This window comes from Corynebacterium sp. J010B-136, from assembly GCF_002967075.1.
Classification (GTDB): Bacteria; Actinomycetota; Actinomycetes; order Mycobacteriales; family Mycobacteriaceae; genus Corynebacterium.
The window spans coordinates 169,776-223,713 of record NZ_PUGE01000005.1; the positions used below are offsets into that span (position 1 = coordinate 169,776).

Sequence of the window (53,938 nt, forward strand, 5' to 3'; positions counted from 1 at the left end):
CGCAGAATTTATCGCAAAGATACGTGCTTAGTAGCCGGGTATGATTCATCTGTTTCTACTGCTCCCACGGGCTGTAGCCACAGCGTATTAACAATCAAGGCAGCGGCGATTAGCACAGCTATCCAGCCGATAATGTTCCATGTTTTTGCATTGCGGTGGGGAATGGCCAGCCCCTGCAATTGCTTGCTCTTGTAAAAAGCGTAGACCGCCGTGATGCCAGCTAGCGGGAACATGTACGGGAAGCCGAAGATAGTAGCCAAAACGCAAAGGATAAGTAATGCGGCTGCGGTGCGTATTCCTGCTAAATGGTCTTCCATGTCCAACAGCCTACAGTAGACCAATCGGTACAGGCCGCCTATTTTATTCATGGATAACCCCGCATTCTGTGCGGGGTATGGACACTGCAAGATTTATTCATTAGTCTCACTAGTTGTTGTATTTTAAAGACAGACCAGTCTATCCCTAGTTGAATACTCGGTCTATTATTTTCGGCCCGAGTGAAAGATGCAGTACTAGTGTCACATGAACATAAGTCTCTAAGCCTAAGCCGCAGGCGGCTTCTGCAGTTGGCTGGGTTGGCGACGGCCTCGACGGCGGTGGCTGGTTTGGCGGGCTGTGGGGCATCGACAAGCACCAGCGAACCAGCTGATAACACCCCGTTGACCATTGGCTATGTGCCGATTGCGTGCTCTGCTCCCATCGCTATTGCTGATGCGCTGGGGCTATTTGAAAAGCACGGCGTCAACGTAGCCTTGAAGAAATTCTCCGGCTGGGCTGACCTGTGGACTGCCTATGCCACTGAACAGCTTGACGTCGCGCACATGCTCTCACCCATGACGGTGGCCATTGATGCCGGGGTGACCAATGCCGCGCGCCCCACCGAGCTGTCCTTTACCCAAAACACCAACGGTCAGGCCATTACTTTGGCTTCCAAGCATTATGGCTCGGTGAAATCGCCGGAAGATTTCAAGGGCATGGTACTCGGCATTCCTTTTGAGTACTCCGTGCACGCACTCTTGCTGCGCGACTACTTAGCGGCACACGGCGTGAATCCCGTATCTGACCTAGAGCTGCGCCTTTTGCGACCTGCCGATATGGTCGCGCAACTAGCGGTGGAAGGCATCGACGGCTTTATTGGCCCGGAGCCTTTCAACGAGCGCGCCATTAAGAGCGGCTCGGGCAGGATTTGGGTGCAAACCAAGCAGCTGTGGGATAAGCACCCGTGCTGCTCGGTGGCGATGGCGAAAGAATGGAAAGCAGAACATTCCACCGCTGCACAGGGGGTTGTCCGTGCGCTGGAAGAAGCCGCTGCCATCTTGAGTACGCCTGCGCAGTTCGAGACTTCGGCGAAGACCTTGGCGCAAGAGAAGTATCTCAACCAGCCGGCAGAGCTTCTTGATGGCCCATTTTCCGGCGTCTACCAGGACTGGCACGGCAAGACCCACACGGACTTAGACCGTATGTCTTTTGGCGATCCAACTGACCCGGCAGCGATTGTGTGGATGGCCACGCAGATTGCCCGCTGGGGCTTGGGCGGTGACACCTTGACGATGGATGATGCCACCATCATCGCCGCGGCCGAAAGCGTGCTTGTGCCGGGACTGGAAGTGACTGGCGAACACTTAAGTATTAACGGCGTGGATTTTGATCCACTGGCCCCTACCCGTGGATATGACCACATGGACTCGGTGATTTTTCGGTGAATACTAAACCCAAACCACTTCACTCCGTCATCATTGGCGTAGTGATGTTTATCCTCACCATCGGTATTTGGCAGTTTGCCGCCAATGCTGGGTGGATTAGCGATATCGCGCCCACGCCCGCGAATACCTTTGCGCGCGGCGTGGAGATTCTCTCCGATCCTTTCTATCAAGATGGCCCTGCCAGCGTCGGTATCTTCTGGCACCTGATGGCTAGTTTGCGTCGCGTGCTCTTCGGCTTCTTGCTCGCAGCGATTATTGCTTTGCCGGTGGGCTTTATCCTGGGGCGCAGCACCACGCTGCGCTGGGCTGTCGATCCGGTAGTGCAGGTCCTGCGCCCAGTCTCACCACTGGCGTGGTTGCCGCTGGGTTTGGCGCTGCTCAAAGACGCTGAAAATACCGCCGTCTTCGTTATTTTGCTCTCGGCACTATGGCCAATTCTGATTAACACCATCGATGCGGTGCGCAGCGTCAACCCGACCTATATCAATTTGGCCGATACCATCGGTACTTCCTGGTGGTCGCGCATTGTTTATATCTGGCTGCCGGCATCTTTACCGGGCATCATCACTGGCCTGCGCTTGTCGTTGTCCACCGCCTGGCTGGTTATCGTCGCCGCGGAAATGCTCATCGGTGGGCGCGGCGTGGGCTTTTTCGTGTGGAATGCCTGGAATCGCCTGGATATTGATGCCATCGTCGTGGCAATTTTCATCATTGGTATCGCAGGTCTTATTCTTGACCACCTTGTTGGCGCATTGCAGAAAGTAGTTCGCTATGACTAAATCCTTACAGGCCACCTCCACGGATGCCTCGGTGGAGCTGGATTCAATTACCAAGTCCTATGGTCCAACCACGATTATTGGCGATACCCGCATTCACATCAACGACGGTGAGTTCGTATCTTTGCTGGGGCCATCGGGCTGCGGCAAGTCCACTATTTTGAAGATGATTGCCGGTCTCGCGGAGCCTTCCACCGGCACAGTCAGTACTGGGCAGAAGAAAGTTCAAGGTCCAGGCCCCGATCGCGGTATGGTCTTTCAAGACCACGCGCTGTTGCCGTGGATGACAGCGCGTGGCAACATCGATTTTGGTCTGCGCTCCGCGCGCCCCGAATTGAGCAAATCCGAGCGGGCCGACATTACCCGCACCCACTTGGAGCAAGTAGGGCTTACCGATGCCGCGGACCGCCGCCCCGCCCGTCTTTCTGGCGGTATGCAGCAGCGTGTTGGTCTTGCGCGGGCTTTCGCCATCGACCCGCCAATTATGCTTCTCGATGAACCTTTCGGTGCCCTTGATGCGCTGACCCGCCGTGAACTGCAACTGCAACTGCTGGGTATTTGGGAAGCCTCCCAGCGCACCGTCGTCATGGTCACCCACGATGTTGATGAAGCAATTTTGCTCTCTGACCGCGTGCTTGTGATGTCCAAGAGTCCCGAATCCACCATCATCGCCGACATCAACGTCGACCTTCCGCGTCCCCGCCACGATGCCAGCGAAGACCCCGCAGTCGAAACCAAGACCGCAGAGCTGCGCAAGGAGATGCTGAACCTGCTCGAGCACTAAGCAAATTTTTGCTTTAGGAGAAGAGCATTGCCACCCGTTACGACGGGATCGGAAGAAGACTCTGGGACCCCAGCCGGACGACTGGACCCAGGGTCTTCGCTTATCTAATCGTTGACCTTGCATGGAGCTTGTTCTAGCCTGAGGGGCGCGAATTTTCTACAGTCCGCACCGGGTCGGGGGAGATATGAAGTTTTGGAAAGGCGCCGCGGCGTTGTTGGCTGTGGGCGCGGTGGCCTTTGGCGGTTCTATCGCAGGCACTAACTACGTGCTGGATTCGCGGGAAGAAGCCCAGATAGGGGCGCAGCAGGAATTGCTGGACGCGCAAGAGCGCATCCAAATCGTGCCGGACGTCGATGACAGCGTGGAAGCAGCGGCGAATGCGCCGGAGGTGCGGGACAATATTGGCACCTATACGGTGCGCTGCCAGGTGCATGAAGGTGATGAAGAGGGCGAGCTACTGGGCTTTGTCTTTGGTAATCATCATGAGGATGTAGAAACCGCGGTGCACACTGCGGAGACATTTCTGTCCCGCGTAGCGCCAGAAGGCAACGGAGATTTAAGCCATTGCAGAACCTGGGAGAAGTACTCGTCGATCGGTGCTTATGATGCCTCAGGGCGCGCGGTCTAGCTTCCACAAAACTTAAAGCCCCGACTTCCCGCACCATGAGGTGTTGGGGAGTCGGGGCTTCGATTTCAAGTGAAGATTAAAGACGAAGCACCTTAATCTTCACCTTCCTTGCGGATCTTCATCTCAGAGTTTTGCCACCAGCCGGTGCGGGTGATTTCCTCGTAATTGATATCAGCTGGGTCTGGGGTGATACCAGCGGAGTTGGTGCGCAACTCGTACTTCTGGATTGCGCCCCAGTCACGTGCCCAGTCGCCGTCAAGGTAGGACGGGATCTCATAGGAGTAGTTGACTGCCTCAGCAGTAGCCATCGCGCCGCCGCCGGAGAAGGACTGGAAGTCGGTCAGGGAAGTCTGTGCAGGCGCATCCGGAAGGATACGGTACTCAGGGATTTCCGTGACACCAGCGAAGTGGTCAAAGGTGCGCTGGCATGGGAACTGGAATGCCGTTGACCAGTCCAAAAGACCTGGGATGGAAGAGTCGAACTGTGAATTCAACGAGGTCAGCTCAGGTACACGCGGTGGGGTAAAGGCAAGCCAGGAATCTTCGTCGGTGGAGTCATCGACAGCCACCAAGCGAACCACGTTGGCTTCTTCAGGAATTTCATCGAGTGCGATGCGCAGGTTGCGCCACTTCGGTGCCGCGCCGACATCGCGAAGCTCGAGCTCACCAGTGTTGGTGACCTCATTGCCCTCACCAAGGGTGCCGTACTCCAGGGTCAGCTCCATGCCTTCTTGCTCAATGTCGTTGACATCGTGGTGGTAGATATCGCCCGCGGCAGAGACTGCCAGAACGGGAGTGTTTTCACCGGCTTGTTCTGGCAGGTTGTACCACTGCGTGGTCACCTCAGAGGTACCGCGCTGGCCGGAGTTATAGGAACCCAAAACCGGGACCTTGGTGTAGTCCAAGTTGAATGGCAGGTGCATGGTCGAGCCATTGACACCATCAGTGCCGCGGATACCGCCGGAGGAAGTATCGGTGACATTTTCAGCATTGGCCTGGGCATTGGAGCCTGACTCCGAATCACCGGACTGTCCGCCAAGTGATGGATCGCTACTGGAGCTTGCCTGGTCCGAATCCGAAGAACCGGACTGGTTCGAACCAATCGCACCAACGGAAGCGGAGTTGAGGTTTTCAGGCTCAATATCTTCTGGGATGAAGTTTGGATCAAAGCCACGGTTTTCTTCATCCGGGTTGATCAAAGAATCACCGAGCTCACCTGTAACCGGGGTTAGGAAAGAATCATTGGTGTTGGTCTCAATCAACGCCGAATCAGCCATCTGGCAGACATTGCCACCCAAAGCCTTCAGGTTGCCTTGACCGACCGAGTAATTCGGCGACTGCGAGATATAGCCCTTGGCAAAGGAGAGGCAGGAAAAGGCCACGATGGCGATGCATGCAATAGCCAGCGGTGCAGACAAAATATTTGCCCAACGCTTCGTGGAGACCTGCGGCTGTTCAATGCCATGGTTCTTGCGGTAGTTATGCCGAAGCGCCTGGACGATGCCAATGGCGATGATGATAAGACCAATGACCATGACCACGGTGGAGGCCTCAACGGCCATGAACTGAACAGAACGGTCCCACCATGGAATGCCGAAGGACGATACGTACCACCAGGCATTCCAGCCAGCTAAGGAGATAGCCATGAGCATGACTACCGATGCCACCGCGAAAGTACGCGCGCGGGTTGAGCGCATCGCAATTTGCGACAGAACGACGGCACCGAGTGCGGCAATCACGCCGGCGATGCCCGCGTAAATACCGAAGTGGTGCGTCCACTTCGTTGGGGTGAACATGAGGAAGAACATGCTCAACGCCATGATGATGAGCAGGCGCTGGGTTGGGCCCTTCGGGGTGCCCAGAACCTTCTTATCGCGGATGAAGGCGTAGATGATCAACGCTAGCGAGAACAGCATGGTGAACATGGCGAAACGGCGCGTCAGCGAGCCATCAACCGAGCCTTCGAACAAAGTGGTGTAGCGAACGTATTCGTCGTACCAGTTCAGCGATGGGCCCACGGCAGAGCGCACGCGGGTGGATTCCAGGACCGTGGCCAAAGTTTGATCGCTAAAGACCAAGGCGATAACGCTGGTGCCTACTGCCAAGAAGGAAGCAATTAGTGGCAGCCACCCGCCGACGGATTCCTTGCGGCGGCTAAAGATAGAAAACAGTGCAGGCAAGCTGACTAGGAATACCCCTACGGCTAACAGACCAGTGGGGCCTGCGGTCAGCGTCAACGTTGCGGCAATGGTGCCGATAGCTGCTGGCAGCATGCGCGAAGTAGCAATCGAGCGTTCAAAAGATGCCCAAGTAAAGACCACGCCGAAAGCCACGATGGGCTCTGGGCGAATACCGTTGTTGTATGGCAGCCAGAAGGCCAAGAACATAAACGCTGCGGTCCAGTGCGCGACGCGGCGGTCATTAATGACCGGACCAAAGCGTGGCAGGATCTCGCGCGAGAGAATAAACCACGTCAACAGCGCCGCGATTAGCGTCGGGATACGCATGAAGACGGAGGTGGCCGAAATATTGGAGAGAAACGCCACGAGATCGTAGTACGGGGTGCCGAAAGGCGCCTCGGGAACGCCGTACCAGCGGTAGTAGTTGGCCATATACGTCGAGTGCTCTTTGACCCGACCCATGGTCAAAATAAAGCCATCATCAGAGGTATTAGCACCAAAGATGTGCCAGAAGCCCAAGATGGCAGCCACAACGCCATCAAGTGGGCGTACCTGCTTCCAGGTTGCTGGCATGAAGCTAATCTTCTTGCCGTCCAAGCGGTCCATGCGCGCGATGCACACCAAAGCAGCCAGCATCATGATGCCGCCACCAATCATCGCCACCAGCTTGATGGTGGACGGCGAAGAGGTAAACCGGGAGTTGATTTCCACGTGGACATTCATCCCGGCATCGGAAAGCTGCGCGAGGTTTTGCGGGGTATCTTCAATCTCAGTAAAGACACCAACTACCTGCGGACGCAGGTCATCTTCAGATTCCTCGGTGAAATCACCAACGCTGACGGTGGTGCCATCTTCGACGGCGTTGATAGTCAACACGTCGTCATCGTTAAGCTGCGAAACCTGCTCGGCGGAAAGCGAGAGCACAACCTCATCTAAGGAGATAACCGAAAGGCCATCTTCTCCCGCACGCACAAACATGCCGCGGTTCGATGCTTCCTCTGACTCCGGTGGAACCGTGCCATAGAGCATGTCCTGGCCCTCGCGGAGCATATCGATAGCAGCGACCGGAATGGCAGCATCAATTTCTTCCGGGGAGACGGAAATCAGCGGCGCAGTCACCGAATTCAAAGAATCATTCGCTGGCCAGTCAAAAGAAGACTGAGTCTGCGTAACTGGCAAAAATGGGGTGGCTAAAAACAACACGAAGCCTAAAAGGCCGGTGATGATTGCAGCAAGGCGCAGCCCCTTGGGTGCGCGGCGCGCGCTTAGCTCAGGTAGCTCGGCGGTGTAGACATCATTCACGACAAAATACCTTAGTTCACTCGAGCGGCGACGACGAAAGGCCCAATCTGCCTAACGTCCCAGAGATCGGAATCGTTGAAGACCTCTGGGTCAAACAAAATCGCGTCATAACGGACATTGGGCTGGTTAGGGAAGATATCCACCGCCAGGTGCGCCTTGTAACCATCATCGGGCGATTCAATATCGCCGCGGAAGATCATGGCATTGGGCACATCCCACGGGTTGTTTTCTAGCGTGTCGACGAATTCCTGCGGGCTCTGGTCCCAAGAATTTTCTGCCCACGTAGACATCTCTTCGTTGCGCTGTTTAAACTGCCCCAGCGGATTGGCGTAGTGCGCGGTAAAAGCATTGAAGCCGTAGTACGGGTAATAGGCCATAAAGAGCTTCTCATCCGTCATTACGACATCAGCGTTGTGGTCTTGGAAGAACTCATCGATCTCGCTGTAGTATCGTGCGGAGTCAGCAGGGAATTTATCAGCGCGCTCACCGTTGCCGTCGGTATCGGAGTAGGCATTATCAATCGCGGTCTGGTGCTCCGCAGGGATTTCTTGCATGTAAAAAATTCCTGCCAACGCGGTAATGACTGCGACCACCGCGGCGAGGTATTCGCGGGTGCGATATTGCTCGTAGAGATGAGCAAGACCCAAAACACCAGCGGTAGCCATAATCAGCACGACGAGGATTTCTAGGCGGAAACCCAAAAGCGTCGTGCCCAATAGTGGCAGCACCATGGATGCGACAATCCACAGGTACACGCCAATGAGCGCCCACCCCAGCGTGCGAATGTGGACGTTTTTAACGCGAATGACCAAGTAAACAATGCCGATCAGACACAGCAGGCCAACTATGGACGGTGCCAAAAACGGCACGGGTATTTCGGTGCCCTCGGCCGGTAGATAGTGCTGGGCAGCAGTTTCGGTGGGGAAGTCCGCGCGCAGAACGGCGAGGAGATAAGGCCCCCATGCGATTGCGGCAATGGCCAAAGAACCAAATCCAATAACCGCTAGCCGCACAATCGGTTTGAAGGATCGTTCCACAATCGCGGTCACCAGAGCCACGAAAGACACGACCGTGACAGCAATCGCGCCGGTAAATAGTGTGTAGAACGTCGCTGAGATTCCCAGGAATACCAACAGTCCCGCGGTGGCTCCCCAGGAACCGTGGAAAGCGCGCGAGCACATGATCGCTGCGGCTGGAACACCCAGCGCAATAACAGCGGAGTATGGTTCATCGACAGCTAGCGTCAGCGTCAACGCGGTGGTGGTCAACGCAATGACCGTGCCCAAAGGCAAAGAACCCGTTAAGCGCTGCCAGACAGGAACCAACAAGCAGCAAGCCATGGCGATAGAAACCAAAGACCACGGCTGGAATGCTTCCCAACCTTGCAACCCCAAAAGATTGGCCATGCGCCCGCCGAGCCAGAACCAACCCATGGGATAAAAGGTGGGCATGTCAGCATAGTTCATATCCGCATAGCCGCCCTCGACGGTCATGCGGGTCAAAAACTGGGTGCGAAAGACCTGGTCAACCTGAATACCGTGCAGCCACAACTTGGAAGCCGACAGCGGCATCCCCAAACTACAGATGACAATCAGCGCGGGGGATAGATAAGCCACCACGACCGTTAGCCATGCCAGTGGCCCTTTGCTCTGTACACCGCGTTTGGTCCACAGATACAACAAGCCTGCGACGATTACTACCGTGACCACAATGCCCGCAGTGGATAGACCGCGGGTGACCATCGAGGTATTAAAAGCCGGCAAAGATACCTGTTTGAACACAAACCAGGCTATTAACGTAACTAAGCCGCCACCGATGGCCGCTGCAGCCATACCGACTAAGACGCCAAGGAAACTTGTCGTATCGCGAGTTGCGGGCGTGAGCGAATGGGTATCGCGCACTGGGGTGGAATCGGCAGGCGGGTTGGCCTCCGCTGAATGGGTCACAGTCATGGGGTTAGTCTCCCATACATAGGCGTTATTCCTTGCTAAAGGCCGCTTCCATAAATCTAAACGTGGAAGCGGCCTTAAAAATCAGAGGTCGAAGAGCATGAAATTATGAAGTCCGGCTCAAGGTCTTAAAACGGCAAACGACGGAAGATCGACTGCGGAATGAACTTGAATGCCAAAGAAACGTACTGGAACAGTGGGTGGACAAAGATGGAATCCTTGCCTTCCAACACTGCCTTGACGGTTGCTTCAGCGACCTCATCAACGTTAACGGTCAGCGGTGCTTCACCAGCATCAGCAGACATCTTGGTACGAACCTGGCCGGGACGAACAACCAAAACATTGACGCCAGTGCCACGCAGTGCCTCATTGAGGTTGACGTAGAAACCATCGGTGCCGGCCTTGGATGCGCCGTAGACAAAGTTCGAACGACGCACGCGCATACCAGCAACAGAGCTCATCGCCACGATGGTGCCATGTCCCTGCGCCTTGAACTTCTTGCCCAGCAAGACACCAACAGATACAGGTGCGGTGTAGTTGATCTGCGCAGAAGCCACGGCCTTTGCCTGGTCCTGCCACAGTTCTTCCTGGTCACCCAAAGTGCCAAAAGCTACAACAGCAACGTCAACATCGCCGCGCTCAAATGCCTTGTCGATGACCTGTGGGTGGGACTCAAAGTCAGTCGCATCGAAGTCAATAACTTCAACGTCTGCACCCTGCGCCTTCAAAGACTCCACCGCATCAGTAATGCGTGGGGAATCAGCGCGCGCCGCAAGGGATACTTTGGCTGGTCCGTTCTCTAAGAACTCGGAGATAATTCCCAGTCCGATTTCGCTGGTGCCGCCGAGCAGCAGCAGGTGTTGTGCTTGTCCAGTTGCGTTAAGCATGAAGATTCCTTTCTTAGCGCAGCTCGAGGCGGCGTGACATATCGGAGGCGAAGACGCCCGTTGGGTCAATGTTGTTGCGGGTCTTGAGCCAGCCTTCTAGCTCTGGGTACATGGTGTGGAAATTCTCCGCAGAGGTGCGGGATTCCTTAGCCAAGTACAAACGGCCGCCGAATTCCATGACGCGCTTATCCAAATCATCCAAGAATTCACCCAGACCTGGACGAATAGGGAAGTCCACGCAGACGTTCCAGCCTGGCATTGGGTAGCTCAATGGCGCCTTGTTACCTGGGCCGAACAGCTTGAACACGTTCAGCGCGGAGTAGTGGCCAGACTTCTGCATATCGCGGATGATGTCCTTGAAAGGTTCAACAGCGTCCATTGGAACCACGAACTGGTACTGCAAGAAGCCCTTGGAACCGTAGCCACGGTTCCACTCACCGATGAGGTCGAGTGGCTGGTAGAACTGTGTCAGGTTCTTGACCTGGTTCTTCGCCGGTGCGCCCATGGCGTAGTAGGCCTCACCGATGGCCATGAGTGAAAGCTTATTCATGGTCCAGGATGGGAAGATATCTGGCACGGTCATCAGCTGCGGTGCGTTGAACTTCAACGGATCGGCAGCGAGTTTCGGTGCGAATTCTTCTAACTGCTCCAGCGTGGCCAAAGAACCACGGGAGATAGTAGAGCGGCCCAGCTTCGGCTCAGGTGAGATTACGTCGAACCAAGCGGAAGAATAGGTGTAGTTGTGCTCAGAACCATCAGAGTGTGCAGCAACGGTTTCATCCAGGTTGCTGGTGCGCTCAGTATCCGCGATGAAGTACGCGGTTTCGGTCTTGGTCATGCGGATCTTCGCGCGCAAGATAATACCGGTTAGACCCATACCGCCGACGGTGGCCCAGAATAGCTCTGCATCTGGGTCATCCTCGCTGCCTTCGGGCGTCAGGTGCAGCACCCGGCCATCAGCAACCAGCAGTTCCATCGAGGTGACGTGGTCGCCGAAGGAACCTTCGGAGTGGTGGTTCTTGCCGTGAATATCTGGACCAATAGCGCCGCCGATGGTGACCTGGCGGGTACCAGGAAGTACCGGAACCCACAGGCCAAACGGCAGGGCAGCCTTCATCAGCTGGTCTAGGGTGACACCGGCATCAACATCAACGATTGCTGATTCCGGGTCGATGGAGTGAATACGGTTAAGCGACTGCATGTCAATGACAAGGCCGCCGGCATTTTGCGCTGGGTCGCCGTAGGAACGACCCATGCCGCGGGCGATGACGCCGCGGCGCAGGTGATCTGGCTTATCTGCATTGTCATCGGCGACCATGGCAACGGCCTGACGGATTTCATCAACGTCGGCGGTTGCCAGCACATGTGCGGTTGTAGGAGCCGTGCGGCCCCAGCCATGTAAAGATTTTACGGTGGTGTGCAATTCCATAATTTCAAAGCTTACCTAGCTTTAGGGATACAACACCTAACCAACGGGGCTCATTCACCGATTACACAGGTGATTTTCAGTACAAGGATCCGCGATTCGGATATTTCCTACACATCCTCAGTAGTTTCTTGGTCTGGCCGACCCATGCCAGCACTAGGTTGCGGAGCAGTTTCGCTTAACGATGCCAAACTCGACCTAATACTTTCCGCCACCGTCGTCGCACCCTCGTCACCTGCTTCTTCTGCACGTGTGGCCAGTTCATTGAGCGTTTCTTCGGCATAGCCGCTGGCAATCAGTTGCTCATATAGCTCGGAATAAGCTTGCTCATACATGGCGTAGAACTCTTCATTGTCCAAGAAGCGTTCCTTGAGGATGCCACTGTCGCTGCCACCGCCTGGGCCTGCGCCTTCACGTTCATCGCCACCCGGCATTTGGCCACCGCCTGGCATCTCACCGTCCTGCGGCATCTGGGGCATCTCCATTCCCTCAGGCATTTCCATGTCATCGGGAAGCGCCGGCATTTCTGATTGGGTGTTTGTGTCGGGCTGCATGCCGCCCATGCCACCACCCATACCGCCGCCTCCGCCCATCATTCCGGATAGCGCCATGTTGAGGTCCCACGACAAGACCGTGAATTGCTTCTCGGTCGTGTCGTACCAGAGGTAGTAGTTATTACCGGGGCCATCCATTGCGTCATTATTGGATAAGATTTCTTGGGTGGCTAAGTACTTGGCAAAAGACTCGGTATCAACATAATCATCGAGTTCCTCGGCGAATTCCTCATCAGTGGACTCATTGAGGAACTTCATCAGCGTCATTACCGGCTGCAGGTCATAAGCGCCTTCAGCATTGATCTGTTTAAAGGAATCCTCATAATCTGTTGGATCATCGCCCAGATAATCCAGGGATCCACCGGCGCGGGCTTTGTACAATACGCCGCTGCCCAGTTCATCGGCCCACTGTTCATCTGGCGTGTCCACCACGATGCGGGCAGCGCTTTCGCTTCCGTTTACCGTGACTGAAGTAAAGGTGTAATCCTGGGTCACCTGACCACTCTCGGCGGTGAGTTCCAAAGCGAGCGCTTCATTAATTGCCACATCGGAACCACTAGCAGCCGGACGCAGGGCAATCTCCGTCATGCCCTGGTAGGCACGGCCTTCTTCATATTCATCAAAGCTAATGAGCCACGGTAATTCCTCCGGGTTATCTTCAGAAAGCTGCGTCATGCCACCGGGGCCACCACCTTCGCCGCCACCCATGCTGTTTCCACTAAGTGACTGCAAGGTGGAGTTGCCCTTGAGGCGAAGACCGACATCTTCAATCAAGGTGCCATCGATAGTGATATCGGCACGGATATATTCTTTCTCGCCGTCTTCGCGGAAAGTGCTGAGCATTTCTTCGTATTCTGCTTGGTCGAAGGTGATGTCAATGGTGTGCGTGGTGGCATCGAAAAGCTCTGCGTCACCGTCGATGTCATTGACGATGACCGTCTCCGAAACTAGTTCTGAGGTGATGTACGGACGAACCATCGAGGTGCCAAATGCGAGCGCGATGGCTAAGCACACGGCGATTGCTGCAATCAGCAACTTCCAGTGATGCCGCAAGCGAACCGGCAAACGGTGGCGCAGCGAAGTAGAAGTGTTATTGGTGGGTTGTTCAAGTGAATGCGACATGGTTACATATCCGTCTGGTCATAGCCAGTGAGCACGGTGGCCTTTTGCCCGGCGTTGATTACGCGCAGCTCACTGATGAGATCTGAGGCTTTAACGCCCTTCTTCAACCTTGCGGTGTAGCTGTATTCCAGCAAGGAGCCGCCGCGAACGCTTTCGGTACTAATGAGTTCGTATTCGGTGGTGTTGCGGATCAGGATGTCGTCAATGATTGGTGCGTAGTCATCGCCATCGGCAGGCACCTGCAGCTTGATGACCTGGCGTTGGACATCGAGTGCGAACCAGTTGAAGCGGTGCATAACCACAATGACCGCGCAGATAACAATGGTGGCGATGACAGCCAAGGAGTAGAAGCGGGTACCGCAGGCCATGCCGATGCCCATGACGAGGAAGATGAAGCCGACGTCGCGGGTTTCTTTGATGGCGTTACGGAACCTGACCACTGAGAGCGCGCCGACCAATGCGAAGGCGCGGGCAATATTAGAGCCCACAATCAGCATGATGAGCGTGATGAGCATGCCGAGGATAATCAGGGTTTGCACATAGCTTTGGCTGTAGCTGATGTTTTTATGGGTATTGCGATACACCCACGCCACGACCAAGCTGCAGACCAAGGAGAGGGAGAGCGATAACAGGACGTCGGCGATGCTGAAAGTGCCGGAGAGGTCAGTGAGACCGAAATCGAGGTTCATGGAAGGTCTTTTTTCTAGTTGTGTGCGTTGGAATGAGCGGAATGAGATTGGGCCGGATTGCCGGGCAGTGTGGTTGGCTCGACGTGTTCTTCCTCTGGTGCGTGGAAAAGCGACCGTGGCGCCAGACCATGGGCTTCGATGCTTTGGCAGTATTTGGAGATGCGTTGGACTTGCAAGTCATGGCGGGCGGCCATATCGGTGACCCAATAAGGGGCGCGTTCATTGACTTTGACTTCCATCACCGCCAAGTCAGGGCGAATGATAAAGCGGTTTTCTGCTTCGGCTCGCAGGTCAAAGTCGCGATCGCGGCCGCTGACCTTGTGATCTAAGGTCACGCGCAGTCCTAAGTCAGCGTCGGTTCCCACATACGGTTCGCGGCGGTAGCCGGTCATCGCGGTGGGACGTAGTTGAAGGCGGATGCTTAAATCTAAGACTTCATCGATGAAGCTTTGATCCGCGCCGGGGTATTCAATGCGCTGATGGCGGTCGCACAAATCCAGTGCTAGGTGATAAGGCAGCATGACCCGGCGCTTTTGAGTAACACGATTCACGCGTTGTTTGATTTCGACGGCCACCATGGCATCGGCTGAAATAGGTCCATCGGCACCGCCGGTTTCCCCGTAGCGGCGAATCCGTAGCTTGCGACGAAACTTCAAGCCTTCGATCTTCTCGCGGTAAAACCTCAGGTTGGCGGTGTCATAGTAAACGCTCCACACCCCGTAGCCAGTTGGTCCCGCGTACGGGTCCCGAACCATGTGTTGGTTCAGTTCCTCGCGGATAGCCGGAACTTTGTCCTCGGGGACCAAGTACTTCAACTCATAGCGATTAAACGCATGGAGTTTGCCCGGGGCACGTAGTTTGTGACCAGTTGCGTCATGGTTATTCATGGGTTTACAACAGTCCTTTCTGTGTTGTGCTGCCTGTTAGATACGGCAGTTTCTTTGGGCACAGATTTATTGTTGTAAAACCGCAAGCGGATTAAATCGCCCCGCAGGAGTATTTTGCGTACTGCATCCGCGGTATATTTCTCTCATCCTGCTGCGGGACGCGTTATTCGCACTACGGTGACAAAGTAGAAGGAACTTTATAACCGACGCCAAAATGTAGAAGAACAAGGAGAATGGTCGAATGAGCCAGCCCGCCGTATCTCTCAAGGATCGTTCTATGTGGCTGCCCGCTTGGGCAGTGGATGTGGCGATCATGGCGCTGATTCTGATTACGGCGCTGGTTCCGATGCCCGGTGGTTTTCCTGGAATATTCCCCGGGCTATTTCCCGGTGGCGGCCCGGGAGGTTTTCCTTCTGGTGGGCCTGGCCAAGGCCCGCAGCTACAAGACCAGCACCTAGCGTTAATTGGTTTGGGGATAGCGCTAGTGACCGTTGCGGCAGTTCCTCTGCGGCGCCGCTGGCCGCTGCCGGTATATCTTTTTAGCCTGGTGGTCTATGTCTGTGCCGTAAGTTTCGGCTTTCCGGCGCTAGCACCGGGCATTGGTGCAGGAGTCGCAGTATTTGCGGTGGCTAATAACTTACCGCGCTTACAGGCGTTGAGCTTTGGCGCCGCGGGGGCTGTGGCCGTTGCGATAATAAGTCTGTTTATCAATGAACATATGGTCTTAGAGCCGCAGGTTTTCCAGATAGCGGCAGGTATCGCGATTGCTACCGCTCTAGGAGACAGCGCGCGCTCGCGCCGGGAATATACGCAGGCTGCGATGGAACGCGCCGAGCGCGCTGAACAAACCCGCGAAGCAGAAGCACGCCGACGCGTGGCTGAAGAACGCCTGCGGATTGCACAAGACCTTCATGACACGGTCGCGCACCGGATCTCCGTTATCAGTTTGAATGCAGGCGTGGCATCGAGCTTGCTGGAGACCAAGCCGGAGAAGGCCAAAGAATCTCTTGCGACGATTCGCTCGGCATCGCGTGACGTTTTAAGTGATATCGGCGTGCTCTTGCGTTACCTGCGCGCGGATGGTTCCAGCGAGCAGTTGGGCCAAGACGGCGCATCCGCATATCTAGTGCAGCCGGGCTTCGATGACATCGATGCATTGGTTGCGTCCTTGAAGGAAGCTGGGCTGATGGTCGAAAAAATCATCGACGGCGAGGTCGCGCAGGTGGATGAAACCACGGGACGAGTTGCCTACCGGATTGCACAAGAAGGACTAACCAATGCGCACAAACACGGCTCAGGTGGAACTGCGCAGCTCAAGATAGTGGTAGATAGCGTTAATGCGCAGACACTAAACATCGAGGTGATAAACCCAGCCAACGGTGCAGACCGCAATCAACCAGATGCCCCGCAGGGACACTTAGGGCTTAGAGGATTAAAAGAACGCGTTGGTGCAGTGGGCGGAGAGATTTCTACTTCGCACGCAGCGGGTAAATTTATCCTTCAAGCCGAACTTCCTTTGCGCAGTCAGAGAAGAAACCGAGAGGAAAAGTAGTGACCACTGTTGTCGTAGTAGATGATCAGGTACTGGTGCGCCAAGCGGTGGTAGATATCCTTGCGAGTGCCGACGGAATCGAAGTCTTAGGTGCTGCCGCCGATGGGGTAGAAGCCATTGAAATGGCAGCGGACCTAGAACCGGATGTCGTGTTAATGGATATTCGCATGCCGCGGCTTGATGGGATTGCTGCCACCGAAAAGATCTGCGCTGAACCCACGAATATCAAAAGCCGGGTACTAATCCTCACCACCTTTGAGGAAGACGAATACGTGGTTTCTGCTTTGCGCGCCGGGGCCAGCGGATTTATTGGCAAGGGTGCCGAGCCTGAGGAAATCATTCGTGCTGTACAAGCAGTCGCTGCCGGCGATGAACTTCTATCCCCAGTGGCCACGCGCAGTCTCATTTCCCAGTATGTGCGCTCACCTGGGCCGCGTCCGGCGGTTTCTGAAGAAGCATCGAAAAGCCTAGAGCTACTGACCGAGCGCGAACGTGAAGTCTTAGAACTTGTGGGACGCGGGCTATCTAATCAGGAAATTGCTGAGAAATTCTTTATTTCCCCGCATACCGCGAAGACACACGTCAACCGAATCATGAGCAAGATTTACGCGCATGACCGCGCGCAGTTAGTCATCTTGGCCTATGAAAGCGGGCTGTTAGTACCCGGGGAATAGCACTGTGAAAGGTTTGACTGCCGTTTAAAACGGAACGCTGAAGGCGAATAGTTAAAGCGACCAATTGGCCCCGCGCGTGGGCTGAGCCCTGGTGGTGAGGACGCTAATTGCTTCGTCAACGAGGTAGTCATTGAGCGCGGTGGTTGCGGCTTGGGCGGCGGGGAGTCACCGTCCATGATTGCATCCAGAATTGCGCTGTGGTGTTTCTTTCCAGCATCCATTGTGAATTCGCTATTGGTGATGGTGGCGCGCCAGAAGCGGCGGGACAACACATAGAGCGGACTCAGCGATTGGGCGAGGTAGTGGTTGTCCGCGCCGGTGATGAAAAGTTCGTGCCTGGTGGCAACGGCTTTAAGGTAAGAGTCAAGGTTCTTGCAGGATAAGATGCGTTCGCGCTGGCGAGTTAGTTCTTTGATGATGCTGTCGTCGGCGCGGGCGATAGTCAGAGCGACAGCGAGGGATTCTAGTGCTCGGCAATACTTCGAGTACTACCTCATCGCCGTAGCCATACTGACGTTGCTGACCGGCATATTTATGAAGGAGACCAAAGACGTCGACTTGAGTAAATAGGATAAGGCAGCAAACAGATCCAGATTCATGCTGATGTTTGCCGCCTGAACTGTCTTTAAGTAGTTCGCAACATCGCCGTCGAGCAGAAAAGCAATAAAGAACTTTTCGATACAGACTCCGGTTGGATTTACCGTATGCAGGTTGAGAACGCGTAGCTATTTAGTACAAATCCATGATGTCGCGGATTTCGGTAGGCAGTTCTTCCTGCGTGGTGATTTCTGGGCCTTCGTACTCGCGCAGGATTTTGTAGACCAGGCCGCGGGAGGTCGAATCCAACATCGGGATTTCCTCGGCCATCAGCCTGGTCATGAAATCATTAAGTGGAAGATTGGTGTGCTCTGCGGCGATAAAACGCCCATTGCGCTTGTCCTCTTCCGTGCGCTCATCTTGCGCAGCTTGCTGGGCAGGGGTCAGATTTTCCATCTTGCCGTCATACATACCACCCAGCTTAGTCCCTGCGGTTAAACCACTTGGCCTTCAGCTTCAGCCGCGGTGACCTTCGGGATAAAGAGCGAGGTAGCTACCGAGATTGCGAGAATGATGGCAGCGACCAAGAAAGCCGTGGTGTAGCCAGCGACAGAATCCGAACCGGCAGGGGAGCCAGCCACCATGAATACCGGCAGGATGGCAAAGGAGACACCGGCACCGAGGTTGAAGGCGGCGGAGTTCATGCCTGGCAAGAAACCTTCGTTGTCCTTGGGGGAGTTCACAACACCGAGGTTATTGAGCACGATATTGCCGATACCTGCGTAAGTAATACCCAGCAAGATGACGGCAACAATCAGTGTGATCTTGGAGTGCACGCCGACGAAAGCCAAGACCACCAGCAAAATTGCCGAGGCAGCATTGCCGATACGCAGCAGGTTTCCGTAACCAATTACTGGTGCGAAGCGGCCAGCGAAAGGACCGACGACCAAACCGATCAGTGCATAAGGTGCCAGCAGGAATAGGGATGCGGCATCGGCGCTCATGCTAAAGCCCGCGGTGGGGTTTTGCGCCAGCGATACAGCAACGCCGTTAACAGCAGCGAAGACACCGGTCATGGTCAACACGGTGGTCAAAAGCAGACCCCAGGTTTGGCGGCGCTTGAGATACTTTGGTGCAACCAATGGCTGGTCGTGCTTATTTTCCCACTTCCAGAACACCGCAAAGAAGATAAGACCGATGACGACTCCGACGATGACCATGAACCAGTTGGCAGCGCCGGCCTTACCGGCTTCGTTAACAGCCAAGGTAATGGAGCAAACGCTGATTACCAGCAGGACTGCGCCTAGCCAGTCGACCTTGATGCCACTCGATGGCTTAGATTCCGGAGCCCAGGCAGCGACCATCGCTACGGCGATGAAGCCCACGATGGCAATGAGCCAGAAGACAGAGCGGAAGCCCCAGTGCTCAGCCATCCAACCGGAAACCAGCACGTCCACGCCAGCGACACCACCGTTAATAGCGGCGACAAGACCAAGCAAAGTACCCAGACGAACTTCGTTTTTCACCTGGCTGCGCAAGATGATCAAGGTCATCGGAATGGTAGGACCAGCGATACCCTGCAACGCACGCGCGAACATGAGCACGCCAATATTTGGTGCAAGCGCTGCGATGACACCGCCAATAGCCATGACAGAGAGCATGATGAGCAGGATCTTGCGGCGGCCGACGATATCGGAAAGACGCGGTAAGAAAAGACCGCACATCGCGCCACCGGTAAAGAAGGCGGTCTGGGTAAGACCCACGGCTGCTTCATCAGTATTGAGCTCGTGCGCCATGGTGGTCAGCACTGGTGAGAGCATCGACGCGTTGAGCTGGAATGCTACGGCGGCTGCCACCAGCACGGCCATCAGCAGGGGCAGGCCACCTTTGCGGGTATCAACCGGGTCGATAACACCAGCTGATGCTTGGCCGTTGGGAGTGGAAGACATTGGGTTCTCCTGGATCGGTTAAAGCGCTAAGTCTTAAAAGTTGGTGTTGCCAATGCGAGTTAGGGCACCGACCAGCAGATCCCAGAACTTTTCGGCATCTACGTCCACGGCTACCGCGGTATTCGGGGGATCAAAGTCTGGGTCATCGGTGACCCCTAGTCCGCTCGGGTCATTATTAGACCAGGTGCGGCGGAAATCAACGATGGTTTGTCCGCGCGCGTGCTGGCCTTGGGTTTCCACATAAATGGGAGCGCGCACAGTACGCACGATGGAAGGATCAGCAACCGCTGCCACAGCCAAAGGATCGTGCATAGGTGGGCCAGGGTAGTTGCGCTCTTTCATGTAGGAAGCGCCGAAGAATTCCACGAGCTCCGCGATAAACTGCGCAACATCAGTGCCAATGGCCTTGAGCTGATCCATGCGCTCAGGAACCGCAAGCACCTGGTGGGTGACGTCAAGTCCGACCATGGTTACTGGCCAGGATTCTTCAAAGACAATCGCTGCGGCTTCCGGGTCAGCCAAGATATTGAACTCAGCAGCTGGGGTCATATTGCCGGTGTGGTGCCCGCCGCCCATCAAGGTGATGCCGCCAACGCGCTCAACCAGCTGTGGGTACATGCGAGCGAAAAGCGCGATGTTCGTCAAGGAACCAGTGGGGATAATGACCACGGAACCGGGTTCATTCTCAGAGATAACCTGGGCAATGAGGTTGACCGCGTGGATATCTTCCAGCGGGACACTAGGCTCAGGCAGTTGTGGGCCATCGAGGCCAGAATCGCCGTGGATTTCATCGGGGATAAGTTGCGGGCCAACCAGGGGGCGTGAAGCACCAGCGGCAAAAGGAATGCCGGTGATACCCGCAACGCGTGCTACCGCGCGCGCATTGGTGGTGACTTTTTCCAGAGTTTGGTTGCCGGCGACGGTGGTTACGGCCAAAAGCTCCAGGTTAGGATTGCCATGAGCCAGCAGCATGGCGATGGCATCATCATGGCCCGGGTCGCAATCGAGGATGATTTTCCGTGCAGGTGAGGTGGAATCTGCGTTCATTCTCGCAAAGTCTACTCGCTACCTTCCTATATATTCACAACTCCCCGGCAATTGACTCGACGCAGGTATTCTGGGGCGCTATGACGAATGAATCTTTCAACACTGCGGACAATAAAGAAGACAATTACGCCCTCGATGACACCCTGGCTGGACGCGTGGTACAGGCAGGTTTTGCAGGCGCGGCGCTGAGTCTCCCGGATTACATCAAAAATCCGAAGGCGCTGACTACTTCCTATATCTTGCTGCTGGGCTCCTTTACCGGACTGGTGGGCTACCTCAACGCCATTGATGAAGACGAAGACACCACTCCGGAGCCACCGGCTGAATCTAGCCTGCCGCTGTGGCAGCTTATCGCTGGTCTGAGCATCATTGCAGTGCTGAAAGTCCTTGGTTTGCGCAAGCTCGCACAGGCGTTGACCAAGCGTGGGGTGAAGAAACCCTGGTCGATTTTCGGCGGGGTAGGCGCTGGCGTAGTTTTCGCTGCTAGTGAGTATGCCGCACGTCGCGGCTAGTAACATTTAAGTACGCTGGGCACTATGTCAGGCACTGGAGTATTTGACCTCGACAGCCTTCATGACCGTAAAAAGCGCGAGCGCAAAAAGCTCGCAGATTCCACCCGCGACGGTCATACCGGCGGCGAGGATCACAAAGACCACGTTGATGCAGATATGACTGTCCATTTGCGCCGCGAACCACTCACCGTCATCCTGCAAGTCTCCAATATTCGCGATGATGCAGAAGTACATCGCCATATCGGTATCAACGACGCATTAACTTTCGCACAGCTTCACGATGTTTTGGTGACCTGCTTTGATCTGCCACACGAAGAGTCCCCGTGGCACTTTTACTACTTGGATGAAGAAGCCCAAAGGATAAATCCCAACCACCACGTCGCCGAATTTTTATGGCGCGAGGGCGAAGTGGTGGAATTCACCTGGGGATTGTGGGACTTTAAGCTCACAGTTGCAGAGATCTATCCGCGTGATGGCGGCACCCCGCAAGCACTCTGCGTGGGCGGTTCAGGATCATTTCCGGGATCTAAATTTGACCTCACCGCGATTAACGCGGCATTGACCGGGCAAGCGGTCATTGATGAGATTCTGACCTATCTGACCCCGCCGGCCCGCGGGATTATTGAACGCTCCCGACTCTTTGATTTCGTCCCCCTTTTACAGGCTCTTGATCTTAGCCGTGACGTGGACTTATCCCCTGAAGTGACCAAGAAACTCGCGTCCTTGCCACGGGAGGTAACAACCGAGGGCCAAGACGCATTTTGGTCGATTATTTTAGGTCTTGCGTGCATGGGCAGTGAAGAATTAATGGGCGCAGTTACCGCCACCACCATGGAAGCATTGGGGTGGATTGATGATGACGGTGAGGAGCTAACGGCGGAAGAAATCTGGGCGATGTGTGAGGCATCGACAAGCGTATTGGCGTCTGTTGGCGCCTGGGGACCTGAGGCCGCCGCGCCCGTAGACCGTTTAGATATCTTCCGCGCGCTATTGCGTGGGGTAGGCTAACCCTTCGTGACTTCATCGAATAACTCTTTAAAAACCCAACTTTCGCGGTTCGTGCTCGTCGGCATCTTCACCGCGATCTTGGACTATTCAGTCACCATGCTGCTGACCTATTTCGGTCTGCACCGCTCTGCGGCCAAGGCAATCGGTTGGGTCTTTGGCACCGTCGCGGCCTACTTGGTCAATGCGCGCTGGACTTTCGGCGCGAAGATTTCCGGCAAGACCGCAATCAGTGTGGCCTTGTTATATGCCTCGACTTTTGCGGTGCAAAATGTGTTGTACTGGCTGCTAAATTCCCCGCTGCAAGCATTAGGTTTTGATGGTTTAGTCAAAGACACCATTGCTTTTGTGATTGCGCAGGGTGTTGCCACGGTGACAAACTTTGTTATCCAACGCGTCTTTGTTTTTAAATCAAAGTAAGTCTTTTTAGATAGGATAACCGCGATGACTTCTGAAGGTGCCGCACGTCTGGCTAAATCAAATTCACTGCGCGGCCAGTCCACTAAATTCGCGATCACCGGCGGTATCTCCGCGGTGATTGATGCAGGGCTGACCTGGATTTTCCAGATTGCGCTGGCGCTTTTAGGCAATATTGAAGCGCGCTCAGTGGGCTTTTTCTTCGGTACCTTAACGGCCTATTTGCTGAATCGCCGGTGGACTTTTCGCGCGCAGCCATCCAAGCGACGTTTTGCCATGGTGGCGCTGACCTATGCTCTTACTTATGCCGTCAATATTGTGATTTACCGGTGGGCATTCCCATTTTTCGATCACACCTTAGACTGGCGCTCCACCTACGCGCTGGTGGTGGCATTTATCCTCGCGCAAGGAACCGCCACCGTGATCAATTTCTTTGTGCAGCGTTGGTTGATTTTCCGCAACGCGCCCAAAATCCGCGAAGTCTAGCCGTGCGATAGCCGTGGATTAACCGTGCTCTGGGCGGCGGAAATCCTCGCGACGGCCGCGGTTGTGCAGCTTGAGCCACTGCGCAAAGCCCTTCGGGTCGTGCTGCTGGACGAGGAAGAACCAACCAAAGCGCGCGAATTCCTGCGGTAGTAGCTTGCGCATGCCGCGCTGCCACAGCAAGTAGCCACGGTTGCGGTAGGTGAAATAGCGTTTGAACTCGCCTTCGGGGTATTGGGTGTGCATCTTGCCGCCCAAAATCGGCTTGAATTCATCAGAGCCATCTGGGTGCAGGTAGGCACAGGTAAGCGCAGTTCCAAACGATAAGCCCGAATTAACCAGGCGGCGGTGGTATTCCACCTCATCGCCGCGGATGAACAGGCGGTAATCAGGCACGCCGATGATCTCCATGGCGCGGGCAGAAATCAGCGCGCCGTTGAAAAGCGAGGCGATTCCAGGCAAGAACTCGCCTTCTAGCTCTTCCATGCGCCGGCGCCACACCAGCCCCTGACGCAGTGGGAAAGCTAGTGCACCGGGGTCGTCGATATTGCATACAGCAGGGGAGACCTCATGCAGCGCATTAGCTTCAGCCACGCGGTAGAGCTCTTTCAACACAGCTTTATCAGCGGGGCGGCCGTCATCATCGGCACACCAGATGGCATCGGCGCCCAAAGAAAGTGCGGTTAAAAATCCCAAGGCAAAGCCGCCGGCACCACCCAAATTGGTCTTGGAGGGGACATAAACGGCACGCTCGCCGGCGAGGTCATCGACAAGCTGCTTAACGGCCTTATCCGCACCGTTGTCCACCACAATGACCCACTGCACCGGGTGGGTTTGGCCTACTACCTGCTCTAGCGAGGCGCGCAATAATTCCACGCGGTTATGGGTGACAATGACCGCCGCGGTGGAACCGGTGGAGCGTAAAGGTGCAATGCGTGGGGAAGTAGTGCGCGAAGTGGGCATGGCGTTTATTCTTTCACGAATTTCCCGGTGGTAGCATTTCGCCATGGATCTCGCGCGCATCTGGCCGCCTTTTGGCTTAGAAATCACAGCTTCTCATGCTGGTGAGGAGATTTCACTGCGGGTGATGCGGGATGAAGATATCGCAGTGCTTAGCGATGCCACCCCGACCGATATCTTCGGCGCCGACATCCCCGAGCACGCGTTTGGCTGGCTTTTCGATGAAACCAATAGCCCCGCGCTATTTCGCTGGGAACACCGTGTACAGATGTCGCCCGCGCACTGGTCCCTGGACTTGGTTGTGATTAAAGACGGCGAAGTGATCGGCTCTGTTGATATGCGCGCCAATGATTTTCCGACCACGAAATCTATCGAAACCGGTTCGTGGATCTACCACCGCTTTCAAGGCCGGGGCATCGGAACTTTGGTGCGCCACGCCATCGCAGAGCTGGGCTTTAACCATTTCGGAGCTGAACGCCTCACCACCGCCTGGGCGTGCAGCAATAAAGCATCGGCGGCTGTGAGCGCCAAGTTGGGATATACCACCACCGCTGATATCACCGTGGAATCCCTGGGACCTGATAACCACACCGCACCCGGGGTGCGGGCGGAACTTCTACGCCGCAATTATCATCGTCCAGCGAAGCTTCAGTGCGAAGTGCACGGCGTGACCCCAGAATTGAAATCTCTTCTGGGCATCTAGCACGGCTTATGCGCTGCTTTTGCTAAAAAGGGCGCGTACATTGGGGTTTATGCGATGGTTGGATGAACTGCAGGAGCCGCAAACTTTTGTCACCGCCAGCGTTGAGGCGCCCGGGCGGCTGGGCACCATGCTGGCCGGTGCCGCCGTGTCATTGTTTCCACCTGATGGCAACCGGCCAACCTCGCGGCAATTTCGCATATTGCTTCTCGATGAAGAATTCGCCACCGTCGACGCCCTCGCCCTTTCCACCAGCTACGTTGCCCGCACCAGTACGCTTTCTCATAGCGATGCCGGCACGCAAGAAATTACCGGTACTGAAGCCAAACTGGTAGACGATAGCGGCGTGCTTTCTCTTGTGATGGTGGAACATCACCAACAAGAGCGCATTGGAATCAAATTCCACGCGCATGCTCCTGTTAATAAGCCACTTCAAGAAGTGCTGCCCGCCATGGAGTTTTTAGCATTGATGAAATATGCGAAACGCGTGGTGGTCTATCCCCGCTGGGCTTCTATTCCGTACCACGAAGCCGTCGATATCACCGAGCTTTCGCCTCAGTTTCACGCCGTGGTCAAATACTGGTATGACCTGGCTGAATCGCTTACAGAAATCCAGCCAGGTATTGAACCCGGAATGCGCTTTCCTAACCTCGCCGCACCGCAACGCTCGTGGCTCAACGTAGATACGCTGAATCCACTATCGATTGATCAAGTGATAGCCCCGAAATCCTCTAGACAATAAATAGTGGGGTTCCGCGGGCGAATGGACGCCTGGGAACCCACTAAAGATTTAATTGAAAGAGGACCTAGCGAACTAGGCAAGGACGCTTGGCATCGAATTCCCAGTCCTTGATGAGGTACTGCATAGCCAAGGCGTCGTCGCGGCTACCCAGTCCGTGCTTGTTGTACAGCTCGTGAGCCTCAGCAAGACGGTCTTCATCAATCTGAAGCCCCAAGCCCCCGGTGTAAGGAACATCGATTTCACCATTGACAATCTGGAGTGGGTTCTTGGTTAGGGCCTGACCATCCTGCCAGATCCAGTGGGTATCCAATGCAGTGATTTCACCCGGTGCGGCAGCGCCGACGTGGGTAAACATTGCAAGGGAGATATCGAAGTGGTTATTGGAGTGCGAACCCCACGTCAAACCGAAATCATTGCACAGCTGAGCCACACGAGTTGAACCAGACATGGTCCAGAAGTGTGGGTCAGCTAAAGGAATATCCACGGAACCCTCGCGCACCGCATGTGCCATTTCACGCCAGTCAGTGGCAATCATGTTGGTAGCGGTTCGAAGCCCGGTCGCACGTCGGAATTCTGCCATAACCTCACGGGATGAGAATCGGCCTTCGGCGCCACAAGGATCCTCGGCATATGCGATGAGTCCTTGCATTGCTTTGCCGTAGCGAATCGCGTCCTCGAGCAGCCATCCGCCATTCGGATCGAGAGTGATTCGCGCGTCAGGGAAAGCTTCCTTGAGAGCACGGATGGTTTCGACTTCTTCGTCTCCAGACAGTACGCCGCCTTTGAGCTTGAAGTCCTTGAAACCATATTTCTCGGATGCCGCACGACCTAGTTCCACCACTGCCTCAGGAGTCAGTGCCTCCTCACGGCGAATGTGGTCCCAACCTTCTGCTTCTGGCTCGCGCAAGTATGGGAGATCCGTCTTGTCTGGGTCTCCTACATAAAAGAGGTATCCCAAGATTGGAACGCTTGCGCGCTGTTGACCATCGCCAAGCAACTCTGCGACTGGAACACCTAGTGCTTGTCCCATTAGATCCAGCAAGCTGGATTCGATAGCAGTGACAGCGTGAACGCCAATGCGCTGATCAAAGGTCTGGTTGCCGCGTCCGCCAACGTCCTTGCCTGAAACCTTGGCGCGGAACTGGTTAAGCAGCGACTTGTACTGGGCAACAGGTTTGCCGATGAGAAGCTCGCTGGCTTCCTCAATGGTCTGACGGATTGCTTCGCCGCCAGGTACTTCACCAAGGCCAACGCGGCCTTCAGAATCCGTAATTAACGTGATGTTACGGGTGAAAAATGGGGCATGAGCTCCTGAGAGATTCAACAACATTGAGTCGTGACCTGCAACAGGTACTACTCGCAGTTGTTCAATAGTGGTGGTGTTGTTCATCGCGATTCTCGCTTCGAATAGAGGATTAGGAGTAGTTAGAACTGTCCATCAACAACTTGTGGGACATTCCATGGATTGGCGTCCTGGATTGGTTCAGGGCGTAGTACTTCTGGGAATGATTGGTATGCAACTGGACGCTGGAAACGCTCGATTGCCAAGGTTCCAACGCTAGTTGTTGCGCCGTTGGTGGTCGCTGGGAATGGACCACCATGAACCATGGCGTGGCCAACTTCGACGCCGGTTGGCCAGCCACCGAAGAGGATCCGGCCTGCAATCAATTCGACATGTGGGAGAAGTTTCTCGACGTCAGCGTGGTCGCTTTCGGTTGCGTGGAAGGTTGCAGTTAACTGACCTTCCAAACGGTCAATTACCTTTACGAGCTCATCAATGGAGGAGTAGCGGATGATGAGAGAGGCTGGGCCAAACATTTCTTCTTCCAATACCTCATTGGAATCGAAAGTGGCGAGGTCAGTTTCAAAGATGACAGGCGCTGGAGCATTCTCACCTTGGCCGGCGTTACCTTCTCCGATGGCTTCTACTCCGTCTTGGGAACGTAGCTTCTTGGTCGCATCCAACCAAGCATTAGCGATTCCAGCGGTGAGCATAGTCTGACCGGTCGAGCCATTAAAGAATTCCGATACCGCGGATACAAAAGAGTCACCTTCAGAGCCTTCCGGTAGGAAGAGGAGTCCCGGCTTAGTGCATAGCTGGCCAGCTGAACCAGTAACTGATCCGAAGAATCCTTCGGCGAGTGCCTTTGTATCCCCAAGTGCTCCGGGGAGAACAAATACCGGGTTAACCGCACTCATCTCGGCATAAACCGGAATCGGGGTTGGACGCTGGTTGGCAGTGTGGAACAAGGCCATGCCGCCGCTACGGGAACCCGTGAAACCAACTGCGGTGATGGCAGGATCTGAGATCAAGCGCTGGCCGACCTTGGCACCTGGCCCATAGATTAGGTTGAAGACTCCCGAATGTAGACCTTGCTTCTCGATTGCTGCCTTAATCGCCTGCGCGACAATCTCGGAAGTACCAGGGTGTGCGTTGTGAGCCTTGAAGACTACAGGACAACCCGCAGCTAGTGCTGATGCAGTGTCACCGCCAGCAGTGGAGAATGCGAGTGGAAAGTTGCTCGCGCCAAACACCGCGACGGGGCCCAGCGGAATGCGACGCTGGCGGATATCTACGCGTGGTGCTGGTTGACGATCTGGCTGTGCGGGATCGATGCGCACACTGTTGTCATTGCCGTGACGCAAGACCTCGGCGAATAAACGCAGCTGGTTCGTGGTGCGTGAAGTTTCTCCGTTAAGGCGAGCCTCTGGCAAGCCGGTTTCTTGCGTTGCGCGGGCGACGATATCTTCGCGGCGCGCTTCAATCTGATCTGCAGCTTCGTCGAGGAATGCTGCACGCTCTTCGGGAGTGGTTGCACGGTAGCTAGCAAACGCGTCTTTCGCCGCCGCTACAGCTTGATCGGTCTGCTCTTCGTTGAGTAGACCGAATTCTGGTTGAAGTGCTTCATTGGTGGCTGGGTTGAAACCGGTCACGGTTCCGTCGGTTCCGGTTACCCATTCGCCATTGATGAGGGACTGTCCATTGATCTGGTTGGTCATAGCGTTCCTTTCCTTGGATGTGGATTGGATTCTTATTTAGCCGGGGTGTGCTTTTCTGCGCCGGCTCCTGAAGAATCGATGAGATTCTTCAGGTCCTGCAAGTCTTTTTCAGAAAGGTTTTGAAGTGGTGGACGAACTGGGCCGCAGTCGCGACCTTGTACCTTCAGGCCACCCTTGACAATTGATACACCGAAACCTTGGCCACGGTCGCGGATATCCAAGTAGGGGAGTACGAAGTTCTTCAGCTTTTCTTGGACGGCTTCGGTATTCTGCGCACGAACATCGCGGTAGAAATTCAGAGCAAAGTCAGGGACGAAGTTGAACATTGCGGAAGAGTAGGTACTCATACCCATCTCGAGCAAAGACAGTGCGAAGGTTTCTGCAGTTGGTAGACCACCGAGGTAGAACAGGCGGTCGCCGTTGGTGGTGGTGACCTTAGCTAGGTGCTCGATGTCTGCGGTCGCGTCCTTGTATCCGACAAAGTTCTCATGGCGCTCAGCCAGACGAGCCAAAGTATCAGCTTGGTATACCGCGTTTGCGCGGTTGTAGACGATGACGGATAGGGAGGTAGAACCGATGATTGCTGATGCGTGCTCGAAGAGGCCGTCCTGGTCACACTCAGTCAGGTATGGGGGAAGGAGCAGCAAACCTTCGGCACCAGCTGCTTCAGCACCCTTGGCATGCTCAATTGCTTGGTGAGTGTTACCACCAGCGGATCCGAGAACTGGAACCTCCGGACGAGAAGCCTCGACAGCAAGCTTGGTTACGCGGTGATTTTCTTCAGGTGTGAGGCTGAAGCCTTCTCCTGTTCCACCTGCAGCGAATAGACCTGCGACATCATAGCTGGACTGCCATTCAATGTGGTTTTGGTACGCCTTTTCATCAACCTCAAGGTTGGAATCGAATGCGGTGGCAGGGAAGGACAATAAGCCATCCTTGAGCTGCTGCTGCAACTCAGTTGGGGTAAAGCGGGACATGGGGACACTCCTTTGTAAGTGACGTGGATTACTTGACTTGGAGTCTATGGAGCGTGTCCATACCTGTCCAACACTTTTAAGGCATGTGTCAATACCTAAAATGCATTGTTGAACTTGATCTGGTTTTCGTCGATCAAAGTAAACAGCCGTTTGACTATTGGATTATGGGTATCTTGCTTGGCGATCATCTGCGTTTTAATGATGCCCTCGTCTAGGTCTTCAAAGTGGCGAAGTCCAACCCCAGGAAATGACACTCGCTTGGCAGATTCGGGGACGAGGGCAATTCCGTGACCGGAAGCGACCAGTGCAACCATGGCGCCCACCTGACTGAGCGAGTAAGCAACCTGATGGTGGTCGACTCGGAAGTTTCGGACCGTGATGTCGTAGAAATACCTCGCCTTGTTTGGGGAGTAAATGATTAGGGGTTGGCCGCCGATGTGTTCACGGAGCAGTGGGCCATCTTGGAGCATGAGCGGGTGGTCAACGGGAGCTGCTAAGACCAGGCTTTCATGATGGATCTCTTTCATTAGGTGCTCTTCGTCGCCGTATTCGAGACGGCCAACCGCTACGTCGATAGTCTCATTTTCAAGTGCTTCGAGCTGTTCTCGCGTGACCATTTCGAACACTTCAATTTGGACCGCTGGAATTTTATTCTTTATGAAACTAAGTAGGGGTCCGAGGATGCTTAGTCCTGACGCGGTGGTGTAGCCGATGCGAATTTGACCGCTGAGTCCTACTGCAGAAAGGCGTGCGAGCTGTCGTGCATTTTCTGCTGAGTTCAAGATGGTTCGGGCTTGGCGTAGAAAGGTTGTACCAGCTGGGGTGAGTTCAACCTTGCGGTTATTTCGAAGCAAGAGAGGGGTGCCGACATCTTTTTCCAGTTTTTGAATTTGGCGGCTTAGTGGCGGTTGGGTCATGTTCAGCTCGTCTGCGGCATGTCCAAAATGGAGGTGCTCCGCGACGGTTATGAAGCACTGCAGCTGATCAAGGGTATACATGCGGCTCCTTAGGTGTATGCGTTTTGGGTATCACTGAATACCTTAATAACCTTAGACAAACATCAATGAGCCTCTTTACGATTCCTTCTAGATGTGATGCCACCCACAAGAAGTATTTTGTCAGGGTGACAGCGCACTTTTGAAAATCACAAAGAACTCAGGGGTTGGAAAACCTCAACTATTCCTAATGAAGGAGGACGATCATGCCGCTACTGATCGTCGCACTCGCAGTAGTTGTCCTGCTGGTGTTAATGACCAAATTCAAATTAAACGGCTTTATCGCGCTGCTTACTGTGGCAGCTGGTGTCGCACTGTGGGGTGCAGGAACGGGCCGGCTCTCAGTTGACGGGGAGGCTGTCGGTGTCGATGCGATTCCAGACATTATTGCCACAGGCTTAGGCGGGCAGCTTGCACACACATTGATTGTCATCGGGCTCGGCGCAATGATCGGTCGTGTTATCGGTGATGCCGGTGCTGCTCAACGAATCGCGCTTAAGATTGTTGATGTCTTTGGTGAAAAGAATGTTCAGTGGGCGATGATTGCTACATCGATGATTATCGGTATCACGATGTTTTACGAAACTGCCTTCGTTATTGTCGTTCCTGTCGCTTTCACGCTTGTTCGGGCTACCAACACGAACTTGTTGTGGGTGGGCCTTCCGATGTCGATTTCTCTGTCGACTATGCACTCCTTCCTGCCGCCACACCCAGGGCCTGTTGCTGCGGCGGGTATCTATGAAGCTTCTACTGGTCGAACCATTCTTTATGGCGTTGGTATGGCACTTATAGCTGGTGCGTTCGTTGCTATGGTTTGGCCTCGTCTGAGCTTTGTGAAGAAGATGAACCCCACAATTCCGGAGGGCCTCGCTCCATCGAAGTTGTTCGAAGAAGATGAAATGCCAGACATCTTCACATCTATTTCTGTGGCGATCCTGCCAATCATTCTCATTGCTGGTGCAGAGATTTACGCAATGGTTTCGACTGCAGAGAACACACTTAGCAGGTTCATTGGCCTAATCGGTTCACCAGAAGTTGCGCTGCTCATTACCCTTTTTGTAGCGATCATCGTCTTTGGGCCGATGCGTGGCACGCCGATGTCGAAGCTAGCAATCTCAATGGCCGAATCAGCCAAGGGAATGGCGATGATCATCATGGTTATCGGTGCTGGTGGATCCTTTAAGGACGTGCTTGTTGCAACCGGTATTGCCGATTACATCGCTGACATGACTGGTGGCTGGGATTTGAACCCGATCATCCTGGTGTGGTTGACGGCCGTAATCCTGCGTATTGCGTTGGGCTCTGCCACGGTTGCAGTTACGACTGCCGCGGGTATTGCTGCGCCGCTCGTGGCAGCCAGTGGGGTATCTCCAGAACTGATGGTTCTTGCGACGGCGTGTGGTTCCATCGCATTTAGCCACGTTAATGACCCTGGATTCTGGATGTTTAAGGAGTATTTCAACCTATCTGTAATTGACACCATCAAAGTTCGCACAACCTACACCACGGTGCTTTCCATTCTTGGACTAATTGGAGTCCTTGGAATGAGCTTGATCGTCTAATCGGGTTTGTCCGAGAAGTCCTGAATTAAAATCCATCACAATTGAAAGGCAAATGCTATGTCTACCAATATTGATTCCATCCGCCAGGTCAAACTATCATCCGTTGTTCTTCCTCTGAAGACCGCAATCTCTGATGCGAAAGTCTTTACCGGTCGCCAAAAGCCTATGACCGAAGTCGTCTTCCTTTTCGCTGAGATCACGACCGAGTCCGGCCATGAAGGAATCGGCTTTTCCTATTCCAAGCGTGCTGGCGGACCCGCTCAATACGCTCATGCTTGTGAAGTCGCCGATAATCTCATCGGCGAAGATCCTAATGACATTCCTCGCCTGTACGACAAACTGCTGTGGGCAGGGGCTTCCGTGGGACGTTCGGGCGTGGCAACCCAAGCCTTGGCTGCCATTGACATCGCTTTGTATGACCTGAAGGCCAAGCGTGCCGGGCTGCCTTTGGCAAAACTGCTTGGACCCTACCGGGATTCCGTGAGGACTTACAACACCTCTGGTGGCTTCCTTAATGCAACGATTGAAGAAGTGAAAGACCGCGCCACCCAATCCATCGAGGAAGGCATTGGCGGCATCAAAATCAAAGTTGGCCTTCCTGATAACAAGGAAGACATACGCCGCGTCGCTGCAGTACGTGAACACATCGGTGATGATGTTCCATTGATGGTCGACGCCAACCAACAGTGGGACCGGGCAACCGCGCTGCGCATGGGGCGCGCACTGGATGAGTTCAATTTGGTGTGGATTGAAGAACCCCTCGATGCCTATGATGCGATCGGGCATGCTGACCTGCGTCAAGCGCTAGATACTCCTATTTCAACGGGGGAAATGCTGGCCTCGGTTCGTGAACACCAAGACCTAATTGATAATCGTTCCTGCGATATTATTCAGCCGGACTGCCCACGAGTTGGTGGTATTACCCAATTCCAGAAATTATTGACGCGTGCCGATGCAGCAGGGCTCGACCTTGCGCCGCACTTCGCCATGGAGATTCATCTGCATATGGCGGCACTGTATCCACGTGAGCCTTGGGTGGAACACTTTGATTGGCTCGATCCACTCTTTAATGAAAAGCTCGAGACCCGCGACGGACGAATGATTGTTCCAGACCGACCTGGCCTCGGCATTACGTTGACGGATCAAGCTCGTGCATGGACTCGCGAATCCGCTGTATTTGGGGGTTGATTCAACAATCGACCAACCTCGTAAACTGCACTAAATAAGATATCCGCTTCCCACTGCAGGAAGCGGATTTTTCATGCGACGATTGGATAGAGCTTACTCCGCAGCGATGTGAGGCAGTTGGAAGCCTGCCTGCAAAGCGACGTTGTAGATGATGACTCCCAGGGCTAGGACACCACCCAGCGTGAGAATTGTATCGAGGGAGGTGCCAATAGGATCACCGTTTTGGAAATCTTGTCGCACGGAGCTCTTCGCTAGGCCCCAGCTGGATTCAGCGATCTTATCGGAGGTATCTTCCGAGCTATGGCTGCGAATAGCGTCGGAAGATTTATTTGCGGCACTGATTGAGCTAGTCGGTTCTTTTAATAAGGTTCCGCTGACTGGAGATTCAAGTTGCCACTTGAGGAGATCTTTGCGGATTTGGCTATCGACACCTGAAGATCCTTTGCCCAGATCTTGTGCGGATGCGACACCGGTAGATAAAGACAGAGCGGTTACAACCGCCAGAGCAGCGGCAGAAATGCGCTTCATAATATTCTTCCTTTTCGCAGCTATAGAGCCGAATTGATTTAAGCGTGGGTATGGGTTGTGGGAAGCCCATATCCACGTAATCAGCAGCGAGGGAGAAGTGCAGTGTAAAAAGAGAAAATGCCCACTGCGGTGATTAAATCCAACCGGAATTTCGGAGGATGTACACCGTAGTGGGCATGGTTATCGGCGTGTTGATTATTGAGCGTCTTCGCGCTCGAAACGGGTACGCAAATCGCGGACGTACTGGCCAACTTCAGGGCCTTCATATTGACCGACGACATCGGCTACTTCACCAGCGGAACGGATTTGTCCCTTATCAATCCACAGCGCGGTATTGCAGAGCTGCGCGAGGAAGTCGTTGGAGTGCGACGCAAAGACCAAAATGCCGGAGCGCTTCACTAACTCTTCAAGGCGCACGCGCGCTTTGGCCATGAAGGCGGCGTCAACGGCGCCGATACCTTCATCGAGAAGCAAGATTTCGGGCTCAATGGAGGTCACAACACCCAGTGCCAGGCGCACACGCATACCGGTGGAGTAGGTGCGCAGCGGCATATTGAGGTAATCACCGAGTTCAGAGAATTCTGCGATCTCATCCATTTTGGACTTCATCTGCTTGATGGTCTGACCCAAAAACAGCCCGCGAATGATGATGTTGTCGTAGCCGGAGACTTCCGGATCCATGCCCACGCCTAAATCGAAGACAGGGGCAACGCGCCCGCGCACATTGGAAGAGCCACGGGTGGGCTCATAAATACGTGAGAGCAAACGCAACAGGGTGGATTTGCCGGCGCCATTGTGGCCGACGAGCCCAACGCGGTCGCCTTCGCGCAGGTGCAAGTTGATGTCTTTGAGTGCCTCAACAACCACTACGTTGTCATCATTTTGTCCGATGGCGCCACCAGCGGTTGAAAGCACGGCCTTCTTCAGCGAGCGTGACTTCGCATCAAAGATGGGAAAGTCCACGCATGCGTTGTATGTATCAATAGAAACCATGGTTCTCCTTAAACCCAGTAGCTCACGCGGAAGCGCCACTGGCGCATAGCCACCATGGCAATAAGTAGTCCGCCTGCGGTAAATGCCAAGACGATCCACCAGTGATAAGCAGCTACCGGCTCACCAATCAACGGTGCGCGAACAACCTCAAGGTAGTGGTACAACGGGTTAATCTCAGCCAGGCGAGCGCGATCTGCCACCGAGCCACCTTGATCTGTAAGCGTCTTCGTCGTCCACACAATCGGCGTGACATAAAACAACAGCTGCGTCAGCGCTTCTAGCAAAGGCGCAACGTCGCGGAAACGTGTAGCCACCATACCGAAGAACATCGCTACCCACACACCGTTGACAATTAACAACAGCATGCCCGGGATGACCAGGAAGAACTCCCAACCCAACGAGCGTGGGAAGATGATAATCAGCAACAGCCAGATAATCAGGTTGTGGCCCAAGAACAACGTTTGTCGCCACACTAGGCGGTAGACGTGCACTGATAGCGGTGCCGGAAGCTGTTTAATGAGTCCCTCATTATCAATGAAGATAGTAGAGCCCTCTTTAATCGCGCCGGAGATGAAATTCCACATAATCAGACCGACGGTCACGTGTGGAAGGAAATCTGCCAGCGGCAGCTGGAAGAGCATGGAGTACAACAAACCCAATGCCAACGCCATCACACCAGTTGCGATGGTGATCCAAAATGGTCCCAAAACCGACCGGCGGTAGCGCTGCTTAATGTCTTGCAGACCCAACATTAGCCACAGTTCGTGCTGTTTAGCGCCCTGGAGAAGGTCTTTGAACGCCGCACCGAAAGTCTTGGAATCTGACGGCGGTACGGTATGACCCTCTGGAGTGCTAGTCATGCGCGCAATATCTGCGGCAAGTGAATTTTTTTCTTGCTCCATGCCGAATACCCTAGCGCCAAGAAGCTCACTTGGTGGTTTTCACCCGCCCATAAACCCGTATAGAGTAGTGAGCGTCAAGAGCCAGCAGGAGGGAGAGCTTGACGTGGATGTAGCTAGCGTGCGCGGTCTTTACACAGGTCTGTCCGACGGCTGGACATACCTCAATGCGCACGATCAGCCACAAATCGCGGAACGAGTTTCTGCAGGTGTAGCTCGCGCGTTCCGGATGTCGCCAGCAGTTGCGGCGGTGGAAACTTCAAGCGGTTCGCATTCCGCCCCCGTTGCCGCCGGGCGTTTAGAGCGTGCTGATTTCATCTCAACAGCGCGCATGGCGATCGCCGATATGACCGGTGCACACCAGAACTCTGTGGTTTTGGGTCCGAGTCTGCCCGTTTTATATTCCCGTTTAGCGTCCAAGTTGGGACACCTGCTGCGGCGTAATTCTTCGGTGGTTCTGCAGCGGCTAGATTCGGCATCGTTAGGCGATATTGATGCGAATATTCGGTGGGCCCAGCCAGACCTCGGCACGGGTGAGCTACCGGGCTATCAGTTCAATGAACTTATCGATGGCTCCACGAGGTTCGTTTCTTTCACCGCCGCACACGCCACTCTGGGCTCGGTAGCGCCGGTTACAGAGATTACTGACATCATTCGTCGTCAGTCGCGCGCTTGGTCGCTGGTGGATGTCTCAGCGCTTGCTACGTACCGCTCCATTGATATTGATGAGCTTGGTGCCGATATTGTAGGCATTGACTTGGCTCAAGTCGGTGGACCTGAGGTTGCTGCGTTGGTATTTCGCGATACCACCATGTTCAAGCGCCTTAACATCACGCGCGATGATCTGGAATCTCGTGTGTCAGCAGGTCTTGCTGGCGGTGTCGGCCCTTTGGCTGACCACTTTGCGCGTTTAGGCGATCCGGATGATGAACTGCCTGGTTCGCGCCGGACACGGTTACGCAGTTCGATGCTTAAGGTGGCAGAGCACATGAGCCAGCTTAGCGATGAGCTCTATACCTTGATGGGCACACTTCCCGCCGTGCACATCTTGGGTGTTACCGGCGAAGCAGCCAGTGGTGCGCGCACTGATAACCGTATTCCGCGACTTTCTTTTGCTGTGAAGAATGTTCCTGCGGAAACCGTGCACCAGCGCCTCTTCGGCAATGGACTAGTCACTACGCTTACCCCACGCAGTGAGCTGCTTTCTGAGATGGGTGCTGATGACATCGGCGGCGCAGTCACCGTATCTCTAAGCCCGTTTAACACCCATCAAGATATTGAGCACCTAGTTCGCGTGGTTGCCTCGTTGGCTTAACTCCGTTGTTTTGAGGCTACTGCACCAAAACAACCTTGCCGGTATGTGAGCTTTCTACCAGGTGATTGAGTGCCTTAGCCGCATCTGCGAGCGGCAAGGTTTCATGGATGTGGTGCTTTACGCGTCCATCTTCCAGCATTGGCCAGACATTCTCAACGGTCTGGCGGACAATCTCTGCCTTTACTTCTGGTGAGCGGCGACGCAAGGTCGTGCCGTGGAGGGAGATATCCTTCATCATCATCACGCCCATGTTGATCTCGGCCTTATTGCCGCCTTGGAGACCGATGGTGATCATGCGTCCGCCTTTGGCGAGCGCGAACATATTCTTCTTCAGATATGGCCCGCCCACGATATCTAGGATGACATCGCACTGATTCTTGAGCTCTTCAGCGAAGTCTTGTTCCTTGTAATTGATCAAGATATCGGCGCCGTAGCTCTTGCACACCTCAAGCTTTTCTGCCGAACCTGCGGTTACCGCAACGGTTGCGCCAATAGCTTTAGCGATTTGAATAGCCATCAGGCCGATTCCGCCGCCACCGCCGTGGATCAAGATGGTTTCGCCTTCTTTGAGGCCCACTTCCATGACGATATTGGACCAGACAGTGCAGGCGGTTTCGACTACCGCTGCAGTTTCTGCGAAAGAGAAACCTTCTGGAATAGGAAGCAGCTGGCCTTCTGGTGCCGCGACGTATTCGGCATAGCCGCCGCCGACCAGCAAAGCACCCACTTTTTCACCTACTTGGCGGTTGGTATCGCCAGCGTCAGCAATTTCACCAGCGCACTCGAGACCAAGGATCTCCGAGCCACCCTTCGGTGGCGGATAGTTGCCCTCTGCCTGGGTAAGGTCTGCGCGGTTAACACCTGAGGCAGCGACCTTGACCAGTACTTCGCCGGGCTGCAGAGTTGGCTTCGGTACTTCTTGGAGTTCGAGGGCTGCTGGGTCCCCTTCGGTGGTTTGGACGATTGCTTTCATCACATCAGTCATACCCTCCACGCTAGACAAGTTTGCGCAATCAAGCACGCAGTTTTAGTCTTTAACCTTCGATCGGGTAGTCTTTTTGTGTGCTTGAGTTCAGACCCTAGTAGATGTGTGAATCTCTCTTAGAGCACACGGAGACGTGGCAGAGCGGCCGAATGCACTGGTCTTGAAAACCAGCGTGGGGAAACTCACCGAGGGTTCAAATCCCTCCGTCTCCGCCAAATACGCCCGATCACCTGGTTTTCCAGATGATCGGGCGTATTTTCTTTATTTACCGCATTTGTTGTCATAGTGATTTTATTGCCGCCTCGCGCAGCAGCTCTAGGCGAATCTCGCGGGCCTTACTCATATGGGTGCGCGCGAGTTCATTGGCTTTGTCCCCGTCGCGTTGGACGATTGCTTCGAGAATTGCCGCATGCTCGTCCAAGGATTGTTCCCACCGGCCGTCTTCTGAAAGTGTCGAGCGTGGGGAGTGGACAAGGTGTGTACTTAGCCGTTCTAGGAGATCGATAAGCACAGGATTGTGCGTAGCTCGCCAGATTGCTGCATGGAATTCCAGGTTGGTGGACATGCGTTCGTGATCGTCGGGATTTTGTAGTTCCCGGTCACGTGCCAAAAGCGCTTCCATTCGAAGAGTATCGGAAAGCTGTCGGGCTTGGGATGCTTCTTGGGCGGCGTTTGCCTCAAGGAGGATGCGCATGTCATAGACCTGGATTACCCGCTCAGGATCCGGATACGGCACTTGAAGTCCACGTCCCACACGGTCGAGGAGCCCGTCCTGCTCTAGCCGGGATAGGACAGTGCGGATGGGGGTTCGGGAGACTCCGAATCTTTTAGACAGTGCGATCTCTCGAAATGGTGATCCCGGTGCGTGCGCACCAGAGATGATTTCATCGCGGAGAGTAGAGAAGATCGAGTCAATATCGATCCGAGGGGGATTGGCCATCGTTTTACTCCTACCTTTCCGGGTGAAACATTCTGGTGTTTCCGTCGGACGATATTGTTTGAAGTGGAAATGTGTTGTCAGTATACGGGGTTCTAATTACCGGAATCTACTGACAACACAGTGGGCTACGCCAGCGCGCCAGCACGGCGGCCAAAGACTACGCCAGCTGCAAGGCCACTGCCGCCTGGATAGTTATTGCTAAATAATCCGCCGAGCATCTCGCCAGCCGCGTAGAGGCCTTCGATGTGCTCGCCATCTTTATTCAACACGCGGCCGTGGGTATCAGTCTTGACTCCGCCAAAGGTGAATGTGATGCCACAGGTAACTGGGTAGGCGTAGAAAGGACCCTCATTCAGTGGGGCAGCCCAGTTGCTCTTGATCGGAGTGGTAGCCGAAATCTTTCCGTCTTTGACGGTCGGGTCAAACTCTGTATCTGGGTTGATCGCCTCGTTGTATTCACGAATGGTCTCAGCGAGAGCCTCGGGGTTGACGCCGATCTTTTCTGCGAGTTGCTCGATGGTATCAGCAGTTTCTACAGAGATATCCGGCATATCGTATTCTTCTGTGCGCAACATTGGGCGAAGTTTGGCGTCGTAAATCTGATAAGCCACTGATCCTGGTTGCTTGAGGATCTCTTTGCCGTACTTCGCATAGGTGTAGTTACGGAAGTCAGCGCCTTCGTCAAGGAAGCGTTTCCCATCACGGTTAACAATAATCCCAAGGAAATAGCTCTGGCGGGTTAGGCGGTTAGTCAGCTCGCGGTTGCTTTCGTTCTGCGGAGTAAATGCATCCCATTGCACACTGTGGCAAGAGCCAAAGTCGCCGCCCTTCTCCGCGCCGATGCTCAACGCGGCCTTGATCATATCGCCTTGGTTATAGGGAGTGCCGCGTACCTTCGCATTTTCCCAGCCTTCCCCGAGATGCTCGCGGCGCCATTCCGGGTTGGCCTCGAAACCGCCAGCTGTCATGACAACGGATTCTGAACGAATCTCTACGGGTCCTTCACGGGATTCAGCCCGAACGCCCACGACCTTGCCGTTTTCAGTGATGAGTTCGATTGCGCGGTGGCCGTAGAGAATTTCAATGCCGTTTTCTTGTGCGACGCGAGTGTGGTCAGCGATGAGGCCTTCGCCGCCGCCAACATTGCCTACATGGAGCCCTCCCCAGAACAAGTAAGTGCCATCTGGGCGCTCGTATGCTTGACGTTCGTACATCAGGCGGTACTTTAACCCCTTGGACTTTAGCCAGCGCAAGGTAGGGGAGACTTCAGTGACTAGCACCTCCGTCAGGTCCGGATCATTGCGACCTTCAGTGACTTTTTCCAAGTCCGCGGTGTATTCCTGGGCGGAGTAGGGCGGAACCTCGGAGATAGAGTGACGGTCATCGGGTTCGACGAGGTCTCGCAAGTCATCTAGGCCGCTATGAACCATGCGGGTGGCTCCCGCAGTGTAGAAGCTGTTGCCGCCTGCCATATCAGGCTCTCCTCGTTCGAGGAGGAAGACCGTGCGTCCACGCTCATTTGCGGCGTGGGCAGCGGTAAAGCCTGCATTGCCACCGCCGACGACTACGACGTCGGCGGTGAGTTGGCGAATTGTGGGAATGGAAGTGTCAGTCATGTTGGACTCCTGGGTAGGTGACAGTTTCATTGTATACAACCGTATACAGGCCGCCCTGTCAAGCGGTGTCGTGAATTAAGTATTTATTCCGTGCATTAATGCAGTATGCGGGTGGGATGGGTGAGCCGCGGTTCATTTAGGTCTTGTTGTGATTCAAATCATCGTGTACAACTGTATCCAGCCCAAAGTCAATCAATAAGAAAGTGGTTCACCATGTACCTGATGCAAAGGGGAAGAAGCGGTGACTAAACGAATTAAGCTCGCTATTTTTGCAGTAGGAGTGCTCATAGTTGCAGCTATGGCTTTCATCAGTGCAGCAGCGAGTGGCGGGGTCAGTGCCGCTAGGAGTGCGATGACGATCCTTGCCCCGGCGGCCCCAGGTGGCGGTTGGGACGGATTCGCTCGAGAGTCCCAAGCCGTTCTTCGCCAAAACGGTATTGTCGCAAACCCGCAGGTTGTCAATATCCCGGGTGCTGGCGGCACCATTGGCCTAAGCCAGTTTGTCGAGGAAGAAGGAAGGCAAGACATGCTGATGGTTACCGGCGGTGTCATGGTCGGAGCCATCGAATTAGCAGATAACCCAGAGTCGTTTGACGATGTCACACCCATTGCAGGCTTAGCTGATGACTATGCGGTTTTAGTGGTTCCGATGGACTCGGAATTCCAAACCTTGGATGACTTCATCGCAGCTTTTGAGCAAGACCCCGGTGGTACTTCAATCGGTGGTGGTTCGCTTGGCTCGATAGATCACCTGCTCGGCGGGCTTATGGCGAAGGAGCTCGGAATGAGTCCCCGCAAATTAAACTACATCGCTTACTCAGGCGGCGGCGAAGCTTTGAACTCCCTGCTGGCGCATACCACCGCCGCTGGAATGTCCGGATACAACGAAGTTGCTGACCAAATAGAAGCTGGAAACCTCCGAGCACTGGCGATTTCTTCGGAGGAGCGTCTTCCCGGTGTCGATATTCCCACTTTCAAAGAACAAGGCCTCGACATCTCAATGTCGAACTGGCGTGGCATTGTTGCCCCGCCGGGCATCTCTGAGGAAGCTCGCGCTGAATATGCCGCCATCGTCGATGAAATGCAAGCTACGCAGGACTGGGCAGATGCCGTTAAACGTAATAGCTGGGTAGCGGCGTATCAGATCGACGAAGAATTTGAAGATTTCCTCGAGGAAGAAATCGCCACTGCTCGTGAAATAGTAAAGGAGCTCGGACTATGACAACATCATCTTCAACTCAGGCTTCGACACCACCTTCCGCATCTGTGTCAAGCGAGACATCGGCGTTGATGGAACAAGAAGTTGCGGCAATCTCGACTGGCCACGAAGAAGTGGTGAAAGGCACCAAGTCTCGGTGGGGTTGGTTGGCAGGCCGCGGAGAACTCTGGTTTGTGCTCCTTTTGGTGGTTCTGGCGACGACATTGCTGATCGGCGGATTAACCATGGAAGTGCTCGGCGATTCGCGCCCTGGTCCGCAGTTTTTCCCGATCGTTATTTCCCTTTTGCTTTATATTTCTGCTGGTGCAATTGCGATCTCTACCATCCGTAATCCAACCCTTCCCGATGGTCAGCCACATCCTGGGCGTGGCAACTTTTCGGCGGCGATGCTCAAGGACTTGGGCAATGCACAGGAAGAACGTGTGCGTCGTCGGTATAGCGAGTACTCGGATAAATGGGCTACGTATTCCGACTGGAAAACTGTGGGCACGCTTATCGCGGCCATGGCTGCATTCATTGTGATTCTCAACCCGCTGGGCTGGGTATTGAGCGCGACGATGCTCTTTTTTGTGGTGGTCCGCGCGCTCGGATCTAAAAACACATGGATTGACCTAGGCGTCGCCTTACTTTTCGCCTCGGTTATTCAATTGGCATTCAATGAGGGATTGGGTCTGCCGCTTCCTCCAGGCTTTTTGGAAGGACTCCTGTAATGGAACAACTAGTGCTTCTCTTTGACGGCTTTTCCAATGCCTTCATCCCTATTAATCTGCTCTACGTATTTATTGGTGCACTGCTAGGTACCGCGGTGGGTGTGCTCCCAGGTTTGGGCTCTGCCATGGCCGTTGCTCTGTTGATGCCGGTGACTTTCGCACTTGATCCGACTGCAGCTTTTATTATGTTCGCCGGTATTTACTTCGGTGGATTGTTTGGCGACTCTACCGCGGGCATCCTGCTTAATACTCCGGGTAACTCATCTGCGATTGCATCTACCTTTGAAGGACACCGCATGGCCAGTAATGGTCAAGCTGCGAAAGCGTTAGCTACGGCAGCGATTGGTGCTTTTACCGGAGGCCTTATCGCCACTATCCTGGTTGTATTCTTTGCTCCAGTCCTGGTCCAATTGGCCACTCAGTTTGGCCCAGCGGAATACTTTGCTCTTGCGGTTGGCGCATTTCTAGCAATTTCAGCCGTTGTTGCCGAATCTGTATTCCGTGGCATCGCAGCTCTCGCTATTGGTCTTGCTCTGGTCATCGTTGGTATTGACGGACCGAGTGGCACCTCGCGTTTAACATTCGGTTCCGCGCAGCTTTTCGATGGCATCTCGATCATCATCATTACCGTTGGTCTGCTGGCACTTGGCGAGGTATTTCGTGTTGCTTCTCGCATTCATCGCGAGGAGATGCCAACCATGATTCAGCCCAAAGGATTTGCACGACTTACGAAGAAAGACTTCCGAGACGCGATTCCAGCCTGGTTGCGTGGTACCGGCTTTGGTGCTCCATTTGGTCTGATTCCCGCTGGCGGAGCCGAAATTCCAACATTTCTGGCATATGGACTGGAAAAGCAGTTGGCGAAGCGCAAAGGTGATAAGGAATTTGGAAACACGGGTTCTATTAAGGGACTTGCCGCGCCAGAAGCAGCTGGCAATGCGACCGCAGGTACCGCGATGGGCGCGCTGCTCGCGCTTGGCTTGCCTGTCTCCGCAACCGCAGCGATCATGCTTGGTGCATTCCAGCAGTATGGCATGCAGCCTGGCCCATTACTCTTTGAGCGCAGTGGTGACATGGTGTGGACTTTGCTCGCGTCTTTGTTTATCGGCCTCGTCATCTTGCTGGTGCTGAACTGGTCGTTTGCGCCTATGTGGGCAAAGTTGCTCAATATTCCGCGCCCATACCTCTATGCGGGGATCACGGTGTTATCGATGCTCGGTGTATACAGTGTAAGTTCTTCGGTATTTGACCTCTGGCTGGTACTTGGCTTGGGCTTGCTCGGATTCATGATGCGCCGCTTTAATATTCCAGTTGCCCCAGTTCTCATTGCAGTAGTACTTGGTCCGCTGGCAGAAACGGAGCTGCGCCGTGCGCTTGCAGTCTCGGAGGGAGACCCTTCCATTCTGGTGAGCAGCCCAATTACTTGGGTTATCTATGTATTAGTCCTCATCGGGCTTGCGGTCAGCGCGTACCAGCACCTAACGCTGCGTCGTCGGGAACTATCTGCAGTAAAAGCTGAGGAGCAAGAAACTTCCGCGCAGGTATCGGAGGCGGAGTTGAGCACTCCCTCCACTAGGAATTCCTAAGATCCGTTTCTACTGCTTATCTAGCCAGGCATCGATGCCACCGCGCAGTGAGTAGATACCCTCGGTAAACCCGCGCTGGTTGAGTATCTCGACTGCGCGAGCAGAACGAATACCGCCGGCGCAGTGGACAACTACTGGGAGTGATTTCGCTTGGGCCGAAGCAATCTCTTCGGGAGTTTCACCATCGACTAACCGCGGAAGCGGAAATTTAACAGAACGGGGGATGGCAAACATTTCGACTTCATCTGGATTCCGCACATCGATGATTAGCGCGTTGTCCGGAATCCCATCAACTTCAGCAACCGTAGGCACTGCATTATCTACCGGTGGTTCTTCGAAAGCTTCTGCGCCTTGGGTTGGACCCGTGGTGCGCACACGTTCGGTAACTTCCGGGTTGCCGATTAGTGGGATGTATTCCCACGTGCCTTCGAGTGCCGTGAAGTAAGCAATCTTGCCGATCAGCGGAGTTCCAACACCTGTAATTAGCTTCATTGCTTCAAGCGCCATAGAAGAGCCCACAATGCCCACTGTGGGGCCGAGTACCCCGGCTTGTGAGCACGACGGTACCGAACCTGCTGCGGGCGGGATAGGGAAGAGGTCTTCATATATAGGGCCGTTGTCGGCATAGAAGACGGTGAGCTGGGCATCGAATCCCAAAATGGAAGCCCACACGTGCGGAATACCTAAAATTGCGCAAGCCCAGGATGCGTTGTAGCGGGTGGCGAAGTTATCTGTGCCATCCAAAACCACATCGGCCCCGCGCAGGTGTCCTAAGATGTTGTTCTCATCCAAGCGTTGGGTAACCACTTCTACAGTGAATTCCGGATTAAGAGCCGTCATCTGCTGGCGTGCTGATTCGGCTTTGTTGACGCCAATCTTGTCAGTGGTGTGAATGACTTGGCGGTGCAGATTAGAGACGTCGACCGTATCCGAATCGAAGATGGTGATTTTTCCAACGCCTGCGCCCGCGAGATACAACAAAGCAGGGGAGCCAAGGCCACCAGCGCCGATGACGGCGACGTGGGCATCGCGAAGCTTAGCCTGCGCGTCTCTTCCGAACCCAGCCAAAGATAGTTGCCGGCGGTAACGGGAAATTTCCTGTGGTGAAAACTCTGTCATTCCAATCCCACCCACTGGGTGCCGCCTTGTGAAAGCTCTTGTTCTTTCCAAATAGGTACTTCTGCTTTGACCGCATCAGCTAGCTCCGCGGCAGCCGCAAAAGCTTCACGGCGGTGCGCTGCTGCAGCAATGACCATAAAAGCTAAATCGCCAATATCTAAGGCGCCGGTGCGGTGCGCACACCACAAACGAACATGTGGGTGCTGCGCACTAATACGAGCGGCAACCGCTTCTATTTCCTGCTGCGCTGTGGGATGTGAGGAATAGATCAATTTGCTTACGCCCTGGCCACCATCATGATCGCGCACAACACCATCAAAGGTGACCACCGCACCCATGGCATCGGTGACAACATCTGCGCGCGCTTGCGCTGCAGCATTTTCAATAGGTTCTTCCATCATCAATGCTCCGATGACCTTGCCTGTTTGCTCATGCACATAGGCTGGGTCAAAAGCCGGATCGTGATTAGTGGTCATTATTTCCTTCCATCGTGTTGATGATGTGGCCCAAGATTTCCTCTAGCACCGCACAACCATCTTTTACCCCACCGGTTGAGCCCGGCAAAGTCATCACAAAAGTCGAACCTGCAACACCCGCGATACACCTAGATAAAGCCGCGGTAGGAAGCTTTTCTAAACCCTTGTTCCAGAATGCTACGGCGATACCAGGCATCTCTTTATCCAGATGCTTCCTAATTGTTTCAACTGTTAGGTCATCGGGACTAATCCCAGTTCCGCCTGAGGTTAATAAGACAGCTGGCGCATCGCCTGAACCCAAAGCCTGCTCCACGGCGGTAAAAATATCGGCATCAGCAACGACAATCGGATCAGGGGTCTTTAGTCCCTGACTGCGCAGAAACTCCACGGCGATGGGACCTGAACGATCCTCATATTCGCCGGCAGCAGCCCGCGTGGAGGAAACAATGACCAATCCAGTTCGTGACATGGGTTCTCCCTAATTAAAGCTATGGGGCTACAGGCTATAGACCTGCACGACGCTGCCTGCATCAAGCTGGGCCCCGGCAGGAATGCGGATGAGGTGCGTGGCTTCGACAGCTTGCGTAATCAGGTGTGAGCCTGGCCCGCCGATAATATGCGCTACCGTCGCGCCATCGGAACGGTATTCCACGCGGCCTCTGCGGAACTGATCGCGCCCAGCAATACCAGTGGTTGCCTCGGCAAGCTGCGCCCACGAATCCGCTGGAACGTGGCCTAAGACTGGGGCGACGAATAACCGGAAGCTCACTAACGTCGACACCGGATTACCAGGCAAGCAGATAACGGGAACGCTATTAAACACCGCACAACCCTGCGGGCCGCCCGGTTGCTGATCCACATGACCAAACCATGCTGTTGCAGGAGAATCTTTAGCAGCGCTAGACGATTCCAGTACCTGGCGGACAACTTCGAACTTGCCAGCACTAATTCCACCCGAAGTGACGACAACATCTGGCTGGAACTTCTCAATCGCGGCAGCCAGGGCAGCTTTCAAGGCCGAGGGATCATCATTGGTGGATACGTGACCAACTACTTCGATACCGGCGGCATGGGCCAGCGCGCGAAGCATCGGCGCATTTGCGTCGGGAATAGTGGCGGTATCCTGTGTATCCGCTAACTCAGATGCCTGAATTTCTGCACCACCTGTGCAAATGAGAATGCGCGCCGGGCTAAATACTTCTACTTCCACGATGGACTGGGAAGCCATGGTTGCTATCGCGGCCGCGCTAATGGTGGTGCCTGCTGAAATAATTGTGCTTCCTGCAGCGACATCGCAACCGTGAACACGAATAAACTGACCAGGCTCAGTTGCTGGAAGAGAAATGGTTTCACCGGGCTCAAGGAACTCCGCCGGAGTAGCCTTTTCCACCGGAATAATTGCTGCTGCATCAGCAGGTACTGCGGCTCCAGTCATAATCGGGGCAGCTTTGCCAGCTAATAGCTCTGGCGATGTACCCGCCGGGATAGTAGCTGCGACCTCGAAAGCGCCGCCATCTGCGGTGGGCACGGCGTAGCCATCCATCTGCGAATTATCAAAGCGTGGGGAGTCAAAAGCCGCGATAATGTCAGCGCTTGTTATGCGCCCGAGGGATTTTTCTGTCGGAATCTGTTCGGTTCTGCGTTCATAATGATCAGCGACCAGTTGGCGGATTCGTTGAAGATGAGATTCCGGGGAAGTCATAAATACATTGTAGGATAAGAATCATGGTTGACGTGCACTTTTTCGCCGCTGCCCGGGACGCCGCAGGTTGTACCCACACCAGCCTGGTAGACGCAGAGGTCCCGGCTACGTTGGGCGATCTTCTACAGTTTCTATCCACTACCTTTACCGGCACCACTGGCGCTGGAACTTCCATGGCAGAGGTACTCGAGCGCTGCTCATTTCTACTAGACGGTAAGACCAGCACCGCCGAAACCCCGCTGAGTGGAGTTTCTCGCGTGGATGTACTTCCGCCTTTTGCAGGAGGTTAAGACCGGGCGCGTAGAGGACTGGTGAAGAAGTTAACAATGCCGGAGATAATTCCCAGCACGATTGCACCCAGAATGGCTGGCCAGAGTCCGTCGACGTGAAACTGCGAGTCTTGGAAACCCAGCAGGTTAAATAGCCACTCTGCTAGAAGTAATACGATGCCGTTGATAACCAGGGCAAATAGTCCCAAGGTGATACACGTCAGCGGCAACCCAACGACGCGGAGGATTGGTGCAACCACGGCGTTAACGATGACAAAGACTACCGCCAACACTAAAAAGGCCGTTAGTTCCTGACCTTGTGCAGCTGTTAGTTCAATTCCTGGGATGAATTCCACGACCACCCACAAGCCGGCGGCAATGGCGATTACGTTCAGGGCAAAATTCCACAAAGTGCTCATATAAGAAAAGTATAAGTGAGTTTTTCCTTATGCCGTGGACCTCGAACTAACCCATGTGCCACCCTATTTGGCGCGCGGGCTAAGTGGCAGGTAAGCTAATCCTCGCCTGTTTATAGGCAAAGCTGGAGACGTGCCAGAGCGGCCGAATGGGGCTCACTGCTAATGAGTTGCCCTTCTAACGGAGGGCCGGAGGTTCAAATCCTCTCGTCTCCGCTCGAGAGAAACCCCTGCGAAAGCAGGGGTTTCCTTTATTAACGATGAGTACTTCAGCGCTAGCGACGATAATATGCGCGGCGAGAAACACCGACTCGGGGAAAGTGTTTTATCGCCCATAGCTCACTGACGTTACGTTTTTTGGCGGCTTTGTCCATTAATTCACAAAAATCGGGATCTTTGTAACGTGGGAGTCTTGCAAAGCGATCGCCCTTGTTCTATCATTATGAAAGTAATAAAGAGCGCTGCAGAATTAGTGCTCTATGTTGAAGTGGATGCGTTCTACTGAAGCGGTATCTGCAGATGGTCTGGCGGATAACGAATTCTTGCATCCAATCACACCCTGCGCGTCGGAAGTTTCTCCGACGGTTTTGGCGATCTCACCCCCGGAAAGGGGTAGTTGTCGTGTCTAAAAATGCGCAGATTTGGGATTTAATCTACTCACCGAAAAACCCTTTATGACCACGGACTTCCAACTGTTGCGGATCGGGTCTTGTGCTGAGAATCTGGCAACGTGCGAGCTGGCTCGTGTTGCGCATTTCAGTGGACGTCGTGAATACTAGAGGACACAAGTTCGTCACAAGGCGGACTCACATCTACTTGAAAGGATCACATCATGATCGATACCATCGTTGGCGCACTGGGCACCGCTTTTGGCCAGGTTGTTACCCTGGTTGGCAACTTCTTCGGCGAAAACGGCCTGTTCGGCGCAATCGAGAGCCTGTCCTCCGGCATCTTCGGCTAAAAATCCTATCTGACTCTGTCGTCCTGACTTAAGGTCGACTTTACAAAGTCAGAATAGTAAGCGGCGCTTCCCGCACCTTTTATGGTGTGAGGGAGTGCCGCTTTTGTATATTTTATGCATACTTTTAAGATTGATAATGATTAAATTAAGCCTAATGAGCAGGCCTTATATGGCTCCCGTTGAAGGAGAGCGTTGAGGGGAGCCGCATCGGGGTTGCAGTTACTGGTGTGAGTGGTGAATACTGTAGTACTGTATTCACGAGCTCGTCATCCGGCGGGCTTTCAACTTTTGAAAGGATCACATTATGATCGAGACCATCGTAACCGCACTGACCACCGCTTTCGGCCAGGTTGCTGACCTCTTCACCGGCGTTCTGGAAGGCGCTTTCGGCGCTATCGAGGGCCTGTCCTCCGGCATCTTCGGCGACGCTGAGTAAATAGTCCTCTAGTCCGTTTCTAACGGCTGGACTATTTTTAAACGGCGCTCCTAGCACCAATTTGGTGCGGGGGCGCCGTTCTTTTTGTGCTTGGGGTAGGTTGTGGTGGCAGGGGACATCGATAAGCAATTGCTCCAGCGTATGGCGGGAGATTCAGTACATCGGCTGGATTATAGTTACTTAGAGGCCCTGGTTGGGGAACTCTCCCTCGGTGCCAAGCTGGTTGGCCTGGTTATCCCAGAAGAAGGTCACCGTCGCGGTGAAATCGGGTGCCGCAGCATTTGGAAGGCCTGATTCTTCCAGAGCTTCCCAGTTTTTGTACGTCACCACGAGGCGATTGCCGTGGTCCTCAATATCCATGACTTGCTGCGGGTGCGTGGAATCAATACCTATGTATTCACCTTTGTGAAAGAACAACATTTGGGTGCCAAACTGTGCGTTTCCTTGTGGTTGCTGCACTAAGAGCGCATAGCTTAAATCCGCACAAGGGTCATAGTTGCTGTCACCTTCATAAGACCAATACATGCCGGGGACACTCGGTGGTTCAAGCGCGTCCACAGCAGCAGTGATGACGCTGCTGGAGGGGGAGATGCCTCATTCGGTAGGAGAGCCTTCGGAAGGGGCTTCGCTGGGGGAGCAGGACGCGAGCGCGACGGCGAGTACGGCAGTGGCGATGATGGCGAGTGGGCGGCGCATGGTGGGGGCTCCTTTGCGCGTGGGGCGTGGATGACCCATTTTAGGCGTTGTGGTGGCGCAAAATATTTGCTTTCTCTTCCCTAGCTAAAATGTGCCGATGAAGTGCGCGAACGTCTTTTCGGAAATTCCCGGGCGGAGAGTCTAAGCTAGGGAGAGCTTGAGAAAATGTTCCCTCATCTCGTAGTAATTATAGGTAGCAAGATTGTAATGCCTGTGGGGACTGCGGGAATGATGCGGTCTGTGGAGGTGTGTATGAGTGATATGACCAAAGAGTCCCTAGACGTTCTAGAGGATTGGCTAAAGACAGATAAGTCCATCAACCCGAAAGATGCACCTCGATTACAGAAACTTCTGGCAGATACGCCGATTAAAGATGTCATCGCGCTCGTCGAGCGCCATAATGCCGTGCGCGCGGCTTTGGCGCTGCGTCTGTTGCCGCGTCAGCGCTCCATTGAAGTCTTTGATGCGTTGGACTCAGCGCATCAGGCAGACCTCATTGATGAGCTGGGTAATACAGAAGTCTTTGAATTCTTCGATGAACTAGACCCAGATGACCGAGTCTCGTTGCTCGATGAGCTGCCTGCGGAGATTGCTGACCGCTTGCTGCGTTCTTTGGACCAGGATGAACGCGACGTCACGGGCGTGGTGCTGGGCTATCCGAAGGGAAGCATCGGCAGGCGAATGAGCCCGCAAGTACCGGAAATCTACCGCGAGATGACCGTGGATGAGGCCCTAGCGCGGGTGCGTGAAACCGCCGATAATTTAGAGACCATCTACACTCTGCCAGTTACGCGCAAAGACCGCCGCCTGGTGGGTGTGATTTCTTTCCGTACATTGTTCACCGCGCGTGGCAACCGCTTGGTCGAAGACTTAATGAGCGACCCAGTCTTTGCCTATGCGCATGATGATGCGGAAGAGACCGCGCGTTGGTTTATGGCGCTGGACTTTCTGGCGATGCCAATCGTGGATGAATCCACGCGTCTTGTCGGTATTTTGACGTGGGACGACGCCGCAGACATTGTCGAGGAAGAAGATACCGAGGACTCGGCGCGCTCTGGTGGCACGGAGGCGCTGCAGCAGCCGTATATGTCTACGCCGCTGCTGAAATTGGTGCGTTCGCGCATCGTCTGGCTCTTAGTACTTGCTGTCTCTGCGTTGCTGACGGTTAAAGTCTTGGATTCTTTCGAAGACACCCTCGCGGCGGCAGTTGTGCTTTCGCTGTTTATCCCGCTGCTGACTGGTACCGGTGGCAATACAGGTAACCAGGCTGCAACGACTGTCACGCGTGCTTTAGCGCTTGGCGATGTCCGCTCGAAAGACTTCATGCAAGTGCTCTGGCGCGAGCTACGCGTCGGATTGGTTTTAGGCAGCCTGCTGGGCGCCTTGGGCTTTATTTTGGCCACCTTTGTCTACGGCCTAGATATCGGCATAGTTATCGGCCTGACCTTGCTTTTGATCTGTACGATGTCTGCAACCGTTGGCGGATTGATGCCGATTCTAGCCAAGGCTATCGGTGCTGACCCAGCGGTCTTTTCTAACCCCTTTATTTCGACCTTCTGTGATGCAACGGGACTTATTATCTATTTCCTGATTGCTAAGTCGGTGCTAGGTTTGTAAAGGCTTTTATTAGCAAAGAAACACCCAAATTCTCTGAACTACGGCTATGTAATTTACCTAGACGTTCGGGGGTGATTTGGGTGTATTTTTGATATCAAAATGCGGGCGAATTCCTTTCTTGTTAAGAAGTTTTGTAGGTTGTCCCTATCACCCTTTCTGTGAATGGAGTCTCTTTCAGCCATCTATTTGGTAAGAATTTCGTTTCCACTCTGGACGATTTTCACCACATTGGCGCTTGGGGTCTTGGTTTATGGAAAGATGCCCGAGACTACTTAGGAGCACGTATATCCAATGTCGACCCCAGTAACACAAGAATCGACGCACCAAGCGGCGGGTGAAGAAGACAAGGGGCTTAAGGCGAAGGAATGGCGCCGCCAATTAACGGGCCTTTTCGTCGGTTTAATCCTAGCTGCCTTGGTTTATGCATTCTTCCCGTCCAACTCCGTTGAGACCGTCATGGAGTCAACGGGTGCTGACCCTGAAGCCGAATACAGCCACCAATCTCTGCGAATTGTCGCCGCTACCACCGTTCTTATGGGCGCCTGGTGGATGACTGAAGCAATTCCGCTGGCCGCAACCGCGTTGATTCCGATTGTGATTTTCCCAATCACCGGCGTCGCAGAATTCTCTTCTGTCGGCGGCCCTTATGCGTCATCTACTATTTTCCTGTTTATGGGTGGCTTCTTGCTCGCCCTTGGCCTGCAACGCTGGAATCTGCACCGCCGTTTGGCGCTGTACGTGGTGAAGGTCGTTGGTACTTCACCAAAGCGCTTGGTATTAGGTTTCATGATTGCCACTGGCTTTATGTCCATGTGGGTATCTAACACCGCAACTGCTGTGGTTATGCTGCCGATTGGTGTATCCGTTCTACAATTAACCGCTGAAACCGTTGGCGGCATGAAGAACCAGAAGAAGTTCGCTACTTCACTCATGCTGGCTATTGCCTACTCAGCATCGATTGGTTCCTTGGGTACCTTGATTGGTACTCCGCCAAATGCTCTACTGGCTGGTTATATGCAAGAAGCTCACGGCATCACCATTGGCTTTGGCCAGTGGATGATGGTAGGTATGCCAGTGGCTATCATTTTCACCGTAATTGCTTGGTTGGTGCTGGTTACCGTATTCAAGCCTGAGATGGACCACATTCCCGGTGGTAAAGAACTTATTGATGATGAGATTACGAAGCTGGGTAAGTGGACTAGTCCACAAATTCAGGTCGGTATCATCTTCCTGCTCGCAGCCTTCACCTGGGTTGCAGTGCCATTGCTTATGGACACTATGGGTTGGGATTTCCCTTATGACGACGCCATCGTGGGTATGACTGCAGGCTTGTTGATGTTCATTCTTCCCGCGGACCGCAAGACCGGTGTGCGTCTGCTGGACTGGAAGACTGCTAATGAACTTCCATGGGATGTTCTGCTGTTGTTTGGTGGCGGCCTCTCGCTATCAGCGATGTTCACCGCTTCCGGCCTTTCCCTGTGGATTGGTGAGGTCGCGAAGGGACTGGGTGCCCTGCCTATCTTCTTGCTCATGGGCTCTGTTGCCGCCTTGGTTCTCATCTTGACGGAATTTACGTCTAACACGGCAACAGCAGCGACCTTCCTGCCGATTATGGGCGGTGTGGCCGTTGGTATCGGTCTGACTGCTAATGGTGAAGCAAACGTCTTGCTGCTGACCATTCCAGTGGCTCTGGCTGCTACCTGTGCGTTTATGATGCCTGTGGCAACCCCGCCAAACGCAATTGCCTTTGGTTCTGGTTATGTCACCATTGGCGAAATGATCAAGGGTGGCGTCTGGCTCAACCTCATTGCATTGGTCCTGATTACCCTTGCTGCATACTTCATCGCAGTACCTGTATTCGGGTTAGTGCTCTAACTGCCGTACCCGAGCCACTCATGCGGCATGAAGATAAAGTCCAGCTTCTCCCTCGATCGTTGGGGAAGCTGGACTTTGTATTTGGATTGAAGCAAGAGCGCTTTCTAAAGAACGTATGAATAGTGCTTAAAATCGCGGAAAAATCTACAACAACCAGCGGTTTTGTTAGTTTGTTAAAGTGTGAGTATAGTTAATCAGCGTTGCAGGGAACACCGGTTACGGAGTTCAAGGCAATGGGACGCGCCCGTAGCTCAACGGATAGAGCATCTGACTACGGATCAGAAGGTTGGAGGTTCGAATCCTTTCGGGCGCACAATGTCCTCAGTCGGTACATAGTTGACACTATGAGTCGAGTGATGGTTGACGGAAAAGCAGTTACTGTTCTGGTGAATG

Annotated in this window: 53 protein-coding genes and 3 tRNA genes (1 of these 56 running past the window's edge); 27 read left to right on the forward strand and 29 right to left on the reverse strand. The window is 54.2% G+C overall.

Features of this window, described 5'->3' with window-relative positions; genetic code table 11:
• Window positions 1–31: the 3' portion of an alpha/beta hydrolase gene (locus tag C5Y44_RS09705; protein WP_105324760.1), read on the forward strand. 875 nt of this gene lie to the left of the window's left edge; only the last 31 of its 906 coding nucleotides appear in the window; its start codon lies off the left edge, out of view; it ends in the stop codon at window positions 29–31.
• Here C5Y44_RS09705 and C5Y44_RS09710 read toward each other — a convergent pair.
• Complete coding sequence (locus C5Y44_RS09710; RefSeq protein ID WP_146108493.1) at window positions 9–317, reverse strand: hypothetical protein; 309 nt, start codon at window positions 315–317, stop codon at window positions 9–11. The genes C5Y44_RS09705 and C5Y44_RS09710 overlap by 23 nt on opposite strands.
• A 198-nt stretch (window positions 318–515) precedes the next feature.
• Between C5Y44_RS09710 and C5Y44_RS09715 the strand changes: the two genes are divergently transcribed.
• The 4 genes from C5Y44_RS09715 (at window position 516) to C5Y44_RS09730 (ending at window position 3,891) form a co-directional block, all read left to right on the forward strand.
• Window positions 516–1,703, forward strand: coding sequence for an ABC transporter substrate-binding protein (locus C5Y44_RS09715; RefSeq protein ID WP_105324762.1), 1,188 nt, complete (start codon window positions 516–518; stop codon window positions 1,701–1,703).
• Window positions 1,700–2,482, forward strand: a complete 783-nt coding sequence (locus tag C5Y44_RS09720) for an ABC transporter permease (protein ID WP_105324763.1) — start codon at window positions 1,700–1,702, stop codon at window positions 2,480–2,482. Before C5Y44_RS09715 ends, C5Y44_RS09720 begins: the two co-directional genes overlap by 4 nt.
• Window positions 2,475–3,263: an ABC transporter ATP-binding protein gene (locus tag C5Y44_RS09725; RefSeq protein WP_105324764.1), complete on the forward strand. Its 789-nt coding sequence runs from the start codon at window positions 2,475–2,477 to the stop codon at window positions 3,261–3,263. The genes C5Y44_RS09720 and C5Y44_RS09725 overlap by 8 nt, the downstream gene beginning before the upstream one ends.
• A 184-nt stretch (window positions 3,264–3,447) precedes the next feature.
• Window positions 3,448–3,891, forward strand: coding sequence for a hypothetical protein (locus C5Y44_RS09730; RefSeq protein WP_105324765.1), 444 nt, complete (start codon window positions 3,448–3,450; stop codon window positions 3,889–3,891).
• Window positions 3,892–3,983: 92 nt separating this feature from the next.
• Here the strand turns inward: C5Y44_RS09730 and C5Y44_RS09735 are convergent, their stop codons facing one another.
• From C5Y44_RS09735 to C5Y44_RS09765, 7 genes are all read right to left on the reverse strand, one after another.
• On the reverse strand, window positions 3,984–7,373 hold the full coding sequence (locus C5Y44_RS09735) for an arabinosyltransferase domain-containing protein (protein WP_105324766.1): 3,390 nt from the start codon (window positions 7,371–7,373) through the stop codon (window positions 3,984–3,986).
• 11 nt (window positions 7,374–7,384) lie between these two features.
• Complete coding sequence (locus tag C5Y44_RS09740) at window positions 7,385–9,325, reverse strand: galactan 5-O-arabinofuranosyltransferase (RefSeq protein WP_233189944.1); 1,941 nt, start codon at window positions 9,323–9,325, stop codon at window positions 7,385–7,387.
• Window positions 9,326–9,450: 125 nt separating this feature from the next.
• Window positions 9,451–10,209 (reverse strand): decaprenylphospho-beta-D-erythro-pentofuranosid-2-ulose 2-reductase, encoded by a 759-nt coding sequence (locus C5Y44_RS09745; RefSeq protein ID WP_075722169.1) that lies wholly within the window; start codon window positions 10,207–10,209, stop codon window positions 9,451–9,453.
• A gap of 13 nt (window positions 10,210–10,222) precedes the next feature.
• Window positions 10,223–11,638, reverse strand: coding sequence for an FAD-binding oxidoreductase (locus C5Y44_RS09750; RefSeq protein ID WP_105324767.1), 1,416 nt, complete (start codon window positions 11,636–11,638; stop codon window positions 10,223–10,225).
• A 107-nt stretch (window positions 11,639–11,745) separates the two neighbouring features.
• Entirely contained in the window at window positions 11,746–13,311 is a 1,566-nt protein-coding gene (locus C5Y44_RS09755; RefSeq protein ID WP_105324768.1) for a CotH kinase family protein, read from the reverse strand.
• Between the two features lie 2 nt (window positions 13,312–13,313).
• Window positions 13,314–14,000, reverse strand: a complete 687-nt coding sequence (locus C5Y44_RS09760) for a DUF4956 domain-containing protein (RefSeq protein WP_105324769.1) — start codon at window positions 13,998–14,000, stop codon at window positions 13,314–13,316.
• 14 nt (window positions 14,001–14,014) lie between these two features.
• Window positions 14,015–14,887 carry a polyphosphate polymerase domain-containing protein gene (locus C5Y44_RS09765; RefSeq protein ID WP_105324770.1) on the reverse strand — a complete coding sequence of 291 codons (873 nt, stop codon included), beginning with the start codon at window positions 14,885–14,887 and terminating at the stop codon, window positions 14,015–14,017.
• Window positions 14,888–15,128: 241 nt separating this feature from the next.
• Here C5Y44_RS09765 and C5Y44_RS09770 point away from each other — a divergent pair, with 241 nt between their 5' ends.
• Window positions 15,129–16,439: a sensor histidine kinase gene (locus tag C5Y44_RS09770; RefSeq protein ID WP_105324771.1), complete on the forward strand. Its 1,311-nt coding sequence runs from the start codon at window positions 15,129–15,131 to the stop codon at window positions 16,437–16,439.
• Window positions 16,439–17,113 carry a response regulator transcription factor gene (locus C5Y44_RS09775; RefSeq protein WP_105324772.1) on the forward strand — a complete coding sequence of 225 codons (675 nt, stop codon included), beginning with the start codon at window positions 16,439–16,441 and terminating at the stop codon, window positions 17,111–17,113. The genes C5Y44_RS09770 and C5Y44_RS09775 overlap by 1 nt, the downstream gene beginning before the upstream one ends.
• Here C5Y44_RS09775 and C5Y44_RS13610 read toward each other — a convergent pair.
• The 4 genes from C5Y44_RS13610 to C5Y44_RS09795 form a co-directional block, all read right to left on the reverse strand.
• Window positions 17,080–17,559 (reverse strand): FCD domain-containing protein, encoded by a 480-nt coding sequence (locus tag C5Y44_RS13610; protein WP_105324773.1) that lies wholly within the window; start codon window positions 17,557–17,559, stop codon window positions 17,080–17,082. The two genes, C5Y44_RS09775 and C5Y44_RS13610, sit on opposite strands and share 34 nt — an antisense overlap.
• Window positions 17,560–17,842: 283 nt before the next feature.
• A complete protein-coding gene (locus tag C5Y44_RS09785; protein ID WP_105324774.1) occupies window positions 17,843–18,121 on the reverse strand; it encodes a hypothetical protein in 279 nt (92 codons plus the stop codon).
• A gap of 23 nt (window positions 18,122–18,144) precedes the next feature.
• The gene (locus tag C5Y44_RS09790; protein WP_105324775.1) at window positions 18,145–19,599 is read right to left on the reverse strand and encodes an MFS transporter; all 1,455 of its coding nucleotides are present in this window, start codon (window positions 19,597–19,599) and stop codon (window positions 18,145–18,147) included.
• Window positions 19,600–19,632: 33 nt separating this feature from the next.
• Complete coding sequence (locus tag C5Y44_RS09795) at window positions 19,633–20,646, reverse strand: nucleoside hydrolase (protein WP_105324776.1); 1,014 nt, start codon at window positions 20,644–20,646, stop codon at window positions 19,633–19,635.
• Between the two features lie 80 nt (window positions 20,647–20,726).
• On the opposite strand from C5Y44_RS09795, the gene C5Y44_RS09800 reads away from it, so the two are divergent.
• The 4 genes from C5Y44_RS09800 to C5Y44_RS09815 are packed head-to-tail and all read left to right on the forward strand — an operon-like array spanning window position 20,727 to window position 23,066.
• Window positions 20,727–21,158: a hypothetical protein gene (locus tag C5Y44_RS09800; protein ID WP_105324777.1), complete on the forward strand. Its 432-nt coding sequence runs from the start codon at window positions 20,727–20,729 to the stop codon at window positions 21,156–21,158.
• 24 nt (window positions 21,159–21,182) lie between these two features.
• Window positions 21,183–22,166: a hypothetical protein gene (locus tag C5Y44_RS09805; RefSeq protein ID WP_199186027.1), complete on the forward strand. Its 984-nt coding sequence runs from the start codon at window positions 21,183–21,185 to the stop codon at window positions 22,164–22,166.
• Window positions 22,167–22,172: 6 nt separating this feature from the next.
• Window positions 22,173–22,583: a GtrA family protein gene (locus C5Y44_RS09810; RefSeq protein WP_105324778.1), complete on the forward strand. Its 411-nt coding sequence runs from the start codon at window positions 22,173–22,175 to the stop codon at window positions 22,581–22,583.
• Window positions 22,584–22,607: 24 nt separating this feature from the next.
• The gene (locus tag C5Y44_RS09815; RefSeq protein WP_105324779.1) at window positions 22,608–23,066 is read left to right on the forward strand and encodes a GtrA family protein; all 459 of its coding nucleotides are present in this window, start codon (window positions 22,608–22,610) and stop codon (window positions 23,064–23,066) included.
• An 18-nt stretch (window positions 23,067–23,084) separates the two neighbouring features.
• Here C5Y44_RS09815 and C5Y44_RS09820 read toward each other — a convergent pair whose 3' ends face one another.
• Window positions 23,085–24,026: a glycosyltransferase family 2 protein gene (locus C5Y44_RS09820; RefSeq protein ID WP_105324780.1), complete on the reverse strand. Its 942-nt coding sequence runs from the start codon at window positions 24,024–24,026 to the stop codon at window positions 23,085–23,087.
• A gap of 43 nt (window positions 24,027–24,069) precedes the next feature.
• On the opposite strand from C5Y44_RS09820, the gene C5Y44_RS09825 reads away from it, so the two are divergent.
• Complete coding sequence (locus C5Y44_RS09825; protein ID WP_105324781.1) at window positions 24,070–24,726, forward strand: GNAT family N-acetyltransferase; 657 nt, start codon at window positions 24,070–24,072, stop codon at window positions 24,724–24,726.
• Window positions 24,727–24,775: 49 nt separating this feature from the next.
• Window positions 24,776–25,465, forward strand: a complete 690-nt coding sequence (locus C5Y44_RS09830; RefSeq protein ID WP_105324782.1) for a hypothetical protein — start codon at window positions 24,776–24,778, stop codon at window positions 25,463–25,465.
• A 64-nt stretch (window positions 25,466–25,529) separates the two neighbouring features.
• Here the strand turns inward: C5Y44_RS09830 and C5Y44_RS09835 are convergent, their stop codons facing one another.
• The 4 genes from C5Y44_RS09835 to C5Y44_RS09850 all read right to left on the reverse strand — a co-directional run bounded on the left by C5Y44_RS09835 (window position 25,530) and on the right by C5Y44_RS09850 (window position 30,440).
• Entirely contained in the window at window positions 25,530–26,855 is a 1,326-nt protein-coding gene (locus C5Y44_RS09835; RefSeq protein ID WP_105324783.1) for an enolase C-terminal domain-like protein, read from the reverse strand.
• A 35-nt stretch (window positions 26,856–26,890) separates the two neighbouring features.
• Window positions 26,891–28,465: an aldehyde dehydrogenase (NADP(+)) gene (locus C5Y44_RS09840; protein ID WP_105324784.1), complete on the reverse strand. Its 1,575-nt coding sequence runs from the start codon at window positions 28,463–28,465 to the stop codon at window positions 26,891–26,893.
• A 32-nt stretch (window positions 28,466–28,497) separates the two neighbouring features.
• On the reverse strand, window positions 28,498–29,442 hold the full coding sequence (locus tag C5Y44_RS09845; RefSeq protein ID WP_105324785.1) for a 5-dehydro-4-deoxyglucarate dehydratase: 945 nt from the start codon (window positions 29,440–29,442) through the stop codon (window positions 28,498–28,500).
• Between the two features lie 95 nt (window positions 29,443–29,537).
• Window positions 29,538–30,440 carry a LysR family transcriptional regulator gene (locus C5Y44_RS09850; RefSeq protein ID WP_105324786.1) on the reverse strand — a complete coding sequence of 301 codons (903 nt, stop codon included), beginning with the start codon at window positions 30,438–30,440 and terminating at the stop codon, window positions 29,538–29,540.
• 203 nt (window positions 30,441–30,643) lie between these two features.
• Between C5Y44_RS09850 and C5Y44_RS09855 the strand changes: the two genes are divergently transcribed.
• Both C5Y44_RS09855 and C5Y44_RS09860 read left to right on the forward strand, forming a co-directional pair.
• Window positions 30,644–31,999: a gluconate:H+ symporter gene (locus tag C5Y44_RS09855; RefSeq protein ID WP_105324787.1), complete on the forward strand. Its 1,356-nt coding sequence runs from the start codon at window positions 30,644–30,646 to the stop codon at window positions 31,997–31,999.
• 57 nt (window positions 32,000–32,056) lie between these two features.
• Window positions 32,057–33,187 carry a mandelate racemase/muconate lactonizing enzyme family protein gene (locus tag C5Y44_RS09860; protein ID WP_105324788.1) on the forward strand — a complete coding sequence of 377 codons (1,131 nt, stop codon included), beginning with the start codon at window positions 32,057–32,059 and terminating at the stop codon, window positions 33,185–33,187.
• Between the two features lie 93 nt (window positions 33,188–33,280).
• Here C5Y44_RS09860 and C5Y44_RS09865 read toward each other — a convergent pair whose 3' ends face one another.
• The 3 genes from C5Y44_RS09865 to C5Y44_RS09875 form a co-directional block, all read right to left on the reverse strand.
• On the reverse strand, window positions 33,281–33,715 hold the full coding sequence (locus tag C5Y44_RS09865; RefSeq protein WP_105324789.1) for an XRE family transcriptional regulator: 435 nt from the start codon (window positions 33,713–33,715) through the stop codon (window positions 33,281–33,283).
• Window positions 33,716–33,910: 195 nt separating this feature from the next.
• Window positions 33,911–34,708: an ABC transporter ATP-binding protein gene (locus C5Y44_RS09870; protein WP_105324790.1), complete on the reverse strand. Its 798-nt coding sequence runs from the start codon at window positions 34,706–34,708 to the stop codon at window positions 33,911–33,913.
• An 8-nt stretch (window positions 34,709–34,716) separates the two neighbouring features.
• The gene (locus C5Y44_RS09875) at window positions 34,717–35,610 is read right to left on the reverse strand and encodes an ABC transporter permease (RefSeq protein WP_105324791.1); all 894 of its coding nucleotides are present in this window, start codon (window positions 35,608–35,610) and stop codon (window positions 34,717–34,719) included.
• 103 nt (window positions 35,611–35,713) lie between these two features.
• Here C5Y44_RS09875 and C5Y44_RS09880 point away from each other — a divergent pair, with 103 nt between their 5' ends.
• The gene (locus C5Y44_RS09880) at window positions 35,714–36,922 is read left to right on the forward strand and encodes an aminotransferase class V-fold PLP-dependent enzyme (RefSeq protein ID WP_233189946.1); all 1,209 of its coding nucleotides are present in this window, start codon (window positions 35,714–35,716) and stop codon (window positions 36,920–36,922) included.
• A gap of 16 nt (window positions 36,923–36,938) precedes the next feature.
• Here C5Y44_RS09880 and C5Y44_RS09885 read toward each other — a convergent pair whose 3' ends face one another.
• Window positions 36,939–37,895, reverse strand: coding sequence for an NAD(P)H-quinone oxidoreductase (locus tag C5Y44_RS09885; RefSeq protein WP_105324816.1), 957 nt, complete (start codon window positions 37,893–37,895; stop codon window positions 36,939–36,941).
• A 139-nt stretch (window positions 37,896–38,034) separates the two neighbouring features.
• On the opposite strand from C5Y44_RS09885, the gene C5Y44_RS09890 reads away from it, so the two are divergent.
• Window positions 38,035–38,122: transfer RNA gene (locus C5Y44_RS09890), tRNA-Ser, on the forward strand.
• Window positions 38,123–38,187: 65 nt separating this feature from the next.
• On the opposite strand, the gene C5Y44_RS09895 is transcribed toward C5Y44_RS09890, so the two are convergent.
• Window positions 38,188–38,847, reverse strand: coding sequence for a GntR family transcriptional regulator (locus C5Y44_RS09895; protein ID WP_105324793.1), 660 nt, complete (start codon window positions 38,845–38,847; stop codon window positions 38,188–38,190).
• Window positions 38,848–38,972: 125 nt separating this feature from the next.
• Window positions 38,973–40,463 carry an FAD-dependent tricarballylate dehydrogenase TcuA gene (gene tcuA, locus C5Y44_RS09900; protein ID WP_105324794.1) on the reverse strand — a complete coding sequence of 497 codons (1,491 nt, stop codon included), beginning with the start codon at window positions 40,461–40,463 and terminating at the stop codon, window positions 38,973–38,975.
• Between the two features lie 241 nt (window positions 40,464–40,704).
• Between tcuA and C5Y44_RS09905 the strand changes: the two genes are divergently transcribed.
• From C5Y44_RS09905 to C5Y44_RS09915, 3 genes are read left to right on the forward strand one after another with little or no spacing between them, the layout of a single operon-like run.
• On the forward strand, window positions 40,705–41,685 hold the full coding sequence (locus C5Y44_RS09905; protein WP_233189947.1) for a tripartite tricarboxylate transporter substrate binding protein: 981 nt from the start codon (window positions 40,705–40,707) through the stop codon (window positions 41,683–41,685).
• Window positions 41,682–42,392 carry a tripartite tricarboxylate transporter TctB family protein gene (locus tag C5Y44_RS09910; protein WP_105324796.1) on the forward strand — a complete coding sequence of 237 codons (711 nt, stop codon included), beginning with the start codon at window positions 41,682–41,684 and terminating at the stop codon, window positions 42,390–42,392. The genes C5Y44_RS09905 and C5Y44_RS09910 overlap by 4 nt, the downstream gene beginning before the upstream one ends.
• The gene (locus C5Y44_RS09915) at window positions 42,392–43,978 is read left to right on the forward strand and encodes a tripartite tricarboxylate transporter permease (protein ID WP_105324797.1); all 1,587 of its coding nucleotides are present in this window, start codon (window positions 42,392–42,394) and stop codon (window positions 43,976–43,978) included. The genes C5Y44_RS09910 and C5Y44_RS09915 overlap by 1 nt, the downstream gene beginning before the upstream one ends.
• Before the next feature lie 9 nt (window positions 43,979–43,987).
• Here C5Y44_RS09915 and C5Y44_RS09920 read toward each other — a convergent pair whose 3' ends face one another.
• Genes C5Y44_RS09920 through C5Y44_RS09935 form a run of 4 tightly spaced genes read right to left on the reverse strand, consistent with a single transcriptional unit; the run spans window position 43,988 to window position 47,275 of the window.
• Complete coding sequence (locus tag C5Y44_RS09920; RefSeq protein WP_105324798.1) at window positions 43,988–45,097, reverse strand: ThiF family adenylyltransferase; 1,110 nt, start codon at window positions 45,095–45,097, stop codon at window positions 43,988–43,990.
• Window positions 45,094–45,573, reverse strand: coding sequence for a molybdenum cofactor biosynthesis protein MoaE (locus C5Y44_RS09925; protein ID WP_105324799.1), 480 nt, complete (start codon window positions 45,571–45,573; stop codon window positions 45,094–45,096). Before C5Y44_RS09925 ends, C5Y44_RS09920 begins: the two co-directional genes overlap by 4 nt.
• The gene (locus C5Y44_RS09930; RefSeq protein WP_105324800.1) at window positions 45,563–46,042 is read right to left on the reverse strand and encodes a MogA/MoaB family molybdenum cofactor biosynthesis protein; all 480 of its coding nucleotides are present in this window, start codon (window positions 46,040–46,042) and stop codon (window positions 45,563–45,565) included. Before C5Y44_RS09930 ends, C5Y44_RS09925 begins: the two co-directional genes overlap by 11 nt.
• A 27-nt stretch (window positions 46,043–46,069) precedes the next feature.
• Window positions 46,070–47,275 (reverse strand): molybdopterin molybdotransferase MoeA, encoded by a 1,206-nt coding sequence (locus tag C5Y44_RS09935; protein ID WP_105324801.1) that lies wholly within the window; start codon window positions 47,273–47,275, stop codon window positions 46,070–46,072.
• Between the two features lie 23 nt (window positions 47,276–47,298).
• On the opposite strand from C5Y44_RS09935, the gene C5Y44_RS09940 reads away from it, so the two are divergent.
• A complete protein-coding gene (locus C5Y44_RS09940; RefSeq protein WP_105324802.1) occupies window positions 47,299–47,565 on the forward strand; it encodes a MoaD/ThiS family protein in 267 nt (88 codons plus the stop codon).
• Here the strand turns inward: C5Y44_RS09940 and C5Y44_RS09945 are convergent.
• Window positions 47,562–47,963: a phage holin family protein gene (locus tag C5Y44_RS09945; protein WP_105324803.1), complete on the reverse strand. Its 402-nt coding sequence runs from the start codon at window positions 47,961–47,963 to the stop codon at window positions 47,562–47,564. The two genes, C5Y44_RS09940 and C5Y44_RS09945, sit on opposite strands and share 4 nt — an antisense overlap.
• Before the next feature lie 124 nt (window positions 47,964–48,087).
• Here C5Y44_RS09945 and C5Y44_RS09950 point away from each other — a divergent pair.
• The 3 genes from C5Y44_RS09950 (at window position 48,088) to C5Y44_RS13565 (ending at window position 49,357) form a co-directional block, all read left to right on the forward strand.
• Window positions 48,088–48,176 (forward strand) — tRNA-Ser (locus C5Y44_RS09950).
• A 616-nt stretch (window positions 48,177–48,792) separates the two neighbouring features.
• Entirely contained in the window at window positions 48,793–48,921 is a 129-nt protein-coding gene (locus C5Y44_RS13560; protein WP_255411989.1) for a hypothetical protein, read from the forward strand.
• Between the two features lie 304 nt (window positions 48,922–49,225).
• The gene (locus C5Y44_RS13565; RefSeq protein WP_255411990.1) at window positions 49,226–49,357 is read left to right on the forward strand and encodes a hypothetical protein; all 132 of its coding nucleotides are present in this window, start codon (window positions 49,226–49,228) and stop codon (window positions 49,355–49,357) included.
• Between the two features lie 180 nt (window positions 49,358–49,537).
• Here the strand turns inward: C5Y44_RS13565 and C5Y44_RS09955 are convergent, their stop codons facing one another.
• Window positions 49,538–49,915: an LppP/LprE family lipoprotein gene (locus C5Y44_RS09955; protein ID WP_105324804.1), complete on the reverse strand. Its 378-nt coding sequence runs from the start codon at window positions 49,913–49,915 to the stop codon at window positions 49,538–49,540.
• A gap of 390 nt (window positions 49,916–50,305) precedes the next feature.
• On the opposite strand from C5Y44_RS09955, the gene mgtE reads away from it, so the two are divergent.
• The 3 genes from mgtE (at window position 50,306) to C5Y44_RS09970 (ending at window position 53,858) form a co-directional block, all read left to right on the forward strand.
• Window positions 50,306–51,670: a magnesium transporter gene (gene mgtE, locus C5Y44_RS09960; protein WP_105324805.1), complete on the forward strand. Its 1,365-nt coding sequence runs from the start codon at window positions 50,306–50,308 to the stop codon at window positions 51,668–51,670.
• 291 nt (window positions 51,671–51,961) lie between these two features.
• On the forward strand, window positions 51,962–53,545 hold the full coding sequence (locus C5Y44_RS09965) for a DASS family sodium-coupled anion symporter (protein WP_105324806.1): 1,584 nt from the start codon (window positions 51,962–51,964) through the stop codon (window positions 53,543–53,545).
• 240 nt (window positions 53,546–53,785) lie between these two features.
• A tRNA-Arg gene (locus C5Y44_RS09970) sits at window positions 53,786–53,858 on the forward strand.
• Window positions 53,859–53,938 lie beyond the last annotated feature (80 nt).

Coding starts and splice junctions, on each gene's coding strand:
- C5Y44_RS09865 (WP_105324789.1), bottom strand. CDS start 33,715: ATGAAGCGCATTTCTGCCGCTGCTCTGGCGGTTGTAACCGCTCTGTCT.
- C5Y44_RS09840 (WP_105324784.1), bottom strand. CDS start 28,465: ATGACCAACCAGATCAATGGACAGTCCCTCATCAATGGCGAATGGGTA.
- C5Y44_RS09875 (WP_105324791.1), bottom strand. CDS start 35,610: ATGGAGCAAGAAAAAAATTCACTTGCCGCAGATATTGCGCGCATGACT.
- C5Y44_RS09885 (WP_105324816.1), bottom strand. CDS start 37,895: ATGAAAGCAATCGTCCAAACCACCGAAGGGGACCCAGCAGCCCTCGAA.
- C5Y44_RS09895 (WP_105324793.1), bottom strand. CDS start 38,847: ATGGCCAATCCCCCTCGGATCGATATTGACTCGATCTTCTCTACTCTC.
- C5Y44_RS09760 (WP_105324769.1), bottom strand. CDS start 14,000: ATGAACCTCGATTTCGGTCTCACTGACCTCTCCGGCACTTTCAGCATC.
- C5Y44_RS09920 (WP_105324798.1), bottom strand. CDS start 45,097: ATGACAGAGTTTTCACCACAGGAAATTTCCCGTTACCGCCGGCAACTA.
- C5Y44_RS09965 (WP_105324806.1), top strand. CDS start 51,962: ATGTCGACCCCAGTAACACAAGAATCGACGCACCAAGCGGCGGGTGAA.
- C5Y44_RS09805 (WP_199186027.1), top strand. CDS start 21,183: ATGTCAGGCACTGGAGTATTTGACCTCGACAGCCTTCATGACCGTAAA.
- C5Y44_RS09855 (WP_105324787.1), top strand. CDS start 30,644: ATGCCGCTACTGATCGTCGCACTCGCAGTAGTTGTCCTGCTGGTGTTA.
- C5Y44_RS09790 (WP_105324775.1), bottom strand. CDS start 19,599: ATGTCTTCCACTCCCAACGGCCAAGCATCAGCTGGTGTTATCGACCCG.
- C5Y44_RS09770 (WP_105324771.1), top strand. CDS start 15,129: ATGAGCCAGCCCGCCGTATCTCTCAAGGATCGTTCTATGTGGCTGCCC.
- C5Y44_RS09755 (WP_105324768.1), bottom strand. CDS start 13,311: ATGTCGCATTCACTTGAACAACCCACCAATAACACTTCTACTTCGCTG.
- C5Y44_RS09800 (WP_105324777.1), top strand. CDS start 20,727: ATGACGAATGAATCTTTCAACACTGCGGACAATAAAGAAGACAATTAC.
- C5Y44_RS09730 (WP_105324765.1), top strand. CDS start 3,448: ATGAAGTTTTGGAAAGGCGCCGCGGCGTTGTTGGCTGTGGGCGCGGTG.
- C5Y44_RS09935 (WP_105324801.1), bottom strand. CDS start 47,275: ATGACTTCCCCGGAATCTCATCTTCAACGAATCCGCCAACTGGTCGCT.
- C5Y44_RS09745 (WP_075722169.1), bottom strand. CDS start 10,209: ATGCTTAACGCAACTGGACAAGCACAACACCTGCTGCTGCTCGGCGGC.
- C5Y44_RS09860 (WP_105324788.1), top strand. CDS start 32,057: ATGTCTACCAATATTGATTCCATCCGCCAGGTCAAACTATCATCCGTT.
- C5Y44_RS09940 (WP_105324802.1), top strand. CDS start 47,299: ATGGTTGACGTGCACTTTTTCGCCGCTGCCCGGGACGCCGCAGGTTGT.
- C5Y44_RS09765 (WP_105324770.1), bottom strand. CDS start 14,887: ATGAATAACCATGACGCAACTGGTCACAAACTACGTGCCCCGGGCAAA.
- C5Y44_RS09915 (WP_105324797.1), top strand. CDS start 42,392: ATGGAACAACTAGTGCTTCTCTTTGACGGCTTTTCCAATGCCTTCATC.
- mgtE (WP_105324805.1), top strand. CDS start 50,306: ATGAGTGATATGACCAAAGAGTCCCTAGACGTTCTAGAGGATTGGCTA.
- tcuA (WP_105324794.1), bottom strand. CDS start 40,463: ATGACTGACACTTCCATTCCCACAATTCGCCAACTCACCGCCGACGTC.
- C5Y44_RS09850 (WP_105324786.1), bottom strand. CDS start 30,440: ATGTATACCCTTGATCAGCTGCAGTGCTTCATAACCGTCGCGGAGCAC.
- C5Y44_RS09945 (WP_105324803.1), bottom strand. CDS start 47,963: ATGAGCACTTTGTGGAATTTTGCCCTGAACGTAATCGCCATTGCCGCC.
- C5Y44_RS09830 (WP_105324782.1), top strand. CDS start 24,776: ATGCGATGGTTGGATGAACTGCAGGAGCCGCAAACTTTTGTCACCGCC.
- C5Y44_RS09825 (WP_105324781.1), top strand. CDS start 24,070: ATGGATCTCGCGCGCATCTGGCCGCCTTTTGGCTTAGAAATCACAGCT.
- C5Y44_RS09785 (WP_105324774.1), bottom strand. CDS start 18,121: ATGTATGACGGCAAGATGGAAAATCTGACCCCTGCCCAGCAAGCTGCG.
- C5Y44_RS09820 (WP_105324780.1), bottom strand. CDS start 24,026: ATGCCCACTTCGCGCACTACTTCCCCACGCATTGCACCTTTACGCTCC.
- C5Y44_RS09845 (WP_105324785.1), bottom strand. CDS start 29,442: ATGTCCCGCTTTACCCCAACTGAGTTGCAGCAGCAGCTCAAGGATGGC.
- C5Y44_RS09870 (WP_105324790.1), bottom strand. CDS start 34,708: ATGGTTTCTATTGATACATACAACGCATGCGTGGACTTTCCCATCTTT.
- C5Y44_RS09710 (WP_146108493.1), bottom strand. CDS start 317: ATGGAAGACCATTTAGCAGGAATACGCACCGCAGCCGCATTACTTATC.
- C5Y44_RS09740 (WP_233189944.1), bottom strand. CDS start 9,325: ATGACTGTGACCCATTCAGCGGAGGCCAACCCGCCTGCCGATTCCACC.
- C5Y44_RS09925 (WP_105324799.1), bottom strand. CDS start 45,573: ATGACCACTAATCACGATCCGGCTTTTGACCCAGCCTATGTGCATGAG.
- C5Y44_RS09795 (WP_105324776.1), bottom strand. CDS start 20,646: ATGAACGCAGATTCCACCTCACCTGCACGGAAAATCATCCTCGATTGC.
- C5Y44_RS13565 (WP_255411990.1), top strand. CDS start 49,226: ATGATCGAGACCATCGTAACCGCACTGACCACCGCTTTCGGCCAGGTT.
- C5Y44_RS09930 (WP_105324800.1), bottom strand. CDS start 46,042: ATGTCACGAACTGGATTGGTCATTGTTTCCTCCACGCGGGCTGCTGCC.
- C5Y44_RS13560 (WP_255411989.1), top strand. CDS start 48,793: ATGATCGATACCATCGTTGGCGCACTGGGCACCGCTTTTGGCCAGGTT.
- C5Y44_RS09815 (WP_105324779.1), top strand. CDS start 22,608: ATGACTTCTGAAGGTGCCGCACGTCTGGCTAAATCAAATTCACTGCGC.
- C5Y44_RS09750 (WP_105324767.1), bottom strand. CDS start 11,638: ATGGAATTGCACACCACCGTAAAATCTTTACATGGCTGGGGCCGCACG.
- C5Y44_RS09910 (WP_105324796.1), top strand. CDS start 41,682: ATGACAACATCATCTTCAACTCAGGCTTCGACACCACCTTCCGCATCT.
- C5Y44_RS09835 (WP_105324783.1), bottom strand. CDS start 26,855: ATGAACAACACCACCACTATTGAACAACTGCGAGTAGTACCTGTTGCA.
- C5Y44_RS09725 (WP_105324764.1), top strand. CDS start 2,475: ATGACTAAATCCTTACAGGCCACCTCCACGGATGCCTCGGTGGAGCTG.